Below are 54067 nucleotides of genomic sequence, written 5' to 3' on the forward strand. Positions count from 1 at the left end.
GGGCGACAACGTGGCCATGACGGTCAAGCTGCTGGCCCCCATCGCCATGGAAGAAGGCCTGCGTTTCGCCATCCGTGAAGGCGGTCGTACCGTCGGCGCCGGCGTCGTCGCCAAGATCCTGAAGTAATTCGGATCACTTAAGCAGCACACAACCAGCGAGGGCGGCCTCGTCGCCTTCGCCTCTCGTTCTTTAGGAAACGCCATGAAAAACCAAAAGATCCGTATCCGCTTGAAAGCCTTCGATTACAAGCTGATCGATCAATCGGCCGCTGAAATCGTCGATACCGCCAAGCGTACCGGCGCAGTTGTCCGCGGTCCGGTGCCGCTGCCCACGCGTATCCGTCGCTACGACGTCCTGCGCTCGCCGCACGTCAACAAGACGTCGCGCGACCAGTTCGAAATCCGTACGCACCAGCGCCTGATGGACATCGTTGATCCCACCGACAAGACCGTTGACGCTCTGATGCGTCTGGACCTGCCGGCCGGCGTCGACGTCGAAATCGCGCTGCAATAATAAAGCGCTTCGTGCCTGCTACCTTCGCCGGCAGGCACGAAATAAAAATGGCCGCATCCCTCGGGAGTGCGGCCATTTTGTTTTGGAACCGCTGAGCGCGACGCCCGGTTCCGGGCGGGCAGGGCGCCCAAACGTTTCCTTCCGGATTTTGTTAGCAGGCGCTCACTACCGGATTCAGCCCCAGCCAACGCCGCCAAGGCGGTCTGCTTATGCTGGCTGTGGTGAATTTGCCCTTTGCAGTGGCGCCGAAGCGCGCTAAGTGCTTGTGTCCACTGGAAAAAACGTGCTAATATGCGAAGCTTGCCATTTTGTGGCAAGAGCAACTATGGGAAAAAGAAAGGCGGCCCCCGCCGGAATTCGTACCAGGTTGAACATAGTCGTAGGGCAAAGGCCGTTACCTTTTGCCTGATTAGCCCCGACCAATCGCAGTCGGGAATGGAGAAAACGATGTCGAATTCGACACCCACGCCCGCCGCTCACCGGCTGGGGCTGGTGGGTCGCAAGGTCGGCATGACCCGCATTTTTACCGAGGAAGGTGAATCCATCCCGGTGACCGTGCTGGACGTGTCGAACAACCGCGTGACCCAAGTTAAGTCGCTGGAAACCGACGGCTACGCCGCGATCCAAGTGGCTTATGGCACTCGTCGTGCCTCGCGTGTGGCTCAGCCGCAAACGGGCCACTACGCCAAAGCCGGCGCTGAAGCCGGTAGCATCCTCAAAGAATTCCGCCTTGATCCCGCTCGCGCCGCTGAATTTGCGGCCGGTTCCGTGATCGCCGTGGAATCGGTGTTCGAAGCCGGCCAACAGGTCGACGTCACGGGCACCACCATTGGTAAAGGCTTCGCCGGTACCATCAAGCGTCACAACTTCGGTTCGCAGCGCGCGTCGCACGGTAACTCCCGTTCGCACCGCGTCCCGGGCTCGATTGGTCAAGCTCAAGATCCGGGCCGTATTTTCCCGGGTAAGCGCATGGCCGGTCACCTGGGTGATGTCACCCGCACCGTTCAAAACCTCGACGTCGTTCGCGTTGACGTTGAGCGCGGCCTGCTGCTGGTCAAGGGCGCTGTCCCCGGCCACGCTGGCGCCGACATCGTCGTGCGCCCGGCCATCAAGGCCCCGGCCAAGAAGGGAGCGTAAGTAAATGGATCTCAAGCTCCTGAACGACCAAGGTCAGGCCGCTGCTACGTTCAGCGCACCGGACACCATCTTCGGCCGTGACTTCAACGAAGCGCTGATTCATCAGATCGTGGTGGCTTTCCAAGCCAACGCCCGTTCGGGTAACCGCGCTCAGAAGGATCGCACTGAAGTCAAGCACTCGACCAAGAAGCCCTGGCGCCAGAAGGGTACCGGCCGCGCTCGCGCCGGTATGACTTCGTCGCCGCTGTGGCGTGGCGGTGGTCGGATTTTCCCGAACTCGCCCGAAGAGAACTTCAGCCAGAAGGTCAACAAGAAGATGTACCGCGCCGGGATCCGTTCGATCCTGTCGCAGCTCGCTCGCGAAGACCGCATCGCCGTCGTCGAATCGTTTGATCTGGCATCGCCCAAGACCAAGGACGCAGCTGCCAAGCTGAAGAGCCTGGGCCTGGACTCGGTCCTGATCATCACCGACAGCGTTGATGAAAATGTTTACCTCGCCACCCGCAACCTGCCGCACGTTGCTGTTGTCGAGCCCCGTTATGCCGATCCGTTGTCGCTGGTCCACTACAAGAAAGTGCTGATCACCAAGCCGGCCATCGCTCAACTCGAGGAGATGCTGGGATGAACGCTGAACGCTTGATGCAAGTCATTCTGGCCCCGATCGTGACCGAAAAGGCCACCTTCGTTGCCGAGAAGAATCAGCAAGTCGCTTTCCGTGTCGTGGCTGACGCTACCAAGCCGGAAATCAAGGCTGCCGTCGAACTGCTCTTCAAGGTGCAGGTCGAGTCCGTGCAGGTCCTCAACCGTAAGGGCAAAGTCAAGCGCTTTGGCCGATTCGTTGGCCGTCGTCGCAATGAGCGCAAGGCTTACGTGTCGCTCAAGGACGGCCAGGAAATCGACTTTGCGGAGGTGAAGTAAATGGCCCTCGTAAAAGTTAAGCCGACTTCGGCTGGCCGCCGTGGCATGGTGAAGGTTGTCAGCCCGAACCTGCACAAGGGTGAGCCCTACGCGCCGCTGCTGGAAAAGAAGACCCGTGGTTCTGGCCGTAACAACAACGGTCACATCACGATCCGTCATCGTGGCGGTGGCCACAAGCAGCACTACCGCGTCGTCGACTTCCGTCGCGACAAGGATGGCATCCCGGCAAAGGTCGAGCGTCTGGAATATGACCCCAACCGTACGGCGCACATCGCTCTGCTGTGCTACGCCGACGGCGAACGTCGCTACATCATCGCTCCGCGCGGTCTGGAAGTTGGCGCCACGCTGCTGTCGGGCGTCGAAGCCCCGATCCGCGCTGGCAACACGCTGCCGATCCGCAACATCCCGGTGGGTACGACGATTCACTGCGTCGAAATGCTGCCTGGCAAGGGTGCCCAGATGGTCCGTTCGGCCGGCGCTTCCGCCGTCCTGCTGGCTCGCGAAGGCATCTACGCTCAAGTGCGTCTGCGCTCGGGTGAAGTCCGCCGTGTGCACATCGAATGCCGCGCCACCATCGGTGAAGTCGGTAACGAAGAACACAGCCTGCGCCAAATCGGCAAGGCCGGTGCAATGCGTTGGCGCGGTGTCCGCCCGACGGTTCGTGGCGTTGCCATGAACCCGGTGGATCACCCGCACGGTGGCGGCGAAGGCCGTACCGGCGAAGCACGCGAACCGGTCAGCCCGTGGGGCACTCCGGCGAAGGGTTACAAGACCCGTCGCAACAAGCGGACGAACAATATGATCGTCCAACGGCGCAAGCGCAAGTAAGAGGCGAACACTATGTCACGTTCGATCAAGAAAGGCCCGTTTGTCGATGCTCACCTGATCAAAAAGGTGGACACGGCCGTCGCGGGCAAAGACAAGAAGCCGATCAAGACCTGGTCGCGTCGCTCCACGATCCTGCCCGAGTTCATCGGTCTGACGATCGCTGTGCACAACGGCAAGCAGCACGTTCCCGTTTACATCAACGAGAACATGGTCGGTCACAAGCTGGGCGAGTTCGCGCTGACCCGTACGTTCAAGGGTCACGCCGCGGACAAGAAGGCGAAGAGGTAAGCGATGGAAACTACTGCCATTATCCGTGGGGTTCACATCTCCGCTCAAAAGACCCGACTGGTTGCGGACCTGATCCGCGGCAAGTCCGTCTCGCAAGCGCTGAACATCCTCACCTTCTCGCCGAAGAAGGCGGCCGCCATCCTGAAGAAGGCTGTCGAATCCGCCATCGCCAACGCCGAGCACAATGACGGCGCCGACATCGACGAACTGAAAGTCACCACGATCTTCGTGGACAAGGCTCAGTCGATGAAGCGCTTCTCCGCTCGCGCCAAGGGCCGCGGCAACCGTATCGAGAAGCAGACCTGCCACATCACGGTCAAGGTCGGAGCTTAAGGAGTCACGATGGGTCAGAAAATTCACCCCACTGGGTTCCGTCTCGCGGTCACCCGTAATTGGTCCTCGCGTTGGTTCGCCGACGACAAGGCCTTCGGCTCGATGCTGGCCGAAGACATTCGCGTTCGCGAGTACCTGAAGAAGAAGCTCAAGAGCGCCTCCGTCGGTCGCGTGATCATCGAGCGTCCTGCCAAGAATGCCCGCATCACCGTCTACTCGGCTCGTCCGGGCGTGGTGATCGGCAAGCGCGGCGAAGACATCGAAAGCCTGAAGGCTGATCTGCAGCGTCTGATGGGCGTGCCTGTGCACGTCAACATCGAAGAAATCCGCAAGCCGGAAACCGATGCTCAACTGATCGCCGACTCGATCTCGCAACAGCTCGAGAAGCGCATCATGTTCCGTCGCGCCATGAAGCGCGCGATGCAGAACGCCATGCGTCTGGGTGCCCAAGGCATCAAGATCATGAGCTCGGGCCGTCTGAACGGTATCGAAATTGCTCGCACCGAGTGGTATCGCGAAGGCCGTGTGCCGCTGCACACCCTGAAGGCCAACATCGACTACGGCACCTCCGAAGCCCACACGACCTATGGCGTGATCGGCATCAAGGTCTGGGTCTACAAGGGCGACATGCTGGCCAACGGCGAATTGCCGCCGGAAACCGCTGCCCCGCGCGAAGAAGAACGTCGTCCGCGCCGCGCTCCGCGTGGTGATCGTCCGGACGGTGCTCGCACCGGTCGTCCGGGTGGTCGTGGTCGTGGTGGTCCCCGCAAGGCGGACGCTGCTCCGGCGCCTGAAGGAGAATAACCATGCTGCAACCCTCTCGCAGAAAGTATCGCAAAGAGCAGAAGGGCCGCAACACCGGTCTGGCGACCCGTGGTACCCACGTGTCGTTCGGCGAATTCGGTCTGAAGGCCACCGGCCGTGGCCGTCTGACCGCTCGCCAGATCGAAGCTGCTCGTCGTGCCATCAATCGTCACATCAAGCGTGGCGGCCGTATCTGGATTCGCATTTTCCCGGATAAGCCCATCTCGCAGAAGCCTGCCGAAGTCCGTATGGGTAACGGTAAGGGCAACCCGGAGTACTGGGTTGCTGAAATTCAGCCCGGCAAGGTGCTCTACGAAATGGAAGGGGTTAGCGAAGAGCTCGCGCGTGAAGCTTTCCGCCTGGCCGCTGCCAAGCTGCCGATTTCGACCACGTTCGTCGCGCGTCATATCGGTGCTTAAGGAGTACTAACATGAAAGCTAGCGAACTCCGTTCGAAAGATGCCGCCGAGCTCGGCAAAGAGCTCGAAAGCCTGCTGAAGGCACAATTCGGTCTGCGCATGCAGAAGGCCACGCAGCAACTGGCCAACACCAGCCAGCTGCGCAACGTGCGTCGCGACATCGCGCGCGTTCGTACCTTGCTGACCGAGAAGGCAGGGAAATAAAGATGAGCGAAACTCAAAACACCCAAGTGGCCAAGCGCCAGCGCACGCTGGTTGGCAAGGTCGTCAGCAACAAGATGGACAAGACTGTCGTCGTGCTCGTTGAGCGCCGCGTCAAGCACCCCATCTTCGGCAAGATCATCATGCGTTCCGCGAAGTACAAGGCGCACGATGAATCGAACCAGTACAACGAAGGCGATACGGTTGAAATCGCTGAAGGCCGTCCCATCTCGCGCTCGAAGTCGTGGCGCGTGGTGCGTCTGGTTGAAGCCGCACGTATCATCTAAGTAAAGCAGTACATCGGAACGGCGCGCCGTTCTGATATAAGACGGCAAGGGATCAAACCCTTGCCGTTTTTTTTCGCCCGGACCTTTTGCTTCGAACTCAGGAATCAGGACATCATGCGCGGTTTCATGAATGCGGCGCGGTTTGGCTTGTTGATGGCTTGCGCATGGATGGCGGCGCTGCCGGCCGCCGCTCAGACTGCCGCGCCGTCGGGACAGCAGCCATCGCCGGCGCAGGATCCTGCAGCCCTGGGCCGCGCCTTGCTCGACGCCGGTCCCGATGCCAGGGTACGCATGGACGGCCTGTCGCGCGATCACGCGGCGATCTTCGGCACTGAAGACGCGAATGAGCAGGCCTTGATGGACCAGGATCGGGCCATCGGGGAACGCAGGGAACAGATGCGGATGCTGGAGAAGCTCTTCAGCGAGAAGCCTGCGGCCGGATCGCATCCACCGACGATGATTCCATTGAAGCCGGGCGGCGACATGACCATGCCGGCTCTGACGCCGACCCCGTCCGGTTCGCAGCTGGACCGCGGCGCCCAGGACACGCGCCGCAGCCTGGATGACATGCAGCGGCGCGTCGACGGATTGCGGCGCGAGGCCGATGCGTTGGGGCAGCGTGGCCGCTGAGGGCCGGCCCCGTCAAGGGCGCCGCGCCAGTTCCCGCAACCGCCCCGCGATTCCCGTCGGGAAGTAATAGACCGACACCACGAACAGGATTCCCAGCCACAACAGCCACCGGTCTGGCTCGAACAGCAGCGCCAACGGCGCCACGCCCGACACCGCGTCGTGGATCACGTGGAGCCCATCTTGCAGATAGCTCTGCGCGAACACGAACAGGCTTGCGCCCACCACGGCGCCGTACATGGTGCCCATCCCGCCGATCACCAGCATCAGCAGAATGTTGAGCATGATCTCGAACGACAGCGAGGTATCCGGGCCGTTGTAGCGCAGCCAGAGCGCGTACATGGCGCCCGCAAGCGTGGCGAAGGCGGCCGCCAGCAGATTGGACAGGCTGCGGTAAAGCACCGTGCGGTAGCCGATGGCTTCGGCGCGGAACGGGTTCTCGCGTATGGCTTGCAACACCCGGCCGAAGGGCGAATTCACGATGCGCAGCAACAGCAGGAACAGCACCACGCAGACCGCTGCGATCAGGTAGTAGGTGATGACGCGGCCGTCCACCGTCACGCCGAAGATCTGCTCCGAGAAAGGCCGGAAGGCCGGCCGCAGCATCTGCGGCACCTTGAAGTTCAGCCCATCCTCGCCGCCCGTCAGATCGGACAATTGCGACACCAGCGTCTGGAACGCCGCGGCGACGGCCAGGGTGATCATGGCGTAGAAGATCGCGCGCACGCGCAGGCTGGCCAGGCCGATCAGCAAGGCGAACGCAAGTGATACCACCAGGCCGCCGCCCAGGCCTGCGAACACCGCGGTCCAGCCCGGTTCCATGCGGATGCTGGCGATCGCCACGCCATACGCGCCGATGCCGAAGAACATGGTGTGCGCAAAGCTGACGATGCCGGTGTAGCCCAGCAGCAAGTCATAGCTCGCGACCAGGATCACGAACACCAGGATCTTCGCGGCCACCGCCAGCGACTTGGGACCGGGAAAGAGGAAGGGTGCGGCGGCAAGCAGGGCCACGATGGCGATAAGCGCCAGGGCCAGCAGCGTGCTGCGCGGAGGATCGCCGGAAAGCAGGCGTACGGACATGTCGGCGGTTCCTAGCGATTCGTGACCGGGTACACGCCTTGGGGACGCCACAGCAAGATGGCGACCATCAGCGCGATGTTCGAGAACAGGGCGGCCTTGGGCAGCAGGAAGCCGGTGTAGTTGGCCATCAGCCCCACCAGCAGCGCGCCGATCAGGCAGCCCACAGTGGAACCCAGGCCGCCGATCATGATGACGATGAAGATCAGCACGTTGACCTGCGCGCCCAGCTGCGGCACGACCGATTGCTGGTACATGCCCCATAGCACGCCGCCCAGTCCCGCCAGCATCGAGCCGGCCACGAACACGCCGACGAACAGATGACGGATGCGGTAGCCCAGGCTTTCCACCATCTCGCGGTCCTCGACGCCAGCGCGGATCAGAAGGCCCAGCTTGGTTCGGTTGAGCAGCCACAGCATGCCGGCCAGCACCAGCAGCCCCGTCAGCAGGGCGACAATGCGGAACTTCTCGATGGCGGCATCGCCCAGCAGGAATGCGCCGCGCAGCGCCTCGGGCAGCGGTAGGGAAATCGTCTGCGGACCCCACAGCATCTTGATGATCTCCTCGCCGATGATCATGCCGCCCATGGTGATGAGGATCTGCTTCAGATGCTGGCCGTAGACAGGCCGCACGATGACGCGTTCGAACGCCAGGCCCACTGCGCCCGCGACCAGCATGCCGACGATCATGGCGGGCAGCACCGCGCCCAGGTTGATCCACAAGCTGCCCGACTGGGTCCAGTCGGCCATGGAGCCCAGCACGGTTGCGGCCATGTACGCGCCGATTGCGATGAACAGGCCGTGGCCGAAGTTCAACACGTCCATCAGGCCGAAGACCAGCGTCATGCCCGAGGCCACGATGAAGATGATCATGCCCATGGCCAGCCCCGCCAGGGTCAGGGTGACCCAGGTGGAGAAGGAACCCACCAGGGGCAGGGCAAGTGCGGCCAGCGCGACCACCAGCAGCACGGGGCGCAGGTCCGCGCGCACGCGCGGCAGCGGGGTATCGAGTTCGAGCGTGCTCATTGATGGCTTCCCAGCGACAGGCCCAAGAGGCGCGTCTGTAGTTCATCGTCCGCGGCCAGTTCGGCCATGCCGCCTGCATGGACGACGCGGCCGTTGTCCATCACGGCGACGTGGTCGCCGACCAGGCGCGCGAAGTTGAAGTTCTGCTCGACCAGCAGGATGGTGGTGGACGCCTGCTTCAGTTCAATGAAGGCGTCGATCATGTTCTGGATGATGGCGGGCGCCAGGCCTTTGCTGGGCTCATCCACCAGCAGCAGCCGGCGCGGCTCGATGATGGCGCGCGCCACGGCCAGCATCTGCTTTTGACCGCCCGACAGCTTGCCGGCGGGATGTAGCCAGAACTTCTTCAATGCCGGAAAGAACCCGAAAATCCATTCCAGCCGCGCCGTATCCAGCTGGCTGGCGTTCCTGGCCTGGCGCGCCGCGAGCAGGATGTTCTCCTTCACGGACAGGTCGGCGAAGATGCCCATGCTTTCGGGCACGTAAGCCATGCCCATGCGTGCCATGTCGGGCGGCGAGGTGCGCGTGCCCGGGCCGCCGACGGGCGTGCCGTCAAAGCTCACCTGGCCTTGCGATGCGCGCCACAATCCCATGATGGTGCGCAGCGTGGTGGTCTTGCCGGCGCCGTTGCGGCCCAGCAGCATGGTCACGGCCGCCGGCGCGACCGTCAGGTCCACGCCGTGCAGGATGTGGTACGCGCCGATGTGGGTGTGCACGTTCTTCAATTCCAGCAACGCCTGCGTCATGCCGCCTTCTCCGCCGGGCTCACGCCCAGATAGGCCTGCTGCACGATGGGCGAGGCGATCACCGCCGCCGGGTCGCCGTCGGCCATCAGCTGGCCGTTGTGCAGCACCACGATGCGGTCCGCCAGTTCGCGCACCACGTCCATCTTGTGCTCCACGAGCAGAATCGTTTTCGTCGGATCGTTCTTGAGTTCGCGGATCAGGTCCAGCACGACGGGCACGTCGTCCACGCTCATGCCTGCCGTCGGTTCGTCGAACATGAAAACCTGCGGCTCCAGCGCGATCAGCATGGCGATCTCCAGCTTGCGCTGGTCGCCGTGCGGCAAGTCGGCGGCAGGCTGGTCACGGCGCGCGGACAGGCGGGTGCGTTCCAGCAGCGCGTCGGCGCGTTCGATCAGGCCCCGGTCGTCGCTCCAGGTGCGCCAGAACCGGATCTGGCGCCAGCTCATGCCTTGCTGGCGCGATTGCAGGGCCAGGCGCACGTTCTCATGCACGCTCAGGCGCGGGAACAGCTGGGTCAGCTGAAAGGCACGCCCCAGTCCCGCATGCATGCGCGCGGGGGCGGCCAGCGGGGTCAGGTCGCGCCTGTTCAGGCGCACCGTCCCGGCGCTGGCGCGCAGCTGCCCGGAAATAAGGTTGAAGTAGGTGGTCTTGCCCGCGCCGTTTGGGCCGACTATGGCGGTCAGGGTGCCAGGCGCAAAGCTGCAGCTGACTTCATTGACCGCCACGTGTCCGCCGAAACGGATCGTGAGCGATTGGGTTTCCAGCATGGATGGGCTACGCGCTCAGCGTTTGTTCTGGATTGGCACCGACATCTGGTCCGGCGTGATTTCCTTGACCAGATCCTGCACGGCCCACGGCACCGACGGATCGTTCTTGATGCGGAAGTGGTACATGGACTGCATGGCCTGGTGGTCCTCGGGGCGGAAGGTCATCTTGCCCTTGGGCGTCTCGAAGCTCATGCCTTCCATGGCCTTGATCAGCGTGTCGGTATCGGAGTCGCCCTTGGTCTTGGCCAGCGCGGTGGCGATGGCGATGCCCGAGGCCATGCCGCCTGCGGTGAAGAAGTCCGGCGGCTGGCCGTAGCGCTTCTGGTGTTCCGCCACCAGCCAGTCGTTGATCGGATTCTTGGGGATGCCGTAGTAGTAATAGGTGGCGCCTTCCATGCCCGCCAGCGACTTCAGCGGCGTCATCGCGGCCAGCGTGTTGCCGCCCGTGGCGATCTCGATGCCGAAGCGCTTGGGGTCCAGGTCGGCGATCTTGAACGGGTTGCCCGCGCCCGCCCACAGGATGAAGATGATCTTGCGGCCCGGCTTGTCCTTCAACGCATCGAACAGGCGCTGCGCGCCGGCGGTGAAGTCGGTGGCGTTGGCGGGCAGGTATTCCTCGTGCACGATCTTGGCGTTCTTCAAGGCGCCCTTGAACGCCTTCACGCCGTCGCGGCCGAAGGCGTAGTCCTGCGCCAGCATGGCGATCGACGTGCCGGCCTGGTCGAAGGCGACCGCGTTGGCGATAGCGTCCTGCGACGAATTGCGGCCGGTGCGGAAGATGTACTTGTTCCACTTGTCGCCCGTGATCGAATCCGCCACCGCGGGTTCGACCAGCAGGATCTTTTCGTACTCCTCGGCGATGGGCAGCATCGCCAGCGCGACGCCGGAAGAGGTGGGGCCGACGGCGATGTCGGCGTTGTCGTCCGCGTAGGCCGAGGCCAACTGCGCGCGCGCCACGTCGGGCTTGCCCTGGTTGTCCTTTTCGATCACACGGATCTTGCGCCCGGCGACCGTCATGGTGCCTTGCGTCGCATATTCCAGCCCCAGCATCAGGCCGTTCTGGGTTTGCTTGGCGTAGGCCTCCAGGGGGCCGGTCTTGTCGTAGACGTGGGCGACGACGAAGTCTTTCGCCGCGATGGCGGAATTCATGCAGAGGCCGGCGAGCGCGGCGAGCAGGACGCGTTTCATGGGTATCTCCTGTTATTGGGGGCGGTCAGCCGCCGTGTGGTCCGGCGTGGCAAGGAACTGGCGGATGGCGTCGATCTGCGCAGCGACATTGAGAGCAGGGGCGTGGCCGCAATCGGGGAAGTCGATGCGCTGCGCGCGCGGCCCGCGGCGGGTCATGGCGTCGGCGACTTCGGGCAGCAGCAGGTCCGAATCGGCGCCGCGCAGCAACAGCAGCGGCATGCGCAGCGAGTCGTAACCATTCCAGCGGTCGTAGTCCCGCGGGTGGTTGCTGAACTGGCCGACGATGGCCGGATCGTAGTGCAGGGTGATCCGGCCGTCCGGCAGCCGGCGCACGGATGTTTCTGCCATACGGCGCCATTGCTCGTCGCTCTGCCAGCCGTAGGGCTTATAGGCGACGCGCAGCCAGGCTTCGAGTTCGGTGACCGTATCGAAGGCCGGCGGCGCGCCGACATAGGCCACGATGCGGTCGATGGCGGCCTGCGGCAGTTCGGGCCCGATGTCATTGACGACCAGGTGCGAGATCCGGTCGCGCAGGGTCGTGGCGGCAGCGTGCATGCCGGTGGCGCCGCCCATGGACGTTCCCACCCAGCGCACGCGATCCAGCGACAGCCCGTCCGCCAGGGCGCGGGCCAGCGTTGCATAGAAGTCGAGCTGGTATTCGGCGACCGGGTCGGGGCTCCATTGCGACAGGCCGCGGCCGATCGCGTCCGGGCAGATGATGCGGTAGTCGTCCGCCAGCGCCTGCGCCAGGTCGTCGAAGTCGCGGCCAGTGCGGGCCAGGCCATGCCACATGATGACGGGGGGCGCGTCCGCGGCGCCCCATTCGGTGTAATGCAGCTCGCGGCCTGCGCAGCGCAGATAGCGCGAAGCCGGCGCGTGGCGGCCGGCTGGTGCGGGCGCTGGTGCCATGAGTCTCCTCCCGGGTTGTCCAGGTTGTGTGCTTATCGGGCTGAATATAGACTTGCGCCAAGCGCGCCTTCAAGGCGCCGGACACCCCGCAGCAGGGTGAGTCAAGAATATGTAGACGCAGGATCACGAGCGCCCGGCCGCGGCGCAGGCGTCCAAGGAGACCGAACCATGTCCGATACGGAATTCGCCATTTCGGCCAGCGCTGGCGCTGACCGGCGCGACGAATGGCGCGCGGCGTTGTCGCACGCGTTCGGTCCCTTCGAGGTGCATGGCGGCCGGCCCGACAATTTCGCCGGACATGTGCGCTACGCGCGGCGGGGCAGCCTGCAGTTCAACGACCTCCATTACCAGGGACAGAAGCTGGAGCGCACCGCCGGCAACGTGTCGCGCCTGGATCAGGAGTTCTATACCTTCGGCCTGCCGCTGGCGGGACCTCTGGTTGTGCAGCAGCAGGGGCGGGAGTTCCAGGTCGAACCCGGCTGCGTCTATCTGATGAACCAGAGCCTGCCCTACCAGGCCACGGCACAGGGCGCTGCGGGGTACCGCAGCCTGAGCGTGTCTTTTCCGCGCAGCGCGCTATTGCAGCGCGATTCCCGCGTCGGCGCCTTCTACAAGCTGCGCGTCGACGACGGTTCGCCGCGCGGCGCTTTGCTGGCCAGCTACATGGACCACTTGTTCAAAGGCGTGGACGGCTGGTCGGATGTCGAGGCGGCGGAACTGGGCGAGCGCCTGATCGACCTGATCGTGCTGTTTCTGGTGCAATCAGGGCAGGGGCATGCATCGGAGTCGGACAGCAGCGTCACGCTGGCGCATCGGCAGCGCGTGCTGGCCTACATCCGCCAGCATCTGGCGGATCCCGCGTTGTCGCCGCAGCAGGTGGCTCAGGGCTGCGGCTTGTCGGTGGCCTATCTGCATCGCATCCTGCGCGCGGGCGGCCTGTCGGTGGAATCCTTCATCTTCGACCAGCGGCTCGACAAGTGCCGCGAGCTTTTGTTGAGTCCGCAGCACAGCCACCGCAGCATTGCCGAACTGGCCTATCAAGTGGGCTTCTCGCATCCCTCGCATTTCAGCCGACTGTTCAAGCGCCGCTTTGGCATGACGCCGCGCGATTTGCGGGCAAGTTCCTGAGCGGCCTTCTGCCGCGGACATCCCGGCCCGGTTCTCCAGGCATGAGGCAAAAAAAAGCCCCGCAGAAATCCTGCGGGGCTTTGTTGTCACTGCCAGGTCAGATGTGCGTGATGAACTTCGTGACCAGGTAGCCGTCGAACGTTTCCAGACCGCCTTCGCTGCCGATGCCGCTGTCCTTGATGCCGCCGAAGGGCGTCTCGGCCAGGGCGCTGCCGAAGTGGTTGATGTTGACCATGCCGGCTTCAAGGCCGTTGGAGACCTTGGTGGCCGTCTGCAGCGAGTTCGTGAACACGTAGGACGACAGGCCGAAGGGCAGGCTGTTCGCGCGGCGCAGCACTTCATCGGTATCCGTGAAACGGACCACCGGCGCGACCGGGCCGAAGGGCTCCTCGGTCATCAGCATGGAGTTGTCGGGCACTTCGGTCACGACCGTGGGGGCGAAGAAGAAGCCCTTGCGGTCCAGCGGGCCGCCGCCGACCACCACCTTGCCGCCGTGCTTCTTGGCGTCGTCGATGAAGGCGCTCATGGCGGGGACGCGGCGCTCGTGCGCCAGCGGGCCCATGTCGGTGCCGGCTTCCAGGCCGTCGCCGACCTTGATGTTCTTCAGCACTTCGGAGAAGCGCGCGAGGAACTGCTCGTAGGCGCCGTTCTGGACATAGAAGCGGGTCGGCGACACGCACACCTGGCCGGCGTTGCGGACCTTGAACTTGGCCAGCATGGTGGCGGCGCGGTCGATGTCGGCGTCGTCGAACACCAGCACGGGCGAGTGGCCGCCCAGTTCCATGGTGACGCGCTTCATGTGGGCGCCGGCCAGCGCGGCCAGCTGCTTGCCCACCGGCACGGAGCCGGTGAACGACACCTTGCGCACGATGGGCGAGCGGATCAGGTAGTCGGAGATCTTGGCGGGTTCGCCCCAGACGATGTTCAGGCAGCCCTTGGGCAGGCCGGCGTCGTGGAACATGCGCGCAATGGCCATGACGGCGCTGGGCGAGTCCTCGGGACCCTTCAGCACTACCGTGCAGCCGGCGCCGATGGCGGCGGCGATCTTGCGGATGGCCTGGTTGTACGGGAAGTTCCAGGGCGTGAACGCGGCGCAGACGCCGATGGGTTCGCGCACCACGATCTGGCGCACGTCAGGATTGCGCGGCGGGACAACGCGGCCGTAGATGCGGCGGCATTCCTCGGCGTGCCAGTCGGCGTGTTCGGCGCAGGAGGTGACTTCGCCCACGGCTTCGGCCAGCGGCTTGCCCTGGTCCAGCGTCATGTTGCGGCCGATTTCCTGGGCGCGTTCGCGCGACAGCGTCGCAACCTTGCGCAGGATGGCCGAGCGGTCCATGGGAGAGGATTTCTTCCACGACTCGAACGCGCGCTGGGCGGCGGCTAGCGCGCGATCCAGATCCGCTTCGGTGGCGTGGGGCAGCTGGCCGAGAACTTCCAGCGTGGCCGGGTTGATGACGTCCTGGGTGCGCCTGCCCTCTCCGGCGACGAATTCGCCGTCGATATACAGCGCCAACTGTTCATACATGCCTGTCTTCCCTTGCGAAATAGGAGTGGATAGCGATCACTGTCGCCCACGCCAGTCTAAACCAGCTTGTCCGCGGCGGGGAGGGCCAATGCCCGGCGGCGCCTTGGAGCCAATCTGCTGGCGCAAGTCTTGCGTGCCCGCGCCGGCATGGACAAAATGGTGCATCTTTGGCTGTCTATCCGGCTACCTATTGTGCAACCCCTCGATGCGCGTCCGCCCAGCAAGCCCAGTTTCTACTCGCGCACCTTTTTCCGTTTCATAGACTGGTTGCGCAACCGGATCGCCCAGGCCTCGCTGGTCGGCGACCGTCCCATTTTCGACAATGGCCAGTTTCCCTGGGTCGCCGCGCTCGAGGCCCAGGCGCCCGCCATCCGCGCCGAGTTGGCCGGCCTGCTCTCCGAACGCCAGCACCTGCCCGCCTTCCATGAAATCTCTCCGGACGTGGGCCAGATCACCTCGGACGACCAATGGAAGACTTTCGTCTTCATGGGCTACGGCCTGCGCTCCGAGCGCAATCTGGCGCGCTGTCCGGCGACCGCCCGGGCGCTGCAGGGAATTCCGGGCATCCGCACGGCGTTCTTCTCCATCCTGGAGGCCGGCAAGCGCATCCCGCTGCACACGGGCCCGTACAACGGCGTCCTGCGCCTGCACCTGGGACTGGTGGTACCGGAACCGGCCGAGCAATGCTGGATCGAGGTCGGGGGCGAGCGTTACAGTTGGCGCGAAGGGCAGGCGGTGGTGTTCGACGACCTGTACCCGCACCAGGTCCATAACGACACCGCCGGACTGCGCGCCGTGCTCTTCGTGGACTTCGAGCGTCCCTGCCGCGCTCCGGTAAAATGGCTCAACCGCCTGGTGCTCATGGCTGCCCCCTTCACGGACGAAATCCGTCGCGGCAAGGCCAACCACGATGCCTGGGAGAAGGGCTACTACCGCCAGAAATAGGGGGCGGATAGCCTCGGTTCACCCCGGTCAAGGGGAAAGCGTGGCTTTTGTGGGTTATCCACACAAAGTGCTTGCGCTCAAAAATTAACCACGTTAGAATTATCAGCTTTCCCAGATTGTCGATCGAGTTGGCCCGCGCCTATGCAGGTTAGCCCGACGTGTTGGGGGAATACCCGCAGGATTTCAACCCAGGGTCGTTGCGTTGCCAACCAGTTGCGTGAGTAGGGCGAAAGCTCCAGACATGCCAACACAAAAGCAGGGCGGCAGACCTGACGGGACCAAAACTGGCAGGAATTGCAGTGTTCCCTTGTTGGGAAAACCGTATTTCCAGTTAAGTTGGAACAGGAAAAATCATGATCCAAATGCAGACCACGCTGGATGTGGCCGATAACACTGGTGCGCGTCATGTCATGTGCATTAAGGTGCTCGGTGGCTCCAAGCGCCGTTATGCCGGTATCGGCGACATCATCAAGGTGAGCGTCAAAGATGCGGCTCCGCGCGGACGCGTCAAGAAAGGCGAAATTTACAATGCCGTGGTGGTTCGTACCGCCAAGGGCGTGCGCCGTAAAGACGGTTCGCTGATTCGTTTCGGTGGCAATGCCGCCGTGTTGCTCAACGCCAAGCTGGAGCCCATCGGCACCCGCATCTTCGGACCCGTTACGCGTGAACTGCGTACCGAGAAGTTCATGAAGATCGTGTCGTTGGCCCCGGAAGTGCTGTAAGGAGCCCTACGATGAACAACATTCGTAAAGGCGACGAAGTCATCGTCCTGACCGGCCGCGACAAGAAGCGTCGCGGTACCGTGCTGGCGCGCGTCGATGCCGACCACGTTCTGGTCGAAGGCGTCAACGTCGTCAAGAAGCACGTGAAAGCCAACCCGATGGCTAACAACCCGGGCGGGATTGTCGAAAAGACCATGCCGATTCACATCTCGAACGTCGCGCTGTTCAACCCGGCCACCGGCCGTGGCGATCGCGTCGGCGTGCAAGAAGTCGAAGGCCGCAAGGTTCGCGTGTTCCGTTCCAATGGTGCCGTTGTCGGCGCCAAGGCGTAAGGGGCGATAGACATGTCTCGTTTGCAAGATCTCTACAAGAGCAAGGTCGCTGCCGACCTGCAAGCCAAGTTTGGCTACAAGAGCACGATGGAAGTGCCGCGCATCACCAAGATCACCCTGAACATGGGTGTGTCGGAAGCGGTGTCGGACAAGAAAGTCATCGAGCACGCTGTTGGCGACCTGACCAAGATCGCCGGCCAGAAGCCCGTCGTGACGAAGACCAAGAAGGCTATCGCCGGGTTCAAGATCCGCGAAAACTACCCGATCGGTTGCATGGTCACGCTGCGCGGTCAACGCATGTACGAATTCCTGGATCGCCTGGTGGCGGTTGCGCTGCCTCGCGTGCGCGACTTCCGCGGCATCTCGGGTCGTGCGTTCGACGGCCGTGGCAACTACAACATCGGGGTGAAAGAGCAGATCATTTTCCCCGAAATCGAGTACGACAAGATCGACGCGCTGCGTGGGCTGAACATCAGCATCACCACCACCGCGAAGACCGACGAAGAAGCCAAGGCGCTGTTGACGGCCTTCAGCTTCCCGTTCCGTAACTAAGGGGCTGATGACGTGGCTAAACTTTCCCTCATCAATCGCGACATCAAGCGCGCCAAGCTGGCTGACAAGTTCGCCGCCAAGCGCGCTGAGTTGAAGGCGATCATCGACGACCAGTCGAAGACCGACGAAGAACGTTACCAAGCTCGGCTCAAGCTGCAACAGCTGCCGCGCAATGCCAACCCGACGCGTCAACGTAACCGTTGCGTGGTCACCGGTCGTCCGCGCGGCGTGTTCCGCAAGTTCGGCCTGACGCGCCACAAACTGCGTGAAATGGCGATGAAGGGTGAAATCCCCGGCATCACCAAGGCCAGCTGGTAGGAGAAACAATATGAGCATGAGCGATCCCATCGCCGATATGCTGACCCGCATTCGCAATGCGCAGCAAGTGGACAAAGTTACGGTGAGCATGCCCTCCTCGAAGCTGAAGGCGGCCATTGCCGCTGTGCTGAAGGACGAAGGCTACATCGACAGCTTTGAAATCAAGGGCACCCAGGCCAAGCCTGAGCTCGAGATCACCCTGAAGTACTACGCTGGCCGTCCGGTCATCGAGCGCATCGAACGCGTTTCGCGCCCCGGTCTGCGTATCTACAAGGGCCGTACCAGCATTCCTCAGGTCATGAACGGCCTGGGCGTGGCTATCGTTTCGACCTCGCGCGGCGTCATGACCGACCGTAAGGCTCGCGCCAACGGCGTCGGCGGCGAAGTGCTGTGCTACGTGGCCTAAGGAGAAATTCGAATGTCACGTATCGCTAAGTATCCGGTCGAACTGCCCAAGGGTGTTGAAGCCAACATCCAGCAGGATCAGATCACCGTCAAGGGCCCGCTGGGCTCCCTGACCCAAGCCCTGACCGGCGACGTCACGATTGCGTTGGACAACGGCAAGCTCACGTTTGCCGCCGCCAACGACAGCCGTCACGCCAACGCCATGTCGGGTACCGTGCGCGCTCTGGTGGCCAACATGGTCACGGGCGTGAGCAAGGGCTTCGAGCGCAAGCTGACCCTGGTCGGCGTGGGTTACCGCGCATCGATCCAAGGCGACGCCGTTAAGCTGCAGCTCGGTTTCTCGCACGACGTTTTGCACCAGTTGCCGGCCGGCATCAAGGCCGAGTGCCCGACCCAGACGGAAATCGTCATCAAGGGCGCCAACAAGCAAGTCGTCGGTCAGATGGCCGCTGAAATCCGCGCGTACCGCGAACCCGAACCCTACAAGGGCAAGGGCGTGCGTTACTCGGACGAACGCGTCGTCATCAAAGAAACCAAGAAGAAATAACGGCGCACGCAAGGACGAATCATGGACAAAAAAGTTTCCCGTTTGCGTCGTGCGGTTCCGACCCGCCGGAAGATCAACGAGCTGCGCGTTCATCGCCTCTCGATTTTCCGCTCGAACCAGCACATCTACGCCAACATCATTTCGCCGGAAGGCGATCGCGTTTTGGTCAGCGCCTCGACGGTCGAAGCCGAAGTGCGCGCGCAACTGTCCGGCCAGTCCGGTCAGGGCGGCAACAAAGCCGCTGCGTCGCTGGTCGGCAAGCGCGTGGCCGAAAAGGCCAAGGCTGCCGGTATTGAACTGGTCGCTTTCGATCGCTCGGGCTTTCGTTACCATGGCCGCGTGAAAGCGCTGGCCGATGCCGCGCGTGAAGCCGGCCTGAAGTTCTAAGCGAGGATCTGTCAAATGGCTAAAGTACAAGGCAAGAACGCCGCGGAAAAAGAGAACGATGACGGCCTCCGCGAAAAGATGATCGCGGTCAACCGCGTGAGCAAAGTGGTCAAGGGTGGTCGCACCATGAGCTTTGCCGCGCTGACCGTGGTTGGCGATGGCGATGGCCGCATCGGCATGGGTAAGGGCAAGGCGCGTGAAGTGCCGGTGTCCGTTCAGAAGGCTATGGAACAGGCCCGTCGCGGCATGTTCAAGGTCGCTCTGAAGAACGGCACGCTGCACCACACCGTGGTTGGCAAGCATGGCGCCGCTACCGTGCTGATCTCGCCCGCTGCTGAAGGTACCGGCGTTATCGCCGGCGGCCCGATGCGCGCTATTTTTGATGTGATGGGTGTGCGTAACGTGGTTGCCAAGAGCCTGGGCTCGAGCAACCCCTACAACATGGTTCGCGCCACGTTGAACGGCCTGCGCGCCTCCATGACCCCGGCTGATGTTGCTGCCAAGCGCGGCAAGTCGGTCGAAGAAATCCTGGGGTAAATCATGGCTCAGAAGCAGATCAAAGTGACCCTCGTGCGCTCGGTGATCGGTACCAAGCAATCGCACCGTGACACGGTTCGCGGTTTGGGCTTGGGCCGTATCAACAGCAGCCGCGTGCTGGTCGATACGCCCGAGGTGCGTGGGATGATCCGTAAGGTGGATTATCTCGTTTCCGTCTCGGAAGCCTAAGGAATCACCATGTCGGATATGCAACTTAATTCGCTGAAGCCCGCTGAGGGCAGCAAGCACGCCAAGCGCCGCGTCGGCCGTGGCATCGGTTCGGGTCTGGGTAAGACCGCCGGCCGTGGTCACAAGGGTCAGAAGTCGCGTTCGGGCGGTTTCCATAAGGTTGGCTTCGAAGGCGGTCAAATGCCGCTGCAGCGTCGCCTGCCCAAGCGTGGTTTCACCCCGCTCGGTCAGCACCTGTACGCCGAAGTCCGTCTGTCGGACCTGCAAGCCCTGCCCATCGACGAAGTCGACGTGCAAGTGCTGAAGGCCGCTGGCGTGATTGGCCAGGCGGTTCGTTTCGCCAAGGTCATCAAGTCGGGTGAACTCTCGCGCAAGGTCGTGCTCAAGGGCATTACCGCGACGGCCGGCGCTCGCGCCGCCATCGAAGCCGCGGGCGGCTCGCTTGCTTGATCACGAGGTGACGAGTGGCTAACGCGCAGGCATTGGGCAAAACCGGAGCACGGTACGGCGATCTGAAGCGCCGCCTCGTGTTCCTGGTGCTCGCCCTGGTGGTTTACCGTTTGGGTACACACATCCCCGTGCCGGGCATCAACCCGGATGCGCTGGCGGACTTGTTCCGTCAGAACCAGGGCGGGATCCTGGGCCTGTTCAACATGTTCTCGGGCGGGGCGCTCTCGCGCTTCTCGATTTTTGCCCTGGGGATCATGCCGTACATTTCGGCATCCATCATCATGCAGCTTATGTCTGTGGTGGTGCCGTCGCTGGAATCGCTCAAGAAAGAGGGCGAAGCCGGCCGTCGGAAGATCACCCAATACACCCGCTACGGCACGGTCGTGCTGGCGCTGGTGCAGGCTGTGGGCATTTCGGTAGCGTTGGAGTCCCAGCAGGGACTGGTGATCGATCCGGGCATGCTGTTCCGCTTTACGACCGTCGTGACCTTGGTCACCGGCACCATGTTCGTCATGTGGCTGGGTGAGCAAATCACGGAACGTGGTCTGGGCAACGGGATTTCCATCCTGATCTTCGCAGGTATCGTTGCGGGTCTGCCCGCGGCGCTGGCTGCACTGTTGGACCTGGTCCGCACCAACTCGATGTCCGTGCTTTCGGCACTGTTCATCGTGGCTCTGGTGGTGCTGGTTACCGCTTTTGTGGTGTTCGTGGAACGCGGACAGCGCAAGATCACGGTGAACTACGCCAAGCGTCAGGTCGGCAACAAGGTCTACGGTGGTCAAAGCTCGCATTTGCCGCTGAAGCTGAACATGGCAGGGGTGATTCCGCCGATCTTCGCATCGTCGATCATTCTGTTCCCGGCCACGATCACGAGCTGGTTCTCCAGCAGTGAGAACATGCGCTGGCTTAGCGACCTGGCTGCGGCCCTGTCGCCTCGTCAACCGCTCTACATCACGCTGTACTCGGTCGCGATTATTTTCTTCTGCTTTTTCTACACGGCTCTGGTGTTCAACAGCCGCGAAACGGCGGACAACCTGAAGAAGAGTGGTGCGTTTGTTCCGGGCATCCGTCCGGGCGAACAAACAGCGCGCTACATCGACAAGATCCTGATGCGTCTGACGCTCGCAGGTGCCATCTACATCACGTTGGTGTGCCTGTTGCCGGAATTCTTGGTGATGCGCTGGAACGTTCCTTTCTACTTCGGTGGTACGTCCCTGTTGATTATTGTGGTGGTGACGATGGATTTCATGGCGCAGGTTCAGGCCTACATGATGTCTCACCAGTACGACTCGTTGCTCAAGAAGGCTAACTTCAAGGGCGCGGGTTTGCCGATGCGGTAAGCAAAAGAATGTCCAAGGACGACGTCATTCAGATGCAAGGTGAGGTTCTTGAGAACCTCCCGAACGCGACATTTCGCGTCAAGCTCGAAAACGGCCACGTGGTGTTGGGCCATATTTCCGGCAAGATGCGTATGCATTACATCCGGATCCTGCCGGGTGACAAGGTCACAGTGGAGCTCACGCCCTATGACCTGACGCGAGCCAGGATAGTTTTCCGCTCCAAATGAGCGGAACCGGATTACGGAAAATTAGGAGTCAACCATGAAAGTAATGGCATCGGTTAAGCGGATCTGCCGCAACTGCAAAGTTATCAAACGTCACGGCGTGGTGCGCGTTATCTGCACCGACCCGCGTCACAAGCAGCGTCAAGGCTAACTCGGGTTAGCGACTACGCAACGGATTTATTCAAGGAACAGTCATGGCCCGTATTGCTGGCATTAACATTCCGCCGCAACAGCACGCCGAGATCGGCCTGACCGCCATTTTTGGCATCGGTCGTACGCGCGCTCGCAAGATTTGCGAAGCGGCAAACGTACCCTTTGACAAAAAGGTCAAGGATCTGAGCGACGCTGAATTGGAACGCGTCCGCGAACATGTTGGTTTGTTCACGGTTGAAGGCGACCTGCGTCGTGAAGTACAGCTCTCGATCAAGCGTTTGATCGACCTGGGAACCTACCGCGGCATGCGTCACAAGCGCGGTTTGCCCGTGCGCGGCCAGCGCACTCGCACCAACGCCCGCACCCGTAAGGGCCCGCGTCGTGCTGCTGCGTCCCTGAAGAAATAATCGAGGAACTGGATTATGGCGAAAGCTTCCACCAGCGGCGCTTCGCGCGTGCGCAAAAAGGTCAAGAAGAACGTCTCGGACGGCATCGCGCACGTTCACGCGTCGTTCAACAACACCATCATCACCATCACCGATCGTCAGGGCAACGCGCTGTCGTGGGCCACGTCGGGCGGTGCTGGCTTCAAGGGTTCGCGCAAGTCGACCCCGTTCGCCGCGCAGGTCGCTGCTGAAACGGCTGGCCGCGTTGCGCTGGAGTACGGCATCAAGACGCTGGAAGTGCGCATCAAGGGCCCCGGCCCTGGCCGCGAATCGTCGGTCCGCGCTCTGAACGCGCTGGGCATCAAGATTTCGTCCATCGCCGACATCACGCCCGTTCCGCACAACGGCTGCCGTCCGCCGAAGCGTCGTCGTATCTAAAGGGAATCCACATGGCTCGTTATACTGGACCCAAATGCAAGCTCTCGCGTCGCGAGGGTACTGATCTGTTCCTGAAGAGCGCCCGCCGCTCGCTGGATTCCAAGTGCAAGCTGGATTCCAAGCCTGGCCAACACGGCCGCACTTCGGGTGCCCGCACTTCCGACTACGGTCTGCAGCTGCGCGAAAAGCAAAAGCTCAAGCGCATGTACGGCGTGCTGGAAAAGCAATTCCGCAAGTACTTCGCTGAAGCCGAGCGTCGCCGTGGCAACACCGGCGAAACGCTGATCCAGCTGCTGGAATCGCGCCTGGACAACGTCGTCTACCGCATGGGCTTCGGCTCGACCCGCGCCGAAGCTCGCCAGCTGGTGAGCCACCGCGCCATCGAACTGAACGGCCACACGGCTGACATCGCTTCGATGCTGGTCAAGGCTGGCGACGTCGTGTCGGTCCGCGAAAAGGCCAAGAAGCAAGGCCGCATTAAGGAATCGCTCGACCTGGCCACCAGCATCGGCATCCCCCAGTGGGTGGAAGTCGATACGACCAAGTTGACCGGTACGTTCAAGTCGGCCCCCGATCGCGCTGACGTCGCTCGCGACATCAACGAATCGATGGTCGTCGAACTGTACTCGCGTTAATCAGGCCTGCCGGCGCTACCTTCGCAATGCGCCGGCGAGCTGGTCTCGCGACCCGTTTGCACGTCCCGCAGCAGCCCGCTTTCCGCCTTCAGGCGGAGCGGGCTTTGCGGTAAGTATTGGCCGGTGTTTTTCGCGCCGTCCGCATTTCAAGTTTCACCCTGTCCATCAGCCTTATCGGTGTAACGAGCCGAGGGTATTGAAAAGGAACACAGTAAATGTCCACTCAAGGTTTCCTGAAGCCGCGCTCCATTGAAGTCGAACCGGTCGGCACGCACCATGCCAAGATCGTGATGGAGCCGTTCGAGCGTGGCTACGGTCACACGCTGGGCAACGCCCTGCGCCGCATCCTGCTGTCTTCGATGACCGGCTACGCGCCCACCGAAGTCCAGATGACGGGCGTGGTGCACGAATACTCGACCATCCCGGGCGTTCGCGAAGATGTCGTCGACATCCTGCTGAACCTGAAGGGCGTGGTCTTCAAGCTGCACAATCGCGACGAAGTGACCCTGGTTCTGCGCAAGACCGGCGCGGGCACCGTGCTGGCCAGCGACATCGAGCTGCCGCACGACGTCGAGATCATCAACCCCGGCCATGCCATCTGCAACCTGACGGATGCAGGCAAGCTGGAAATGCAGATCAAGGTTGAAAAGGGCCGCGGCTACGTGCCGGGCAACGTGCGCGCGCTGTCGGAAGACCGCACCCACACCATCGGCCGCATCGTTCTGGACGCTTCGTTCAGCCCGGTCCGCCGCGTGAGCTACGCGGTTGAAAGCGCCCGTGTGGAACAGCGTACCGACCTGGACAAGCTGGTCCTGGACATCGAAACCAACGGCGTTATCTCGCCCGAGGAAGCGGTGCGCCAGTCGGCTCGCATCCTGATGGACCAGATCTCGGTCTTCGCTGCCCTGGAAGGCGCTGGCGATTCGTACGAAGCCCCGGTCCGCGGCACGCCGCAGATCGATCCGGTGCTGCTGCGCCCGGTCGACGACCTGGAACTGACCGTGCGTTCGGCCAACTGCCTGAAGGCCGAAAACATCTACTACATCGGCGACCTGATCCAGCGTACCGAAAACGAGCTGCTCAAGACCCCGAACCTGGGTCGCAAGTCGCTCAACGAGATCAAGGAAGTCCTGGCCGCACGCGGCCTGACGCTGGGCATGAAGCTCGAAAACTGGCCCCCCCTGGGCCTGGAGCGTCCCTAAGTCTTGAAAGGGTGCCGCCTCTGGAAAGGGGCGGTTCCCGCAGGCAGCCGGCCTCGCGCCAGCCAGTTTGCGAAACCGTCGTAAAATGCACCGTTTTCTACCGGACCGCGGCCTGATTGCAGGTTGATAGAAGAGCCGGCAACCCGATGGCTGACGCCATCTTTAGATTCAAAGGAAACTTATCATGCGTCACGGTAATGGCTTGCGTAAGCTCAACCGCACCAGCAGTCACCGTCTTGCCATGTTCCGCAACATGGCCGTTTCGTTGATCACCCACGAAGCCATCAAGACCACGCTGCCGAAGGCGAAAGAATTGCGCCGCGTCATCGAACCCCTGATCACGCTGGGCAAGGAGCCCACGCTCGCGAACAAGCGTCTGGCTTTTGCCCGTCTGCGCGATCGCGATGCGGTGGTGAAGCTGTTCGCCGAAATCGGCCCGCGCTACGCGGCCCGTAACGGCGGCTACACCCGCGTGCTGAAGATGGGCTTCCGTCAAGGCGACAACGCTCCCATGGCTTTCATGGAACTGGTTGACCGTCCGGAAGTCGATGAAGCCGCTGAGGACAGCGCCGAATAATTTCGGTAGCTCGATAAGCGACAAGGGCGGGTCTTCGGACCCGCCCTTGTTTTTTTTTGTGCGGCCGCCGCGCGCTACGAGGCGTGCAGCTCGCTACGCAGTTGCGCCGCCGTTGCGGCCAGCGCCTCGGTCGCGGGCTGCGGCGGCATCTTGAAGGTCAGGTCCTGCTGCTCGATGTATTGGGTGGACGTGACGTCCTGCGGGTGATGCATGGGGATGACGTGGGCGTGCGCATGCGCCACGTGGATGCCGGTGAAGGCGAAGCCCACGCGTTCCACGTCATACAGGCGCTTCATGTGGCGTCCGAGCTTCTGGCCCAGGTTGAGGATGCTGCCTGCCAGGTCGGCCGGCATATCCTCGTAATAGGGATAGTGCTGCTTGGGGATGATGAGCACATGCCCGGGGCGCACCGGGTGGATATCGAGAAAGGCCAGCAGGCGTTCATCCTCGTGGACCACGTGCGCGGGGATTTCGTGACGGGCGATGCGGCAGAACAGGCAGTTATCGGACATGCGTGCCTCGGTGGGTGCGGGTGGCATGGCGGCGCGTTCAGGCCCGGCGGATCCGGACGATGGCCGCAATACCGATAAAATACCCCGAGTTACGTCCCATACGGGTATCCCGAGGAGCCTCCATGTTGCGAGATGACGACGTTGTGCTGGTCATCAGCAATGCGCCCGACCTGCTGCTGGCCAAGCGGATTGCGCATGTCCTGGTCGAAGACGGATTGGCCGCCTGCGTGAACCTTGGCGCGCCGGGCCTGTCCATCTACATGTGGAAAGGAGAGGTCGAAGGGGCGGAAGAAATCCCCATCCACATCAAGACCACATACGCGCGCCACCAGGCCGTAGTGCAGGCCCTGGCGCAGATGCATCCCTACGATGTGCCCGAGATCATCGTGCTGCCTGTCATTGGCGGCGCGGCGCCCTATCTGGATTGGGTGCGTGAACAGACGGCCGTCACGCAGAACAAGAGAGACTGATGTTGCAACTAGTCGGTATCGGCGCGCTCCGGCGCGAGTCCCGCGCGCCGCGCGCCTTCTTCAGGCAGTGGCTGGCCTTGTTGGCCATGATGCTGCTGTTGCTGGGCTGGCAGGCTGCCGCGCGCGCCGAGGCCGAGTTCCTGGAGCCCGAGAAGGCCTTCGTGTTCAGCGCCGAGATGGTGGCGCCTGAAACGCTGGAACTGCGCTACCGCGTCGCGCCCGGCTACTACATGTACCGCGAGCGCTTCGGCATCACCATCAGTCCCATCGGCGCCGCCAAGCTGGGCGAAGCCGTCTATCCCAAGGGCGAGGTCAAGTACGACCCGACCTTCGAGAAGGACATGGAGGTCTTCCACCAGGACGTGGTGATCCGCGTGCCGGTGGCTGCGGGCGGACAGCCCTTCACCCTGACCCTGACCGCGCAAGGCTGCGCCGATGCGGGGCTGTGCTACCCGCCCATGGACAGCAGCGTGAAACTCACGCCGGTGGCAGGTGGCTATGCACTGGCTGGACCGGGAGGAATCCCGGCCGCCGCGTCTGGCGCATCCAGCGGGCTCGGCGCGCTGGTCAACGCGGGCGACACCGGCCTGGCCGACGCCCTGGGCGGCCTGGGCTGGGTAAAGACCGCCGGCGTGTTCCTGGTGCTGGGCCTGTTGCTGGCATTCACGCCCTGCGTGTTGCCCATGATTCCCATCCTGTCCTCCATCGTGCTCGGCGGGGCCGCGCAGGCCAAGCCGTCGCGCGGCCGCGGCCTGGCTCTGGCCGCGACCTATGTGCTGGGCATGTCCGTCGTCTACACCGCGCTGGGCGTGGCGGCCGGATTGAGCGGGGCCGGACTCGCCGCCTGGCTGCAGACGCCTTGGATCCTGACCCTGTTCGCCATCCTGCTGGCTGTGTTGGCGCTGGCCATGTTCGATGCCTTCACGTTCCAGATGCCTGCCGGCATCCAGGGCTGGCTGTCGCAGCGCTCGGCGCGCATTCCGGGCGGGCGCTACACCGGCGCCTTGGTGATGGGCGCCTTGTCGGCGCTGATCGTCGGCCCCTGCGTGGCCGCGCCGTTGGCGGGCGCGCTGTTGTATATCTCGCAGACCGGGGACGTGGTGCTGGGCGGATCGGCGCTCTTCGCAATGGCCTGGGGCATGGGCGTGCCGCTCTTGATCGTGGGGGCGTCCTCGGGCGCCTTGCTGCCCAAGGCCGGTCCCTGGATGGACGGCGTGAAGCGCTTGTTCGGCATGCTCTTGCTGGCGACCGCCTGGTGGATGCTGATCCCGGTAGTGCCGACCTGGGTGCAGATGACGGGCTGGGCTTTCCTGGCCGTGGTTGCCGCCGTGATGCTGCGGGCGTTCGATGCCTTGCCCGATGGCGCGGGCGCTGCGCGCATGTTCGGCAAGGGTGTGGGCCTGTTGCTGGCGCTGGCGGCCGCGGCCTGGCTGATCGGCGCAGCCAGTGGCGGACGCGACGTGCTGCAGCCGTTGTCGCACCTGGCGGCGCGCGGCGATGCGCCCGTGGGCGCGGCGGCCAGCAGCGGCGAGGTGCACTTCACCCGCGTGCGCAACAACGCGGAACTGGACGCCTTGCTGGCGCAAAGCCGTCAGCCGGTGATGCTGGATTTCTACGCCGATTGGTGCGTGTCGTGCCGCGAGATGGAGCGCTTCACCTTTACCGATCCGGGCGTTGCGCAGCGCATGTCGGGCATGCTGCTGGTGCAGGCCGACGTGACCGCGAACAACGCCGATGACCGCGCGCTGCTCAAGCGCTTCCGCCTGTTCGGCCCGCCGGGCATCATGTTCTTCGAACCGGGTGGCAAGGAGCTGCCCGAGGCGCGCGTGGTGGGCTTCCAGGACGCCAAGCGCTTTACTGAATCGCTGGACAAGGTCCTGCTGCGCTGAACGCGCGCGGCTTTGCCGCAAGCGTGATCCGCCATACAAAAGGCCGCTGCATGGAACCGACCGTGCAGCGGCCTTTTTTTGCCGCGTGGCCTTTCTGTTCTGCGGACGCTAGCCCTGGCGCGTCGCGCGCACGTCGTGGTTCTGCCAGCCCAGTTCAGCTGAGATGGCGTCGGCGCAGCGCTTGATGTCATCGATCAACGGACTGGTCCAGCGCACGTCGAACACGCCGGCTGCGCCGATGGCTGTGATCACCAGCACCACGTTGCCGTTGGAGTCGAACACGGGGGCGCTCAGGCCGTTGATGCCGGGAATGGGGTCGCCCATGGCGCGCGCGACGCCGCGCTGGCGGACTTCGCGCAGGGTCCGTTCGAACTTTTCTGTCTTGCCCAAAGAAGGCACGGCGCCCAGGCGCAGATGGTCTTCATGCAGCAGGCTTTCTATTTTTTTGGGCGGCAGCAGCGCTGCGAACACCTTGCCCGTCGCCGTGTTGGTCAGCGACATGACCGTGCCGGTGCGCATGTTGACGTGGATGGGGTAGTTGGATTCGTGCAGGTGAACGATGACTGGCCCCAGGTTGCCCAGCACCGCGATGGCGATGGTCTGTCCGGTTCTTTCGGCGAACTCGCGCGTCATGGGGATGGCGATCTTGATGGGATCGAGCCGGTGCAGCGCCGCCAGCCCCAGCTGCAGCGCGAGCGGCCCCAACTCGTATTCGCCGGTGTTCGGGTCTTGCCTGACCAGGCCCAGATTGCCGTAACTGACGAGATAGGCGTGGGCGTTGGCGCCCGACATGCCGGCGGCCTTGGCCAGCGCGCCCAGCGGCAACGAAGACGAGTGTTCCAGCAGCGCCAGCAGAATCTTGCCGCCGACTTCGATGGACTGGATGCCGCGCCTGCGCGGCGGCGAGGCAGGAGCGTGATCGGCATTGCGCTTGCCGGAGCTGGGTCTGGTGGCCATTTTCTTTTATCGAATGAGATTGCCTATGTTAGTACTTTCGCTAATCGTGAACCATATTGACATTATCAAACGCGTTCTCTACAGTCGAAAGAATAAGAAGGCTGCCCCGGTTTTGCGATCGGGAGCAAGCCGCCCCAAGGGTATGGAGACAACGTGGAAGATTCTCGTCAATACGACTGCGACGTGTTGGTGGTCGGGTCGGGCGCGTCGGGCATGGCTGCCGCAATCACCGCGGCAACGTCAGGCCTGAAGGTCCTTATCGTTGAAAAAGAGCCGCGCTTCGGCGGCTCCACCGCGCGTTCCGGCGGTTGGCTGTGGATACCGGGCACCTCGCTGGCCAAGGTGCAGGGCATCCATGAAACGCCGGACGAAGGCCGCGCCTATCTGCGCCACGAAGCCGGCGACAGCTACAACGCTGAACGTGTGGATGCCTTTCTGGAGCAGGGGCCGCGCGCGGTGGACTTCTTCACGTCGAACACCGAAGTGCAGTTCGACATGCCGCTGGTGTTCCCCGACTATCACGCGGAAGCGCCCGGCGGAAAGCAGGGCGGACGCTCGATGGTGGCGCGGCCCTACGACGGCCGCAAGCTCGGCGCCCACGTCAGGGACCTGGCGCCCGCGCTGCCCGAGCTGACTGTGTTCGGCATGATGCTGGGCTCGGGCAAGGAGATCGTGCACTTCATGCGGGTCACGCGCTCGCTGGCCTCGGCCTGGTACGTGGCCAAGCGCCTGACCCGGCATTTCCTGGACGTGGCCAGGCATGGCCGCGGCATGACGCTGACCAACGGCAATGCGCTGGCGGGCCGGCTGGCGGCCTCCGCGTTCAAGCTGGGCGTGCCCCTGTGGCTGAACGCGCCGGCCAAGTCCCTCATCATCGAAGACGGCGCCGTGCGCGGCGCGGTCGTGCAGCGCGATGGCGCGGCCGTGCGCGTGCGCGCCGCGCGCGCCGTGGTGCTGGCTTCCGGCGGCTTTCCGTACGACATCGAACGCCGCAAGCAGCTGTATGCACACGCACCCAACGGCACGGAACACTACTCTCCGTCGCCCACGGGCAATAGCGGCGACGGGCTGCGCCTGGCCGAGAGCGCGGGCGGGCAGGTCAACACCGCCTTGCCCAATGCCGCGGCATGGGTGCCGGTGTCCGTGGTGACGCGCAAGGACGGCAGCCCGGGCTACATGCCGCACTTCATCGACCGCGCCAAGCCGGGCGTCATCGCCGTCACGCGCAATGGCCGTCGCTTCACCAACGAAGGCAGTTCGTACCACGACTTCGTGCAGGAGATGGTGCGCGCATGCGAGGGGCAGGGCGAGACCTGCGCCTGGCTGATCTGCGACCACAAGACCCTGCGCAAGTATGGTCTGGGCAGCGTGGCGCCGTTCCCATTGCCCATCAAGCGCTATCTGGACACGGGCTATCTGACTCGCGGCGCGTCGGTGGCGGAACTGGCGCAGAAGACCGGCATCGATGCCGGCAGCCTGCGTCAGACGGTCGAAGCATACAACCGGGAGGCGGCGCTGGGCCGCGATCCGCAATTCGGCAAGGGCAGCAAGGCCTACAACCGCTATCAGGGCGATGCGCTGCATGGCCCGAATCCCTGCGTGGCGCCCATCGTGAAAGGGCCGTACTACGCGATCAAGGTCATGATCGGCGACATCGGCACTTTCGCCGGCCTGAAGGTCGATGGCCAGGGCCGCGCACTGAACGAACTGGGGGCGGTCATACCCGGCCTGTACGCCGTGGGCAACGACGCCTGCAGCATCATGGGCGGCAACTATCCGGGCGCGGGCATCACCTTGGGTCCGGCGCTGACCTTCGGCTATATCGCGGGCCAGAGCATTGCCGCCGCCGGCAAGGCCGCAGCGCGCGTGCAGGCGGACGCTTCCGCGCAGGCGGCCGCATGAGTGCCGCGCCGGCGGGACTGCTGCAGGGCAAGCTGGTCCTGGTGACGGGAGCGGGGCAGGGTAACGGACGGGCATTGGCGCTGGGCCTGGCGGCCGCGGGCGCGCGCGTGGTGGCGACCGACGTGCAGGCCGACAACGCCGCGCAGACGGCAGGGGCCATCATCGCCACCGGCGGCGAGGCCTGGAGCCACGCGCTCGACGTGACGGACTCCGAGGCATGCGCGGCGGTCGCGGCGCAGGTGCAATTGGAAGTGGGGCCGATTGACGTGCTGGTCAACAACGCCGGCATCCTGATCCGCGAAGGCATAGACAGCCCGCGCGCCGCCGAGAACTGGCGTCGCGTGCTGGACGTGAACCTGAACGGCAGCTTCAACATGATCCACGCCTTCCTGGGGGCGTTGCGCGCCACGCGCGGCGTCATCATCAACGTCGGCTCCATCGCGTCGTTCGCCGGGGTAGGCGCCACCCTGGGCTATTCGCCGTCCAAGGGCGGCGTGAAGATGATGACGCAGGCCATGGCGCGCGACCTCGCGCCCGACGGCATACGGGTCAACGCCATTGCGCCGGGCGTCATTGAAACGCCGATGACGCAGTACACGCGGGACGATCCCGCCCGGCTGGCGAACTTCATGCAGCGCATTCCGCTGGGACGGGTGGGACAGCCCGAAGACCTGGTGGGACCCGCCGTGTTCCTGGCTTCGCCGATGGCGCAGTACGTGACAGGCGTGTCCCTGCCGGTGGACGGCGGCTATCTCGCGGTATAGCGCCAGGCTCCACGGGCGAGAGGCAGAAAAAAGAATCATTGACGTGCAGCACATCTGAAAAACACAGGAGACAACGATGAAAGCAACGGGGATTTTTTCCACCTTGTCCAAGGCGGCCGTCTTGTGCGCGCTGGCGGTGGGCGCGCAGGCCTACGCCCAGGACATCAAGATCGGCTTTAACGGCGACCTGTCGGCTTCGCCGTCCGCGCAAAGCGGGCAGGCCGCGGTGCTGGGTTTGCGCACGGCCATTGACGACATCAATGCCAATGGCGGCCTGCTCGGCCGCAAGCTGGTGCTGGTGGTGCGCGATGACCTGTCGCAGCCGCCGAAGTCCATCCAGAACATGGCGGACCTGATCGATAACGAGAAGGTCGTGGCCATCGTTGGTCCCACCAATTCCGGCAACGCACTGGCCTGGAAGCACATCCCGAACCAGAAGAAGATCCCCGTCATGGGCGCCATCGGTTCCGGCACCGACATCACCAAGCCCATGCGCGCGGGCGCGGACAACTACATGTTCCGCGTCGGCATGGTGGACCGCGAACAGGTGGACGGCGTGATCGGCTACCTGAAGAAGAATCCCAAGGTCAAGAATGTAGGCTTCATGATCGAGACCACCGGCTATGGCCAGAGCGCGCTCAAGGACCTGGAGGAAGTTGGCGCGGCGCAAGGCGTCAAGGCCGTGGCGGTCGAGAAGTTCGGTGTGGCCGATACCGATATGACGTCGCAGCTGAACAAGCTGAAGGCGGCGGGGGTGGATACGGTGGTGATCTGGGCGCAGAGCACGCCGATCGCGCACGTGTTCCGCAGCATGGAGAAGATCAACTGGTTCCCGCTGACGCTGACCTCGTGGGCGGCGGACAATATCGCCTTCTACGATACGGCGGGCAAGACGCTGTCGGAGAAGCCCTTCTTCCTGCGCACCATCACCGACAACCGCACGGCCGCGCAGCAAAAGCTGTATGACCGCGTGTCGGCCAAGATGACCTCGCCCACCGCGTTCGGCTTCCTGGCGCATGCCTATGACGGCATGAACCTGCTGGGCATGGCGATCAAGCAGGCGAACTCCACCGATGGCGAGAAGGTGCGCCTGGCGCTGGAGAACCTGGATGGCACCTACGAAGGCGCGATGAAGACCTACACCAAGCCATTCTCGGCCACGGTGCACGATGCGCTGCTGGTAAGCGATTACAAGTGGGCGCACTGGCAGGACGGCAAGCTGGTGCCTTACGCCGACGACGTGACCGTCGCCGTCGCCAAGTAGCAGCAGGACAGCGACAGGCATAAGGGGCCATCATGTTGGCGACATTGTTGCAGGCGCTCGTCAGCGGGCTAGCAGTGGGGGGCGCTTATGCGCTGGTGGCGCTGGGCTTCAGCATCACGTTCACGACCACGCGCACGCTCAACTTCGGGCATGGGGAATTCGTGTCCGTGGGCGCGTTCATCGGGGTAGGCGCCTTGTTCCTGTTTGCCGGCAAGCCGGTCACCACCGCGGCCTTCACGGGGCTGGAATTGAGCGGTTGGGAGTATCTGCTGGCGGGGCTTGCGGCGGTGCTGGTGATGGGCATGCTGGGCGTGCTGCTATACGTGTTCGGCGTGCGGCCGTTCGCTTCGCGCCCGGGCATGGCATGGGTCATGAGCACGCTGGGCTTTGGCATCCTGCTGCAGAGCGCCGCGTTCGCGGTCTGGGGACCGGCGCCCGTCACGGTGCCGGCGCCCTTCGGCGACGACGTGATCCGCGTGTTCGGTGCGGGCGTGCGCAGCCAGGAACTGCTGTTGCTCGCCGTGGCGGTGGTGGTGATGGTGCTGTTCGACCGCATCATGAACCGCACGGTGCTGGGCAAGGCGATGCGGGCCGTGGCCGCCAATCCCGCGGTCGCCAACCTGATGGGCATCAATGTGAACGCGGTGATGACCGGCGCCTTCTTCGCCAGTTCGGCGTTGGCCGGGCTGGCGGGCTTTCTGGTCGCGCCGATCACGTCGGCTTCGATATTCATGGGCCTGGCCATCGGCCTGAAGGGCTTTTCCGGCGCGATGATAGGCGGCCTGTCGAATCCGCGCGGCTGCGTGCTGGGCGGCTTTGTGCTGGGGCTGCTGGAGTCCTACGTGAACCTCTGGCAGTCGCAATGGCGTGAAGTGGCGATCTTCGGATTGGTGATCCTGGTGCTGGCGATCAAGCCCACCGGCCTGTTCGGCAAGCGTCTGGCGGAGAAGGTATGAAGCGGCACGGCCAGACCTTGATAACCGTGGCGCTCGCGGCGGCGCTAGCCTTGTTCGCCGCCCTGGTGGACAACGATTACTACCTGCGCATCGTGTTCATGGCTTGCGTGTACTACTTGTGCGCGGCGGGCGTGAACGTGCTGGTGGGGTATGCGGGACAGAAGTCGCTGGGGCAGGCGGGCCTCTTTGCAGCCGGCGCCTACACGGCGGCGTTGCTGACCTCGCGCTGGCAAGTCGATCCATGGCTGGCCCTGGCCGCGGCGCCCGTGGTGGCCGGCGTGTTCGGCGTGCTGATCGCCCTGCCGTCGCTGCGCGTGAAAGGGCCTTACCTGGCCATGGTGACGCTGGCCTTCGGCATCGTCATGGAGAAGATCGTCACCGAATGGGTGGACGTGTTTGGCGGCCCTTCGGGCCTGTTCGGCATCATGCCGCTGACCTGGGGCGGCAACCCGTTCACCAACCAGCAGTGGGTGTGGTTCGCGCTGGTGCTGTGCGTGGCGACGCAGCTCCTGCTGCGCAACGTGCTGGACGGGCGCTTCGGGCGCGCGCTGCTGTCGGTGCAGGCCGACGAGATCGCCTCGTCTTCCGTCGGGGTGCGCGTGTATCGCGCCAAGGTCATCGCCTTCGTGGTGGCGGCCGTGACCTGCGGCATTGCGGGCGCGCTGGTGGCGCAGCAGAACCAGTACATCAACTCGGACTTCATCGGCTTCAACCTGTCGATCTTCATCCTGCTGCTGGTGCTGTTCGGCGGTGCAGGCTCGAAGGCGGGGCCGGCCGTGGGCGCGATTGCGCTGACCATCATCGACGCGATGCTGGCGCGCTGGCCCTCGGTGCAGCATTTCTTCTACGGCGCATTGCTGCTGTTCGCGCTGTACTTCATGCCAGGCGGGGTGATGGGACTGTTCTCGCGCCGCGAGCGGCGGGTCGCGGATGCGCGGCCGCAAGGCGCGGGCGAGGCGGCGGCCCCGCCCGCGGCCAAGCAGGCCGTTGGGGCGCAAGAAGACCTGCTGCTGGTGGTCGAGAGCCTCTCCAAGGCCTATGGCGGCGTGAAGCCGGCGCAGGACATTTCCTTCTGCCTGCGGCGCGGCCACGTGCATGCGCTGATCGGACCGAACGGCGCGGGCAAAAGCACCCTCATCAACATGCTCAGCGGCGTGGTGCTGCCGGATGCGGGCGTGGTCCGTTTCCAGGGCACGGATATCGCGGGCGAGCGGCCGCATGTGATCTGCAAGCTGGGCATCGGCCGCAGCTTCCAGAACCTGCGCCTGTTCGGCGAGCTGTCGGTGCTGGATAACGTATTGCTGGGCCGCCACAGCCGCATGAAGAACGGCTTCTGGGCTTCGCTGCTGGGACTGCCGCGTGCGCGGGCCGAGGAGCGCCGCGCGCGCGAGCACGCCTATCGCCTGGTGCGCATGGTGGGCCTGGAGCATCTGGCCGATACGCCGGCGGGCAGCCTGCCGTATGGCCTGCAGCGCAGGGTGGAACTGGCGCGCGCATTGGCCACCGAACCGACCTTGCTGCTGCTGGACGAGCCGGCGGCCGGGTTGAACCCGCAGGAGACCGCGGAACTGGGCGAGCTGCTGGTGCGCATCGGCGAGTCCTGCGGCATCACGCTGTTGATGGTCGAGCACCATATGGATCTGGTGATGGCGATTTCCGATCACGTGATCGTGCTGGACTACGGCATCAAGATCGCCGAGGGCAAGCCCGCCCAGGTGCAGGCGGACAAGCGCGTGATCGAGGCGTATCTGGGAACCGGCATGGCCTGAGGCCAGGCCATAGGCGTAGGAACAGGCCGTAAGACGATGCTGAAACTAGAATCCGTGCAGATTTCGTATGGCGCGATCCAGGCGGTGCGCGATGTGTCGCTGGAGATCCGCGCGGGCGAGATCGTGACCATCATCGGCGCTAACGGCGCGGGCAAGAGCACGCTCTTGAAGGGCGTGGCGGGCTTGGAGCCCTTGCAGGGCGGACGCGTGACCTTCGACGGGCGCGATATCACGCAGGTGGCGGCGCATCAGCGCGTGGGCCTGGGCCTGGCGCTGTCGCCGGAAGGGCGCGGCGTGTTCGCGGACCAGACCGTCTACGACAACCTGGTGCTGGGCGCCTACATCCGGCGCAGGGATCCCGCGGCAGTGGCCGAAGGCGTGGAGCGCGGCTACCGGCTGTTCCCGCGGCTGCGCGAACGGCGCGAGCAGCTGGCCGGCACCTTGTCGGGCGGCGAGCAGCAGATGCTGGCGATGGCGCGCGCGCTGATGAGCGAACCGCGCCTGCTGTGCCTGGACGAACCCTCGCTGGGGCTGGCGCCTTTGATCGTGCAGGACATCTTCGCGGCGATCTGCAAGCTGCGCGACGACGGGCTGACCATCGTGCTGGTGGAGCAGATGGCCAACCAGGCGTTGGGCGTGGCGGACCGGGCCTATGTGCTGGAGACCGGCCGCATCACCCTGAGCGGCTCGGGCGCGGAACTGCTGCGCGATCCCAACGTGCGGGCCGCATACCTCGGCGCGCATTGAGTCCAGGCCCCAGGCGCGATACCATGTCCGCGGCGCCGCGTGGGCGGCGCGTCCCATTCCCCTTCCAGGCCGGCGCCCGTGACGTCCCCGACAGTTGATGCAAGCCAGGACCGCACAGGTCTTATCTATCTTCAATTGATGTTCGTCATGGCCACATGGGGCCTGAACATCGTCTCGGTCAAGTACCTGACGCTGCACATGGATGTGCAGGCCCTGGCGGCCGTGCGCATCGTCATTGCGTTCATCACCGTCACCCTCATCATCAAGGCCCGCCGCGGCCGCATCCCCCGGCTCGGTCGCGCGGAGCTGGGCTGGGTTGCGCTGGCGGGCTTCCTGGTCGTGTATGCGCACCAGATTGCACTGGTGACAGGACTGCGGGTGTCGTCAGCCGCGAACGGCACGCTCATCATGGCGACCAGCCCCTTGCTGTCGGCGTTGCTGGCGGCCATCTTCTATCGCGAGAAACTGACGCTGGTGCGCATTTCCGGCGCCTTGTTGGGGCTCTTGGGCGTGGGCATGGTGGTGGTCGGCAGCGGCGCGCGGATCGGCCTGACGGGTTGGGGCGATGCGATCGTGTTCGTGGCGGTGCTGGTGTTCGTCTGCGGCGGGCTGGTGATCCAGCGCATGTCGCGCAGCATGGATCCGCTGGGCATGCTCTGGTACATGTACCTGGCCGGCGGCCTGATGCTGGTGGTGCACGCGGCGCTGACGCCCGCGTCCTACCAGGGCGATACCTGGCAGATGACGTGGTGGCCGTGGCTGGTGCTGCTGTTTTCCGCGGTGATCGCCTCGGGCGTCAGCAACATCGTCTGGAATGCCGGCATCGCGCGGCTGGGCATCAGCCGCGCGGCCTTGTTCGTGAACTGGCTGCCGATCTTCGGCCTGCTGTTCGCGGCCCTGTTCCTGGACGAGCACGTCACGCCCACGCACGTCGCGGGACTGGCCTGCGTGCTGGCGGGAACCTGGCTGGGATTGCGGCGCGGGGCGCCGGCAGCGGGCCGCAATGCGGCCGCCAAGACTTGATTTGCGGCAGGCGTCGCGGGCGGCCCATGGTGGCCTGGCCCGCGATGCCGCAAGCGCTTAACGCTGGCTCTTCAGCAGCTTCGCGGCTTCGATCGCGAAGTACGTCAGGATGCCGTCGGCGCCGGCGCGCTTGAACGCCAGGAGCGCTTCCATCATGACCTTGTCGTGGTCCAGCCAGCCGTTGGCGGCGGCGGCCTTGATCATGGCGTACTCGCCGCTGACCTGGTAGGCGAAGGTGGGCACGCGGAACGTGTCCTTGACCCGGCGCAGCACGTCCAAGTAGGGCATGCCGGGCTTGACCATGACCATGTCGGCGCCTTCCTGCAGGTCGGCGGCGACTTCGCGCAGGGCTTCGTCGAGGTTGCCCGGATCCATCTGGTAAGCCATCTTGTTGGACTTGCCCAGGTTGGTGGCCGAGCCCACGGCGTCGCGGAACGGGCCGTAGAAGGCGCTGGCGTACTTGGCGGAGTAGGCCATGATCTGCGTGTGGATGTGGCCGTTGGCTTCCAGCGCGCGGCGCACGGCGCCGATGCGGCCGTCCATCATGTCGCTGGGCGCGACCATGTCGACGCCGGCCTCGGCTTGCGTGAGCGCCTGCTTGACCAGGATTTCGACGGTGGCTTCGTTGATGACGTAGCCGTTCTCGTCGATGACGCCGTCCTGGCCGTGGCTGGTGTAGGGGTCCAGCGCCACGTCGCACAGAATGCCGAGTTCGGGGACGTGCTTCTTCAGTTCACGCACCACGCGCGGGATCAGGCCATTGGGGTTGGTGGCTTCGATGCCGTCGGGCGTCTTGAGCGAGGGGTCGATGGCGGGGAACAGCGCCAGCACGGGAATGCCGAGGTCCACGCATTCGCGGGCCACCGGCAGCAGCGTGTCCAGCGAATAGCGGACCACGCCCGGCAGCGACGGCACGGCTTGCTGCAGGCCAGTGCCTTCGGCCACGAACACGGGATAGATCAGATCGTTGACCGTCAGGGCGTTTTCGCGCACCAGGCGGCGGGTGAAGTCGTCGCGGCGCAGGCGGCGCGGGCGGGATACCGGGAATTCAGGGGAGATGATCTGCGGGTTCATGGTACGACCTTGGGTGAAATCCAGTTTTCTATGTGCGCGCCGGCCTCTTCCAGGCCGATGCGTTCAGGCGCCGAGAAGGGGATGGTGTGCAGGGCGCCGATATCGGCCAGGTCCTTGCGCACGGAGAACACGGTGCGCACGCGCTGGCCGTAGGGCAGCTTGTCGGCCTTGGTCAGCAGCGCCAGCACCGGGCGGCCGGTGGGGGCGATGAAGTTGGCGAGGCGGCGGTCCAGTTCGGTGACGCCGCGGCGGATGTCGATGAGCAGCACGATGCCGGCCAGCGATTCGCGGTCGCGCAGATAGCCGCCCAGGATGTCGGCCCATTTTTCTTTTTCGTCGCGGGCCACGGAGGCGTAGCCGTAGCCGGGCAGGTCGACGAGATAGCCGATGTGGCCTTCCGGATCCAGCGGGTCGGGCAGGCTGAACATATTGATCAGGCGCGTGCGGCCCGGCGTCTTGCTGGAGAAGGCAAGGCGGCGCTGGTTGCACAGCACGTTGATGGCCGTGGATTTGCCGGCGTTGGAGCGGCCGACAAAGCAGACCTCGGGAGCGCCGGCGGCCGGCAACTGGTCGAGGCGAGCCGCGGACGTGAGGAAAGAGGCGCGATGTAGGAGGGACACGGGTGGCTTTGGATACGGTTGGTTTCGAGCCCTATTGTATAATCCGGCGTTTGCAACAGTGGTCCCCGTGCGCGGAGCCGTCTTTTTTGCTTACTGTTTCGCTTGCTGAACGCTTTATCCGGCAAGTTCGCAGCAACATCGCAGGCAGGAAGGCAAAACAGGTTCGATACGGTATTCCAGGGTGTGCGGGCAGGCGTGGGCGCCTTTTTGCGCCTTGATCGATGCGATCGTCGAGGTCTTCATGAAGCGTGTGCTGTCCCGGATGTTGGTTGCGAGCGGGCTGTTGCTCGGCGCCTCCGCCTTATCTACTACGAGTTTCGCCGCCGAAGGCGCCGCGGGCCCGGTAAAACCAGATGCCGCCAAGGGCGGACAGCTGTTTGACCAGGGCGATGCGGCCAGGGGCATCATCGCCTGTGCGTCCTGTCATGGCGCGGCGGGCAATAGCACCATCCCGGTGAACCCCAACCTGGCCGCGCAGTCCCACGAGTACCTGGCCAAGCAATTGGCCGACTTCCAGGTCAAGCCCGGCGCCAAGCTGCCGGTGCGCAATGGCGCGGGCGGCAATCCCACCCCGATGACGGCCATGGCGCAGAACCTGACGCCCGCCGACATGCAGAACATCGCGCTGTACCTGGCGCAGCAGCCGCTCAAGGAGCCCGCCACGGCCGGCCAGGAGAAGCTGGTTGATCTGGGTCAAAAGATCTGGCGCGGCGGTTTGCCTGATCGCAAGGTTCCGGCTTGCGCCTCGTGCCATTCTGCCAATGGCGCGGGCATTCCCAGCCAGTACCCCCGGCTATCGGGCCAGTTCCCCATGTACATTGAAGAGCAGCTGAAGCTGTTCCGCAGCGGCGACCGCAAGAACGACGTCATGTTCGCCATCGCGGACCGCATGTCGGACGCCGACATCAAGGCCGTGTCGGACTACGCCGCCGGTCTGCGGTAGGCGCCAGCCCGCCACGCGCGCGGCTGGTCCGCGTTCTGCAAACTCAGCGCAGCGGAACCTGCTTCCGCCGCGCGCTGTCTATGAGGGGGGTAGCCGATAGCGCGGCCCCCCTTTTTTCATGAATTCGACCCGTACACACTCCCGTCCTTCCCTGCGCAGCCTGCCCGGCGATTTCTTCGAATTGCTGGGTTCGATGCGTTTCGCCGTCAGCCTGCTGATGTTCATCTGCGTGGCGAGCCTGGTCGGGACCGTCCTGCAGCAGAACCGCTCGTCCAACAACTACATCGATCAGTTCGGGCCGTTCTGGTTCGAAGTGTTCGACAAGTTCTCCATCTGGCACGTCTACAACAGCTGGTGGTTCCTGCTGATCATGGGGTTCCTGGTCGTGTCGACCTCGGTCTGCCTGATCCGCAACGCGCCCAAGATGCTGCGCGATGCGCGCTCGTTCCGCGAACATGTGCGCGCCAGCAGCTTGCGCGCCTTCCCGCATCGGGTGGAAACCGAAGAGCCCACCGACGTGCCGCAGACGGCTGCGGGCCTCAAATCCCTGTTGGGCCGGCTGGGTTATGCGGTGCGCGAACGCCAGGATGCGGATGGCGTGCTGCTGGCGGCCAAGAAGGGCAGCGCCAACCGCCTGGGCTATGTGTTCGCCCACGCCGCCATGGTCATCATCTGCATCGGCGGCCTGCTGGACAGCGAGTTGCCGGTGCGCCTGCAGGTCATGTTCGGTGGTAAGAAACCCATCGTCGAAAACATGCTGATCTCGGAAGTGCCGGAAAGCGGCCGCTTGTCGGTCGACAACCCGAGCTTCCGCGCCAGCGTCCTGGTGCCCGAGGGCGGCCAGGCCAGCACGGCGGTCGTGATGGTGGGCGACGGCGCCCTGGTGCAGCCCATGCCCTTCACGCTGAAGCTCAAGAAGTTCGTGGTCGACTATTACTCCACCGGCATGCCCAGCCGCTTCGCCAGCGAGGTCGAGGTCACCGACCCGGACACCGGCAAGAGTTTCGATTCCACCATCGAGGTCAACGAGCCGCTGCGCTTCAAGGGCATGACGGTCTACCAATCCAGCTTCGACGACGGCGGCAGCGCGGTGACGCTGAAAGGCTATCCGCTAGTAGGATCTGACGCCGCTACCTTCGCGGTTGACGGTACGGTGGGCAAGACCAGCGAAGTAACCGCTCACACTGCCCGCGGCGCGCGCAGCATGGGGATCGAGATCACGGCCCTGCGGCCCATCAACGTCGAGGATCTGACCGGCGGCGTGCCCAAGGGCGGCAACCAGAGCTTTGCCGACCATGTCGCGTCGGTGTCCGGCAGCGCCGCAGGCAAAAAGAACGAAAACCTGCGCAACGTCGGTCCCAGCGTCGAATACAAGCTGATCGACGATGCGGGCCAGGCCCACGAATTCCAGAATTACATGCTGCCCGTCGAGCTGGACGGCGCCGCCGTGTTCCTGGCCGGAGTGCGCAACAACGCCTCCGAGCCGTTCCGCTACCTGCGCATTCCGGCGGACGACGACAGCTCGATCGCCGAATTCATGCGCCTGCGCGCGACTCTGGCCGACCCCGCAGCGCGCCAGGAGGCCGCGCGCCGCTTCGCGGAACGCAACAGCCCGGCGGGGACGGATCGCCAGCCCCTGCAGACGGCCGCCGAGCGCGCCCTGGAAACCTTCGCCTCCGGCGGCTTGCAAGCCGTGGCGGCGTTCCTGCAGGCCAACACGCCGCCGCAGGACCTGGAGCGGGCAGCCGACGTGGTGATCCGCCTGATCGGCGCCAGCATGAACGAGTTGCGCGCCATCGAGCGCGAGCGCGCCGGCCTGCCCCCCGTGGCCACCGAAGGCCCGGAGGCCGAACGCGCCGCCGTCTGGTCGCGCCTGTCCGTGGCCGCGCTGTCGGACCTGACCGTCTATCCGGCGCCGGTGTTCCTGTCGCTCGCGGACTTCAAGCACGTGCAGGCCAGCGTGTTCCAGGTCAGCCGCACGCCCGGCAAGAACACTGTCTACCTGGGCAGCCTGCTGCTGGTCCTGGGCGTGTTCTCGATGTTCTATATTCGAGACCGCCGCATCTGGATCTGGATCAAGCCGCAAGGCGGCGGCAGCAGCGTCCTGGCGGCCATGACGTCCCAGAAGCGTACACTCGACTTCAACCAGGAGTTTGAACGCTTCAAGCAGGCGCTGCTGCGCCAGAAGAGGTCTTAAGGTTTCCTATGTCCACTACGACCACTACGCATCCCGCGCCGGCGCAAACGTTGGCTGCCTCGCCTGATCAACTTTGGCAGGACGCCCTGTCCGAAACCGGCGACGGCCGCGCGCAGCGCGGCAGGCCCGATTGGACCGACGTCGTCTTCTTCTTGTTGCTGGCGGTGGGTGCGGGATTCGCGCTGACCCGCTACAGCAACGCGATGGACTATTACGAGAAGATCATCCTGTGCGGCACTGTGCCGGTGTTGGCCTGGATGGGCTGGCTGTGGCGCCCGCTGCGCCACCTGATGGTCGCCTGTGCCATTGCGGCGGGGTTGGCGCTGATGCTGTACGGCAATGACCTGGCCCGGGCCGAGCAGGTGTTCTTCCTGAAGTACCTGTTCTCGTCGCAGTCGGCCATCCTGTGGATGTGCGCGCTGTTCGCGCTGGCCATGGTCTGCTACTGGATCGGCTTCTTCAGCCCTACCGCCGCCTGGCTGGGCACGGCGCTGAGCTGGGGCGCGGTGTTCGCCGGCGTCACGGGCCTACTGGTGCGCTGGCGCGAAGGACACTTGATGGGCCCGGACCTGGGCCACATCCCGGTCAGCAACCTGTATGAAGTGTTCGTGCTGTTTGCGCTGATCACGGCGCTGTTCTACCTCTACTACGAACGCAAGTACGCCACGCGCGCGCTGGGCGGCTTCGTGATGCTGGTGGTGACGTCGGCCGTGGTGTTCCTGCTGTGGTACTCCTTCACGCGCGACGCCGGGCAGATCCAGCCGCTGGTGCCGGCGCTCAAGAGCTGGTGGATGAAGCTGCACGTTCCGGCCAATTTCATTGGCTACGGCACCTTCTCGCTGGCCGCCATGGTGGGCTTTGCCTACCTGGTGAAACAACATGGCCAGACCACGTCCTGGGCCAAGCTGGCGCCGCTGTTCGTGCTGGGCGTGCTGCTGTGCGCCGAGCCCATGGTGTTCCGTACCGATGGCCTGTCGGCCACCTGGATGCTGTACTTCGGCGTGGGCGCGGTGATCGTGGGCGCCATCCTGCTGGGACGCCGCCGCATCGCCGCGGCGCTGCCCTCGCTGGAAGTGCTGGACGACATCATGTATCGCGCCATCGCGATCGGCTTCGCGTTCTTCACCGTCGCCACCATCCTGGGCGCGCTGTGGGCGGCCGACGCCTGGGGCGCGTATTGGCAATGGGACCCCAAGGAAACCTGGGCGCTGATCGTCTGGCTCAACTACGCGGCCTGGCTGCACATGCGCCTGATCAAGGGCCTGCGCGGGACCATGGCGGCCTACTGGGCGCTGATGGGCCTGCTGATCACCGGCTTCGCCTTCCTGGGCGTGAACATGTTCCTGTCGGGCCTGCACTCCTACGGCGAACTGTAGGCGCTGACGGCCTGTTCAGGCCGTCAGCACGACCATCACCGGCTGGGGCGAGTACACCTTGACGCCAGGCGCATTGATGGTGTTCTGCAGGGTCAGGCTCGTCATGCGGACGATGGGCGCGCCGCGCACCAGCATGGTGAACGCGCCCGTCATGTAGCGCGACTGGCCCATGAAGGTCTGCGAGATCAGGCCGCCACCCACGCCGGCGGTATCGCCCAGCGTGACCGGTATCACCGTCGCCATGTTGTGCACCGGCGCTGCCATCAACCATACATTCCAGACCACGGGGATACCCATGGACGAGGTCGCCGTGTCGATGTGCGGCACCGGCGGCACCGGGGTCTTGCAGACGTCGGGAACGCCCACGGCCAGGCTGGGCAATTGGCAGACTGCGAGCATGTTGATCTCCTTAGGCGGCGAGGGGGCGGCGATGCCGCGTGGGGTCAAAGGGAGGCGCGTCCGGCCGACCAGAGTTCGGCTTCAAGCAGGGGCGCGTCGTTTTCGATGATGCCGCGGCGTTGCGTCCAACGCGTGCCCTGGGTCAACGCGCGATGCATGCGCGTGCGCAGGAAGGTGGCGTCGCGCAGGTCGGCCCCGCCCAGGTCGGCCAGCGAGAAGTCGGCGTCGGTCAGGTTGGCGCCGCGGAAATCGGTGTCGGCGCAACGCGCGCGCTGGAAGATGCACAGCGACAGGCTGGCGCCGCGCAAGGAGGCGCCGTCCAGCGTTGTCTCGGCCCAGATGGCGCCGTCGAAACGGCCGCCCTGCAGGTCGGCGCCGCTCAGGTCGGCCTGAGGGAACAAGCATTGCGGGGCCGACGCGCCAGCGAAGCGCGCGCCGCGCAGCGACGCGCCCTTGAAGCCGGCCTGGTGCAGGTCGGCATTGCGGAAGTCCGCGCCGTCCAGCTGGCTGTCGGTGAAATGGCAGAGCGGGTAGGCTTGCGAGGAGAAGTCCTGCGCCGTCAGATCGCATTCGATGAACATGGTGCTTTCCGCGCCGGCGCCCGCCAGCACGATGCTGCGCAGGTCCAGCTGGTGGAACAGGGTGTAGCTCATCCGGGCCTGCGACAGGTCGGCGCGCGTCAGCACGCCGCGCGAGAACACCGAGCGTTCCACGCGGGCGGATCGCAAGGAGGCGCCTTCGAGCGAGGTGGAGTTGAACGCCGCTTCCTTCAGCTCGGCCCCTTCCAGGCTGGCCTGACCCAGATCGCATTCGGTGAAGCTGACGCCATGGGCATGGCTGCGGTCCAGCACCGCCCCGCGGGCCTGACAACGGAACAGCCGGGCCATATCCAGATTGGCGTCCGCGGCGACCACGCCAGTCAGCACGCAGTTGAGGAATTGGCTGTCCTGCAACTGGCAACCGCTCATCCTGGCGCCGCTCAAATCCACCTGGTCGAAGAACGCGCCCGCCAGGTCCAGGCCGCGCAGGTCCCGGCCCGCCAGGCTGCGGTGCGCTATCGGCTCGCCGTGGCGCACCTGGTCCAGCAACTGATCCAGGTTCATGCGGCGTTCTCCGGCTGCCGGGCCGGCCAGAGCTTGGCGCCCTGGGTATGGGCGTCGTCCAGCCCGGTGCTGCCGTCCATCTGCGCCTGCGCGACATCCGCGCGAAAGAGGTTGGCGCCGGTCAGGTCGGCGCGCAGCAGGATGGCCTTGCCGAGCAGGCTGTTGATCAGGTTGGCGTTGCGCAGGCGCGCGCCGGTGAAATCGGCGCGCACGAAGTGGGTGTCGGGGGCGGCCATGCCGCTGAGGTCTGCCTCCCGCAGGCTGCAGTTCGAAAAGTCACTGGCGGCGACTTGCGCGCCACGCAAGTCGGCGCGATCGAGCATCGCGCCACGCATGCTGCCCACCTTGAACCGCATGCCGCGCAGGCAGGCGCCGGCAAGCGCTACGCGTCCCGCGTAGGCGCAGCCATCGAGCGTGGCGTTCTCCATGCTATGGCGGCCCGAGAACTCCACGTCCATGAAGCTGACGCGCAGCAAGTCCGCGCCGGAGAAGTCGGCGTTCGCCATCGTGCCCTGCATGAACACGCATTGATTCAAGCGCGCTTGGTGAAAGCGGCAATCCTCGAAGGCGGCCATCATCGCGGCCCATTGCTCGAAAGACGCGCCGCTCAGGTCGCAGCCGCGCAAGCGCGCCTGATGCAGGCGTCCCAGCAACCAGACGCTGCCGGCAAAGCTGCAATCTTCGCAGTTGGCATGGTCCCAGAGGGTTTCCTTGATGCGGCTTTCGGTGAAGTCCGTCTGCACGCACTGCGTGCGGCCCAGGTTCGCGCGCGACATATCGGCGCCGCGCATACTGGTGCGCGCCAGGTCGGCGCCTGCCAGCACGGCGTCGGTGAGGTTGCAGCCGTCCAGCCGCGCGTCGGCGAGATTGGCGCCGGCCAGGATGGTGCGCTGGAAGTCGACGCCGGAAAGATTCATGCCGCTCAGGTCCGCGCCAGTCAGATTCATGTCGCGGCAATCGCGATTGCCTTTCAGACGCGCTTCCAGCTTCGAACGCGTGCGCCGTGCGCGCAACGGCGGCATGGGCGGGGGCGGCGCGAACTGATGCGCCGATTGCTGATAGGCCTGATGCACCTGCGGACCCAGGGTCTGGCTGAGCGGGGGCGGCACGCCTGGTGCATCCGGCGCGCCGCGCTCGGCCTGCGTGTGCGGGTTGGCATCGAAGTCGGCGATGTGCCGCTTCACCTTGCGTGGGTCGAAGCCGGCGGGAAGCTTGCCGTCATCCTCCAGCTTGCGCAGTGCGTCCATGTCGACCCCCGAGACCGCGGCCATGGAGGGCAGGTTGGGATCGGCCAGCGCGCGCGCGCCGGGACCGCCCGACAGGCGTTTGGCCTCTTCCAGCTCCCGCTGCATGCGCAGGATGGTCTGCGGCAGATCGGCCAGGTTAGGCGCCTTTGGCGGCGGCTGCAGGGGAACCATGTACAGATCGGGATCCAGGCCCTGGGCGAGCAGCGATTCGCGCTCGCGGGCATGCCGCCGTGCGGCGCCGGCATGCAGGTTGCGGTTCGACGGACGCTGGGCCGTGGCTTCCATGGCCGCCTGCGGCAGCTCGCCGCAGATGTCTTCCGGTACGAGCTGGGCATCCAGCAGGGCATGGACCGCGCCGAGCTCGGTATCGAGGCGCTGTCCCACCACAGTCTGGTAATGCGCCACGTCGCGCTCCTGGCCGGCGTGTTCCAGCGCGGGCATGATGTGCAGGATATCTGCCGCATCGTCTTCGCGTACCGGCAGCGCGCCATGCCAGATCAGCGCCAGCTGCGTGCGGTCGGGGAAGAACCAGGCCGTGGTCAGGCGCAACGCGACTTCCTCGAGCGCGCTGCCATCGGCCTGGCGGCTGAAGAAACAGCGGGCGCGCCAGTCGGGCAGGCGGCCGCGCAGCACCTCGCGTTCAGGGTGCATGTTCCACAGTTCATAGTCGGCGCCGCCGGCAAGCGCCGAATTGGCGGGCCCCCATTGGTCGGGCGGGGCGGCATTGAAGAAGCGCCAGTCCATGTCGGACGCGAAGCCCGGGAAGTCATGTTCCAGCCACTGCTGGCCATACTGGCGGCCCAGCAGCGCGGCCCGCTGCGGCCAGTCCATGGGCATGGCGGTGAAACCGGCGGGCGCGACGCGCTGGGAGGGCGATGCGACGCGTTCCTGCGGGTGTTCGATGTTGGGCAGCCGGCGCACGCGCACGCCGTTGACGTCCTCTTCCTGCGCGCCTAAGCCCTGCGGGTTTTCTGCGCAGCCGGGGCCGCCGTAGGCGCGGCTCCAGTCCAGACGCATGCGCTCGAAGGGCTGGGGGGCGGTGGCCTTGCCATCGAGCCAGTAGCGGTCGCCGAAGACCAGCAATGATTTGTCGATCGCGCCCACCTTCAGGCGCACGGCGCAGGCGCCGGGACTCTTGGGATCATGCGGATAGGCGTGGCCGGCGACCAGCACTTCCGGACACAGCTTGGGCGTGGCCAGGTCCAGCAGGCCGCCAGCTTCGGCGCCTGCCAGCTTCCAAAGTTCCTGGTCCATGAGCAGCGTGGGCGCGTGCGCGATATCGACCAGCGCGAACACCGCCACGCCCAGCACGTCGCGGCGTTGCCAGCGGTAGGGGCGGGTAAGCAGGCCCAGGCGGAACGGCTTGATGGTCTTCATGGCTATCCGGTGGCCTGGTCCACGACGACCTCCCGGGTCGCGGGATCGACGCGCACCTGTATGGTCTTGCCGACGCCGAAATCGGCCAGGTGCAAGGGCGACAGGGGCACGCTGAGCGTGCGCGACAGCGCGGGCGTGGCGCTGGTGGCGGCCACGTCCAGGTCCAGCTCGATGACGAAGTACAAGGTATCGCCGATGCGGCGGCGCGTGTCGCGTGCCGCCGTCACCCGCGCGGTGCCGGGCAGTCCGCTGACGCGCAAACCGTCCTGCCGCTGCACTTCCTTGCGTCCCGCCGCGCGACGCTGGCGCTCGCGCCACAACATGTACGCCGCCTGCGCCAGGGACAGCAACAGGCCCAGCCATACCCACTTGGCCCAGCTGGGCCATGCATCGATGAAGTCGGACATGGCGGCCTTAGATGATGCTCCAGAGACCGACCATCGACGCGCCCAGGCCCACCTTTTCCGCAGTGACCGCGTCGAACTGGTAGCTGGCGCCGGTGGTGCGGTACGAGACCATCTGTCCGATGCTGCTGACCATGGCGTAGTTGGTGAACGAGAGGTTCAGCATGACCGTGGTGCGGAACAGCGCCAGGCGATGCATGCCGAATTCCGCCTTGGCCACTGCCAGGCCGATGGAGAATGGCGTGGCCTGAAGCCAGCTTTCCTTGGAAAGATCCTTGACGTTGGCAGCGTCCATCACGACATCGGCAGGGGTTTTCAGCGTGATGTTGCCGTCGGCCTTGACCAATACGGTGGATCCCGTCGACTCCATGTCTATCTTGCCCTTGGCCTTGAGATCCATGGTGGACGTTTCGGACTCCACGTGCATCGCGGTCTTGGCCTTGACGTCCATGTTCGCGTCGGTGGAAAGCACTTCGACCTTGCCCTTGGCCTTCTCGGTGAGCATGCCGGTCTTGACGTGATGCAGCGAGTCGCCTTCGTTCACGTAGACCTGCTCGCCGTTCTTCAAGGTTTCTTTGAAGAGACCCGTGATCTCGCGTTCCTCGCCCTTGGCTGCGACCGTCGTCTTCAGGCCGTTGTCGAACTTCTCGTCCATCAGGCCGTCTTTCACGTTGACCGTGCGCGATGCCTTGACGGTGTATTCCTCGTGCCCCTTCACGAAAACGTCGCGCGTCTTGTCGACATGCAGCTTGTCGGTGCCGGTGACCTTGATGTCGCGGTTGCCGCCGATCCTGGTGGTGTCGTTGTCGCCGATGGTGGTGCTGCGGTTCTCGTCGGTCGAATGGAATTCGTTGGCTTCCACCTCGGTGCAGAGTTCGCGTTCCGCATGCAGCCAGATGCGTTCGCTGCCGCTCTTGTCCTCGAACATGAGAGCGTTCGCCGTCGCGGGCGTGCCGCTCTTGGAGCGGCTCAGGAAGCCGCTTTGCGTGGCGTTGTCCGGCAGGTCCCAGGGCGGCAGGTTGTTGGCGTTGAAGACGCGGCCGATCACGATGGGGCGGTCGGGCTGGCCGCCGATGAAGTCGACGATCACTTCATCGCGCACGCGCGGCAGCTGGATGCCGCCAAAGCCGCCGCCGGCCCAAGGGCTGGACACGCGCACCCAGCACGAGCTGTTCTCGTCCTTCTTGCCATAGCGGTCCCAATGGAACTGCACCTTGATGCGGCCCATCTTGTCCGTCCAGATTTCCTCTCCTTCCTTGCCCACTACCGTGGCGGTCTGTGGGCCATGGGTGCGCGGAACGGGAGTCACGCGCGGCGCGCGGAATTGTGTGCTGGACGGCAGCACGACGAACTCCAGGTCGAAGTCGCCGGGATCGGGCTGGCCGCTGGCATAGCCTGTTTCACGGATCCGGTAGTAGGTGCTGACGACGAGGTACTCGCGGTTCTCGGCCTGGCGCGGATGATTGCGCAGCGTGAAGAGATGGCCCGTGGCCAGCCCGCGGGCGTTGGAGCCGCCGGCGCTTTGCTCCTTTCTGCATTGCAGGTCTTCGAGCCGCACGCGGGTGTAGTGCTCCGCGTCGTCAGGATTGGTGTAGCCCCCTTGCCATTCGTACATCTCCAGGTCGCCATGGTCGTGCGCGCCGGGGTTGTTGCGGCGCGCTTCCAGGCTGGCGGCGGGCGTGAGCGGATGGTAGTCCGTGGTGGCAAAGGCGCCGGGCGTGATCTGTTCGGCCACTTCCCATTTGTAGACGTGGTCTTCGCGCGGGATGGTGATGCGGTCCGGCCCGTAATAGGGAATCTGCTCGTAGCCCGAGACGGGCTCGTGCTGCGTGATGTCGTCGGTGAGGACCAGGGTGTGCTTGCCCTTGTCGTGCTTGAACCAGAAGTAGATGCCCTCGTGCTCCATCAGGCGGCTGATGAAGGCGTAGTCGGTTTCCTGGTACTGGACGCAGTATTCCCAATTGCGGTAGCTGTCCACCAGCTTGAACTCGATGGGATAGTCGTAGTCCTTCAGCACTTCCCGGATGACGTCGGGCACGCTCTTGTTCTGGAATATCTTGTTGTCCGAGGTCTGGGTCAGGTACCAGAGCCACGGCCGCACCGTGGCGCGGTAGATGGTGTAGCGCGAGGTGTTGTTCTCGCGGCCCACCAGCGCGCAACGCGTGATGTGTCCGCTGAGATAGCGCGGTGCGGCGGACCCGGTTTCGATCTCCAGCGTCAGCGGCTTGCCCAGCAGCGACTTCATATCCAGCGAATAGGATTCCGAGACCAGCTCGACCTCCAGTTCGTACAGCTGCGAAAGGCTCTCGGCGCCATGCATGGCGCGGAACTTCAGTTGCTCCGGCGGCAGGGGCGTATGCGCCTTGACGACACGTTCGCTGGGCACGTTGCGGTCCATCTCACCGTCTCCTTATGAGAATGCTTCGCCTGTTGCTGCGTTTGCTGCTTTCGATTTCTTCGCGGGCGCGCGTCAGGCGCGTCACGATGACTGCAATGGGATGTCCGGCCACGCGATGGGGCCGCTTGCATAGGCGGGCAGGGGCTCGTCACGAACGGGTCTGCGCCGGGGAAATCTGTCTCTGGATCTGATGCGCGCCGGTCTTGCCGCCAGCGTGAGCGCCGATTGTAGGCAGGGGCGAAAGCGCCGGAGAAGCGCTCTCACATGCTTTTGTGTTTTTTACGCTTCGGTAACAGTCCTTCCGTGATGCGCCCGATTCCGTAAGGTCTGTGTCCAAAAATCAATGCAGCAGGGAGACAAGTGTTCAATTGTTTACTCGGGTGTTAGCTATCTGTAAGAAAAATCTGTAGTTGTTAGGTTGCCGTTGCATGCGGAAAGAGATGCCTAGAATTCACCCTTCCGTGAAGCAGCGCGGAGCGTAGTGGTTGTATCCAGGCAGCATCCCAGCAGGCATTTAACTGATGACTATGGAATTCGCCGACATCCTCAATACACTCGATTCACGTCTGCCCTGCGGGGAAGACCTCGAATACGACGCCGACTTCCTGCAACTGCAGCAAGCCGCGGCGGGGCGCGACGAACAGCAGTTCGGGTCGACCATCATTGCCGCGCAGCCGCCTGACTGGCGCGAAGTCGAACGCCTGGCGCGCGCGCTGCTGGAACGCACCCGCGACCTGCGCATCATTGGCCTGTTGACCTCCGCCTGGACCGAAATCCGCGGCCTGCCCGGCTATGGCGATGGCCTGGCGCTGGCCGTCGATACCCTGGAACGCTATTGGGAGCCGGTGCATCCACGCCTGGACAGCGTGGGGGAAGACGATCCCATGCCGCGCATGAACGCATTGGCGGCCTTTGGCGACATGCAGGGCTGTGCGCGCAGCCTGCGTTCGGCCAGCCTGATCAGCGGCGTGCATGGACAACTCACCGTGCGCGATACCGAAGCGCTGCTGGACGGCAGCCGCCAGGATGCGGACGGCTATCCAGGCGGGCGTCCGCGCCTGGTCGAGCGCTTGCGCCAGGCATGGACGCAAGGCGATGCCGACGTGCAGGCGCTGGCCTCAGCCGCCGATGCGTTGCGGCGCATTCAGAAACTCGTGACGGACAAATTGGGCGCCGCGTGGGCGCCCGACTATGCGGCCATCCTGCGCACGCTGGACCTGGTGCTGGACGCGGCGCGCGATCCGCAATCCGCGAGGCCGACCGCGGCGCCGACCGACGAGGCGCGGACCGCGGCAGAGGCGCCAGCCACGCAGCCGGTCGCGAGCGCGGCGGATCACGCCGCACGCTGGCAGGACGCGACGATCCAGTCGCGCGACGAGGCCGTGGCGATGCTGTCCAAGGTCTGTGCGTACTTCGAGGCCAACGAGCCCGGCCATCCCGCGCCTTACCTCATCCGCAGGGCGCAGCAGCTCATCCCAATGAGTTTTCACGACATCATCAGGAATCTGGCGCCCCAGGGGCTGGAGCAGTTCGAGGCATGGCTGCCGCGGTCCGAGGCGAACCGGCAGGAACCGTAAGGCGGGCCAGCCGCCGCACCAACAAGAGGAGACGACATCATGGCGACCAGCCTGAAGGGAAGCGGCCAGAAGTTCATTGCAAGAAACCGCGCGCCGCGGGTGCAGATCGAATACGACGTGGAGATCTACGGCGCTGAACGCAAGATCCAGTTGCCGTTCGTGATGGGCGTGCTGGCGGACCTGGCCGGCAAGTCCGAAACGCCGCAGCCGGAAGTGGGCGAGCGCAAGTTCCTCGACATCGACATCGACAACTTCGATGAACGCATGCGTTCCATCCAGCCGCGCGTGGCGTTCCAGGTGCCCAACACGCTGACGGGCGAAGGCAACCTGAATGTGGACGTCACATTCGAGAGCATCGACGATTTTTCGCCGGCCACCGTCGCTCGCAAGGTTGGCGCGCTGAACGAATTGCTGAGCGCGCGCACCCAGCTGGCGAACCTGTTGACCTACATGGACGGCAAGACCGGCGCCGAGGAACTGATCGGCAGCGTGCTCAAGAATCCAGCGCTGATGAACGCGCTGGCGGCCGCGCCGAAGCCGCAAGAGGAGCCGCGCGCATCCGATGCCCCCGCGCCGGACCCGGCCGCCTGATTTCCGCTTGAATCGCTTTTCGGAGAATGCCATGACCGCAGTGGCCAAACGCGCCGACGCGCGTGCTGTCGAGACCCTGCAGGCGGACGATCTTTCCGCCCTGCTGAAGAAGGAATTCAAGCCCAAGACCGAGCAGGCGCAGGAGGCGGTGGAACACGCCGTTCGCACGCTGGCGCATCAGGCGCTTGAGAACAGCGGCGTAGGCCTGTCGTCGGACGCCTACCGCACCATCCAGGCCATCATCGCCGAGATCGACCGCAAGATGTCGGAGCAGATCAACCGCGTGATGCATCACCCCGACTTCCAGCAGCTGGAGGGCGCGTGGCGCGGCCTGCATTACCTGGTCACCAACACCGAGACCGACGAACTTCTGAAGATCCGCGTGATGTGCCTGTCCAAGTCGGAACTGGGCCGCACGCTCAAGCGGCACAAGGGCGTGGGCTGGGACCAGAGCCCGATCTTCAAGCGCGTGTACGAGGAAGAGTACGGCCAGTTCGGCGGGGAGCCCATCGGCTGCCTGGTCGGCGACTACTACTTTGACCACAGTCCGCCCGACGTGGAACTGCTGGGCGAGATCGCCAAGATCTCATCCGCCGCGCACTGCCCCTTCATTGCGGGGGCTTCGCCCAACGTGATGCAGATGGATTCGTGGCAGGAACTGGCCAACCCGCGTGACCTGACCAAGATCTTCACCAACACGGAATACGCCGCATGGCGCAGCCTGCGCGAATCCGAGGACTCGCGCTACATCGGGCTGGCGATGCCGCGCTTCCTGGCGCGGCTGCCCTACGGCGCGCGCACCAATCCCGTCGACGAATTCGACTTCGAGGAAGACACAGACGGCGCGAACCACGACCGCTACACCTGGACCAATTCCGCCTATGCCATGGCGGCCAACGTGAACCGCTCGTTCAAGCTGTACGGCTGGTGCACGTCCATCCGCGGCGTGGAGTCCGGCGGCGCGGTGGAGAACCTGCCGTGCCACAGCTTTCCCACCGATGACGGCGGCGTGGATCTGAAGTGCCCGACCGAGATCGCCATCAGCGACAGGCGGGAGGCCGAACTGGCCAAGAACGGCTTCATGCCGCTGGTGCATCGGAAGAACTCCGACTTCGCCGCCTTCATCGGCGCGCAGTCGCTGCAAAAGCCGCACGACTACTACGAGGCCGACGCCTCGGCCAATGCCAAGCTGGCCGCGCGCCTGCCGTATCTCTTCGCATGCTGCCGCTTCGCGCATTACCTGAAGTGCATCGTGCGCGACAAGATCGGCTCGTTCCGCGAACGCGACGACATGGAGCGCTGGCTGAACGACTGGATCATGAACTACGTGGATGGCGATCCGGTGAACTCCTCGCAGGAGACCAAGGCGCGCAAGCCGCTGGCCGCGGCCGAGGTGCAGGTGCAGGAGATCGAGGACAACCCGGGCTATTACTCCGCCAAGTTTTT

The 54067-nt window shown here is 64.5% G+C and carries 64 protein-coding genes and 1 pseudogene (1 of these 65 cut by a window edge); 48 read left to right on the forward strand and 17 right to left on the reverse strand.

Going from position 1 to position 54067, the window contains the following annotated elements:
• From IB257_RS19235 to IB257_RS19295, 13 genes and pseudogenes are all read left to right on the forward strand, one after another.
• Positions 1 to 127: pseudogene (locus IB257_RS19235) on the forward strand (elongation factor Tu); the annotation flags it as partial.
• Positions 128 to 202: 75 nt separating this feature from the next.
• Entirely contained in the window at positions 203 to 514 is a 312-nt protein-coding gene (gene rpsJ / locus IB257_RS19240; protein ID WP_003806903.1) for a 30S ribosomal protein S10, read from the forward strand.
• Positions 515 to 961: 447 nt separating this feature from the next.
• Entirely contained in the window at positions 962 to 1651 is a 690-nt protein-coding gene (rplC, locus tag IB257_RS19245; RefSeq protein WP_008168945.1) for a 50S ribosomal protein L3, read from the forward strand.
• A gap of 4 nt (positions 1652 to 1655) precedes the next feature.
• Positions 1656 to 2276, forward strand: a complete 621-nt coding sequence (gene rplD / locus IB257_RS19250) for a 50S ribosomal protein L4 (protein ID WP_013397019.1) — start codon at positions 1656 to 1658, stop codon at positions 2274 to 2276.
• Positions 2273 to 2569 (forward strand): 50S ribosomal protein L23, encoded by a 297-nt coding sequence (gene rplW / locus IB257_RS19255; RefSeq protein ID WP_006216557.1) that lies wholly within the window; start codon positions 2273 to 2275, stop codon positions 2567 to 2569. The genes rplD and rplW overlap by 4 nt, the downstream gene beginning before the upstream one ends.
• A complete protein-coding gene (gene rplB / locus IB257_RS19260; RefSeq protein WP_054457285.1) occupies positions 2570 to 3397 on the forward strand; it encodes a 50S ribosomal protein L2 in 828 nt (275 codons plus the stop codon).
• Between the two features lie 12 nt (positions 3398 to 3409).
• Positions 3410 to 3685 carry a 30S ribosomal protein S19 gene (gene rpsS / locus IB257_RS19265; RefSeq protein ID WP_006216555.1) on the forward strand — a complete coding sequence of 92 codons (276 nt, stop codon included), beginning with the start codon at positions 3410 to 3412 and terminating at the stop codon, positions 3683 to 3685.
• A 3-nt stretch (positions 3686 to 3688) separates the two neighbouring features.
• Positions 3689 to 4018, forward strand: a complete 330-nt coding sequence (gene rplV / locus IB257_RS19270) for a 50S ribosomal protein L22 (RefSeq protein WP_043541551.1) — start codon at positions 3689 to 3691, stop codon at positions 4016 to 4018.
• A 9-nt stretch (positions 4019 to 4027) separates the two neighbouring features.
• Positions 4028 to 4822, forward strand: coding sequence for a 30S ribosomal protein S3 (gene rpsC, locus IB257_RS19275; RefSeq protein WP_042795906.1), 795 nt, complete (start codon positions 4028 to 4030; stop codon positions 4820 to 4822).
• Between the two features lie 2 nt (positions 4823 to 4824).
• Positions 4825 to 5241: a 50S ribosomal protein L16 gene (gene rplP / locus IB257_RS19280; protein WP_006389610.1), complete on the forward strand. Its 417-nt coding sequence runs from the start codon at positions 4825 to 4827 to the stop codon at positions 5239 to 5241.
• A gap of 11 nt (positions 5242 to 5252) precedes the next feature.
• Positions 5253 to 5444: a 50S ribosomal protein L29 gene (rpmC, locus tag IB257_RS19285; protein WP_003806912.1), complete on the forward strand. Its 192-nt coding sequence runs from the start codon at positions 5253 to 5255 to the stop codon at positions 5442 to 5444.
• A gap of 2 nt (positions 5445 to 5446) precedes the next feature.
• Positions 5447 to 5728, forward strand: a complete 282-nt coding sequence (gene rpsQ, locus IB257_RS19290) for a 30S ribosomal protein S17 (RefSeq protein ID WP_006216549.1) — start codon at positions 5447 to 5449, stop codon at positions 5726 to 5728.
• Between the two features lie 114 nt (positions 5729 to 5842).
• A complete protein-coding gene (locus IB257_RS19295) occupies positions 5843 to 6358 on the forward strand; it encodes a hypothetical protein (protein ID WP_175160065.1) in 516 nt (171 codons plus the stop codon).
• A 12-nt stretch (positions 6359 to 6370) separates the two neighbouring features.
• Here the strand turns inward: IB257_RS19295 and IB257_RS19300 are convergent, their stop codons facing one another.
• From IB257_RS19300 to IB257_RS19325, 6 genes are read right to left on the reverse strand one after another with little or no spacing between them, the layout of a single operon-like run.
• Positions 6371 to 7438 carry a branched-chain amino acid ABC transporter permease gene (locus tag IB257_RS19300; protein WP_054457281.1) on the reverse strand — a complete coding sequence of 356 codons (1068 nt, stop codon included), beginning with the start codon at positions 7436 to 7438 and terminating at the stop codon, positions 6371 to 6373.
• 11 nt (positions 7439 to 7449) lie between these two features.
• A complete protein-coding gene (locus IB257_RS19305; protein ID WP_054457279.1) occupies positions 7450 to 8460 on the reverse strand; it encodes a branched-chain amino acid ABC transporter permease in 1011 nt (336 codons plus the stop codon).
• The gene (locus IB257_RS19310; RefSeq protein WP_054457277.1) at positions 8457 to 9206 is read right to left on the reverse strand and encodes an ABC transporter ATP-binding protein; all 750 of its coding nucleotides are present in this window, start codon (positions 9204 to 9206) and stop codon (positions 8457 to 8459) included. The genes IB257_RS19305 and IB257_RS19310 overlap by 4 nt, the downstream gene beginning before the upstream one ends.
• The gene (locus IB257_RS19315; protein ID WP_192492692.1) at positions 9203 to 9973 is read right to left on the reverse strand and encodes an ABC transporter ATP-binding protein; all 771 of its coding nucleotides are present in this window, start codon (positions 9971 to 9973) and stop codon (positions 9203 to 9205) included. The genes IB257_RS19310 and IB257_RS19315 overlap by 4 nt, the downstream gene beginning before the upstream one ends.
• Before the next feature lie 15 nt (positions 9974 to 9988).
• Positions 9989 to 11161, reverse strand: a complete 1173-nt coding sequence (locus tag IB257_RS19320) for a substrate-binding domain-containing protein (protein ID WP_119449747.1) — start codon at positions 11159 to 11161, stop codon at positions 9989 to 9991.
• Between the two features lie 12 nt (positions 11162 to 11173).
• The gene (locus IB257_RS19325; RefSeq protein ID WP_054457271.1) at positions 11174 to 12070 is read right to left on the reverse strand and encodes an alpha/beta fold hydrolase; all 897 of its coding nucleotides are present in this window, start codon (positions 12068 to 12070) and stop codon (positions 11174 to 11176) included.
• A 168-nt stretch (positions 12071 to 12238) separates the two neighbouring features.
• On the opposite strand from IB257_RS19325, the gene IB257_RS19330 reads away from it, so the two are divergent.
• Positions 12239 to 13198, forward strand: coding sequence for a helix-turn-helix domain-containing protein (locus tag IB257_RS19330; protein ID WP_054457269.1), 960 nt, complete (start codon positions 12239 to 12241; stop codon positions 13196 to 13198).
• Positions 13199 to 13295: 97 nt separating this feature from the next.
• Here the strand turns inward: IB257_RS19330 and IB257_RS19335 are convergent, their stop codons facing one another.
• The gene (locus IB257_RS19335) at positions 13296 to 14723 is read right to left on the reverse strand and encodes an NAD-dependent succinate-semialdehyde dehydrogenase (protein ID WP_054457266.1); all 1428 of its coding nucleotides are present in this window, start codon (positions 14721 to 14723) and stop codon (positions 13296 to 13298) included.
• Positions 14724 to 14915: 192 nt separating this feature from the next.
• On the opposite strand from IB257_RS19335, the gene IB257_RS19340 reads away from it, so the two are divergent.
• The 19 genes from IB257_RS19340 to rplQ all read left to right on the forward strand — a co-directional run bounded on the left by IB257_RS19340 (position 14916) and on the right by rplQ (position 25062).
• The gene (locus tag IB257_RS19340) at positions 14916 to 15668 is read left to right on the forward strand and encodes an aspartyl/asparaginyl beta-hydroxylase domain-containing protein (RefSeq protein WP_125470774.1); all 753 of its coding nucleotides are present in this window, start codon (positions 14916 to 14918) and stop codon (positions 15666 to 15668) included.
• Positions 15669 to 16021: 353 nt separating this feature from the next.
• Positions 16022 to 16390: a 50S ribosomal protein L14 gene (rplN, locus tag IB257_RS19345; RefSeq protein WP_006216531.1), complete on the forward strand. Its 369-nt coding sequence runs from the start codon at positions 16022 to 16024 to the stop codon at positions 16388 to 16390.
• An 11-nt stretch (positions 16391 to 16401) separates the two neighbouring features.
• Complete coding sequence (rplX, locus tag IB257_RS19350) at positions 16402 to 16722, forward strand: 50S ribosomal protein L24 (protein WP_006389623.1); 321 nt, start codon at positions 16402 to 16404, stop codon at positions 16720 to 16722.
• A gap of 12 nt (positions 16723 to 16734) precedes the next feature.
• Complete coding sequence (gene rplE / locus IB257_RS19355; protein ID WP_054457265.1) at positions 16735 to 17274, forward strand: 50S ribosomal protein L5; 540 nt, start codon at positions 16735 to 16737, stop codon at positions 17272 to 17274.
• A gap of 12 nt (positions 17275 to 17286) precedes the next feature.
• On the forward strand, positions 17287 to 17592 hold the full coding sequence (gene rpsN, locus IB257_RS19360) for a 30S ribosomal protein S14 (protein WP_006216527.1): 306 nt from the start codon (positions 17287 to 17289) through the stop codon (positions 17590 to 17592).
• Positions 17593 to 17602: 10 nt separating this feature from the next.
• Positions 17603 to 17998, forward strand: coding sequence for a 30S ribosomal protein S8 (gene rpsH / locus IB257_RS19365; RefSeq protein ID WP_006216525.1), 396 nt, complete (start codon positions 17603 to 17605; stop codon positions 17996 to 17998).
• A 12-nt stretch (positions 17999 to 18010) separates the two neighbouring features.
• Positions 18011 to 18544 carry a 50S ribosomal protein L6 gene (rplF, locus tag IB257_RS19370; protein WP_054457262.1) on the forward strand — a complete coding sequence of 178 codons (534 nt, stop codon included), beginning with the start codon at positions 18011 to 18013 and terminating at the stop codon, positions 18542 to 18544.
• Positions 18545 to 18565: 21 nt separating this feature from the next.
• The gene (gene rplR / locus IB257_RS19375) at positions 18566 to 18931 is read left to right on the forward strand and encodes a 50S ribosomal protein L18 (protein ID WP_054457260.1); all 366 of its coding nucleotides are present in this window, start codon (positions 18566 to 18568) and stop codon (positions 18929 to 18931) included.
• A 15-nt stretch (positions 18932 to 18946) separates the two neighbouring features.
• On the forward strand, positions 18947 to 19468 hold the full coding sequence (gene rpsE / locus IB257_RS19380; RefSeq protein ID WP_013397003.1) for a 30S ribosomal protein S5: 522 nt from the start codon (positions 18947 to 18949) through the stop codon (positions 19466 to 19468).
• Between the two features lie 3 nt (positions 19469 to 19471).
• Complete coding sequence (gene rpmD / locus IB257_RS19385; protein ID WP_006216520.1) at positions 19472 to 19657, forward strand: 50S ribosomal protein L30; 186 nt, start codon at positions 19472 to 19474, stop codon at positions 19655 to 19657.
• 9 nt (positions 19658 to 19666) lie between these two features.
• The gene (rplO, locus tag IB257_RS19390; RefSeq protein ID WP_059379401.1) at positions 19667 to 20107 is read left to right on the forward strand and encodes a 50S ribosomal protein L15; all 441 of its coding nucleotides are present in this window, start codon (positions 19667 to 19669) and stop codon (positions 20105 to 20107) included.
• A gap of 14 nt (positions 20108 to 20121) precedes the next feature.
• Positions 20122 to 21447, forward strand: a complete 1326-nt coding sequence (gene secY / locus IB257_RS19395) for a preprotein translocase subunit SecY (RefSeq protein WP_013397001.1) — start codon at positions 20122 to 20124, stop codon at positions 21445 to 21447.
• An 8-nt stretch (positions 21448 to 21455) separates the two neighbouring features.
• Positions 21456 to 21674 (forward strand): translation initiation factor IF-1, encoded by a 219-nt coding sequence (gene infA / locus IB257_RS19400; RefSeq protein ID WP_003806927.1) that lies wholly within the window; start codon positions 21456 to 21458, stop codon positions 21672 to 21674.
• Positions 21675 to 21708: 34 nt separating this feature from the next.
• A complete protein-coding gene (rpmJ, locus tag IB257_RS19405) occupies positions 21709 to 21822 on the forward strand; it encodes a 50S ribosomal protein L36 (protein ID WP_003806928.1) in 114 nt (37 codons plus the stop codon).
• 43 nt (positions 21823 to 21865) lie between these two features.
• A complete protein-coding gene (gene rpsM, locus IB257_RS19410) occupies positions 21866 to 22231 on the forward strand; it encodes a 30S ribosomal protein S13 (protein WP_008168996.1) in 366 nt (121 codons plus the stop codon).
• A 15-nt stretch (positions 22232 to 22246) separates the two neighbouring features.
• Positions 22247 to 22648, forward strand: a complete 402-nt coding sequence (gene rpsK / locus IB257_RS19415; protein WP_006216516.1) for a 30S ribosomal protein S11 — start codon at positions 22247 to 22249, stop codon at positions 22646 to 22648.
• 11 nt (positions 22649 to 22659) lie between these two features.
• Positions 22660 to 23283, forward strand: coding sequence for a 30S ribosomal protein S4 (rpsD, locus tag IB257_RS19420; protein WP_054457258.1), 624 nt, complete (start codon positions 22660 to 22662; stop codon positions 23281 to 23283).
• Between the two features lie 215 nt (positions 23284 to 23498).
• Positions 23499 to 24485 (forward strand): DNA-directed RNA polymerase subunit alpha, encoded by a 987-nt coding sequence (gene rpoA / locus IB257_RS19425; RefSeq protein ID WP_006216514.1) that lies wholly within the window; start codon positions 23499 to 23501, stop codon positions 24483 to 24485.
• Between the two features lie 184 nt (positions 24486 to 24669).
• Complete coding sequence (gene rplQ, locus IB257_RS19430) at positions 24670 to 25062, forward strand: 50S ribosomal protein L17 (protein WP_006389635.1); 393 nt, start codon at positions 24670 to 24672, stop codon at positions 25060 to 25062.
• A 74-nt stretch (positions 25063 to 25136) separates the two neighbouring features.
• Here the strand turns inward: rplQ and IB257_RS19435 are convergent, their stop codons facing one another.
• Positions 25137 to 25574: an HIT family protein gene (locus IB257_RS19435; protein ID WP_054457256.1), complete on the reverse strand. Its 438-nt coding sequence runs from the start codon at positions 25572 to 25574 to the stop codon at positions 25137 to 25139.
• Between the two features lie 122 nt (positions 25575 to 25696).
• Between IB257_RS19435 and cutA the strand changes: the two genes are divergently transcribed.
• Both cutA and dsbD read left to right on the forward strand, forming a co-directional pair.
• Positions 25697 to 26044 (forward strand): divalent-cation tolerance protein CutA, encoded by a 348-nt coding sequence (gene cutA / locus IB257_RS19440; protein ID WP_054457254.1) that lies wholly within the window; start codon positions 25697 to 25699, stop codon positions 26042 to 26044.
• Positions 26044 to 27933: a protein-disulfide reductase DsbD gene (dsbD, locus tag IB257_RS19445; protein ID WP_156337431.1), complete on the forward strand. Its 1890-nt coding sequence runs from the start codon at positions 26044 to 26046 to the stop codon at positions 27931 to 27933. Before cutA ends, dsbD begins: the two co-directional genes overlap by 1 nt.
• A gap of 108 nt (positions 27934 to 28041) precedes the next feature.
• Here the strand turns inward: dsbD and IB257_RS19450 are convergent, their stop codons facing one another.
• Positions 28042 to 28890 carry an IclR family transcriptional regulator gene (locus IB257_RS19450; protein WP_082401217.1) on the reverse strand — a complete coding sequence of 283 codons (849 nt, stop codon included), beginning with the start codon at positions 28888 to 28890 and terminating at the stop codon, positions 28042 to 28044.
• Positions 28891 to 29043: 153 nt separating this feature from the next.
• On the opposite strand from IB257_RS19450, the gene IB257_RS19455 reads away from it, so the two are divergent.
• The 7 genes from IB257_RS19455 to IB257_RS19485 all read left to right on the forward strand — a co-directional run bounded on the left by IB257_RS19455 (position 29044) and on the right by IB257_RS19485 (position 37315).
• Positions 29044 to 30792, forward strand: coding sequence for an FAD-dependent oxidoreductase (locus IB257_RS19455; RefSeq protein WP_119449744.1), 1749 nt, complete (start codon positions 29044 to 29046; stop codon positions 30790 to 30792).
• Positions 30789 to 31556 (forward strand): SDR family NAD(P)-dependent oxidoreductase, encoded by a 768-nt coding sequence (locus tag IB257_RS19460; RefSeq protein ID WP_192354826.1) that lies wholly within the window; start codon positions 30789 to 30791, stop codon positions 31554 to 31556. The genes IB257_RS19455 and IB257_RS19460 overlap by 4 nt, the downstream gene beginning before the upstream one ends.
• 76 nt (positions 31557 to 31632) lie before the next feature.
• Positions 31633 to 32820 (forward strand): ABC transporter substrate-binding protein, encoded by a 1188-nt coding sequence (locus tag IB257_RS19465; protein WP_119449743.1) that lies wholly within the window; start codon positions 31633 to 31635, stop codon positions 32818 to 32820.
• Between the two features lie 32 nt (positions 32821 to 32852).
• Positions 32853 to 33776, forward strand: coding sequence for a branched-chain amino acid ABC transporter permease (locus IB257_RS19470; RefSeq protein ID WP_175181590.1), 924 nt, complete (start codon positions 32853 to 32855; stop codon positions 33774 to 33776).
• Positions 33773 to 35545, forward strand: a complete 1773-nt coding sequence (locus tag IB257_RS19475) for an ATP-binding cassette domain-containing protein (protein WP_119449742.1) — start codon at positions 33773 to 33775, stop codon at positions 35543 to 35545. Before IB257_RS19470 ends, IB257_RS19475 begins: the two co-directional genes overlap by 4 nt.
• Before the next feature lie 36 nt (positions 35546 to 35581).
• Positions 35582 to 36292 carry an ABC transporter ATP-binding protein gene (locus IB257_RS19480; protein ID WP_054457241.1) on the forward strand — a complete coding sequence of 237 codons (711 nt, stop codon included), beginning with the start codon at positions 35582 to 35584 and terminating at the stop codon, positions 36290 to 36292.
• Between the two features lie 138 nt (positions 36293 to 36430).
• Positions 36431 to 37315: a DMT family transporter gene (locus tag IB257_RS19485; RefSeq protein ID WP_119449922.1), complete on the forward strand. Its 885-nt coding sequence runs from the start codon at positions 36431 to 36433 to the stop codon at positions 37313 to 37315.
• A 57-nt stretch (positions 37316 to 37372) separates the two neighbouring features.
• Here the strand turns inward: IB257_RS19485 and hemB are convergent, their stop codons facing one another.
• From hemB to IB257_RS31735, 3 genes are all read right to left on the reverse strand, one after another.
• Positions 37373 to 38389, reverse strand: a complete 1017-nt coding sequence (gene hemB / locus IB257_RS19490) for a porphobilinogen synthase (protein WP_054457239.1) — start codon at positions 38387 to 38389, stop codon at positions 37373 to 37375.
• The gene (yihA, locus tag IB257_RS19495; RefSeq protein WP_042795930.1) at positions 38386 to 39009 is read right to left on the reverse strand and encodes a ribosome biogenesis GTP-binding protein YihA/YsxC; all 624 of its coding nucleotides are present in this window, start codon (positions 39007 to 39009) and stop codon (positions 38386 to 38388) included. Before yihA ends, hemB begins: the two co-directional genes overlap by 4 nt.
• Positions 39010 to 39123: 114 nt before the next feature.
• Positions 39124 to 39252 (reverse strand): hypothetical protein, encoded by a 129-nt coding sequence (locus IB257_RS31735; protein WP_255509206.1) that lies wholly within the window; start codon positions 39250 to 39252, stop codon positions 39124 to 39126.
• Between IB257_RS31735 and IB257_RS19500 the strand changes: the two genes are divergently transcribed.
• From IB257_RS19500 to ccsB, 3 genes are all read left to right on the forward strand, one after another.
• On the forward strand, positions 39251 to 39952 hold the full coding sequence (locus IB257_RS19500) for a c-type cytochrome (protein ID WP_042797483.1): 702 nt from the start codon (positions 39251 to 39253) through the stop codon (positions 39950 to 39952). The genes IB257_RS31735 and IB257_RS19500 overlap by 2 nt on opposite strands.
• A gap of 118 nt (positions 39953 to 40070) precedes the next feature.
• A complete protein-coding gene (locus tag IB257_RS19505; protein WP_175160055.1) occupies positions 40071 to 42149 on the forward strand; it encodes a cytochrome c biogenesis protein ResB in 2079 nt (692 codons plus the stop codon).
• A gap of 8 nt (positions 42150 to 42157) precedes the next feature.
• On the forward strand, positions 42158 to 43525 hold the full coding sequence (gene ccsB / locus IB257_RS19510; RefSeq protein WP_054457234.1) for a c-type cytochrome biogenesis protein CcsB: 1368 nt from the start codon (positions 42158 to 42160) through the stop codon (positions 43523 to 43525).
• A gap of 15 nt (positions 43526 to 43540) precedes the next feature.
• Here ccsB and IB257_RS19515 read toward each other — a convergent pair whose 3' ends face one another.
• From IB257_RS19515 to IB257_RS19535, 5 genes are read right to left on the reverse strand one after another with little or no spacing between them, the layout of a single operon-like run.
• A complete protein-coding gene (locus tag IB257_RS19515; protein WP_054457232.1) occupies positions 43541 to 43924 on the reverse strand; it encodes a DUF4150 domain-containing protein in 384 nt (127 codons plus the stop codon).
• Between the two features lie 44 nt (positions 43925 to 43968).
• Positions 43969 to 45027: a pentapeptide repeat-containing protein gene (locus IB257_RS19520; RefSeq protein ID WP_192492693.1), complete on the reverse strand. Its 1059-nt coding sequence runs from the start codon at positions 45025 to 45027 to the stop codon at positions 43969 to 43971.
• Positions 45024 to 47651: a DUF2169 domain-containing protein gene (locus IB257_RS19525; protein ID WP_192492694.1), complete on the reverse strand. Its 2628-nt coding sequence runs from the start codon at positions 47649 to 47651 to the stop codon at positions 45024 to 45026. Before IB257_RS19525 ends, IB257_RS19520 begins: the two co-directional genes overlap by 4 nt.
• A gap of 2 nt (positions 47652 to 47653) precedes the next feature.
• The gene (locus tag IB257_RS19530; RefSeq protein WP_175160050.1) at positions 47654 to 48058 is read right to left on the reverse strand and encodes a hypothetical protein; all 405 of its coding nucleotides are present in this window, start codon (positions 48056 to 48058) and stop codon (positions 47654 to 47656) included.
• 7 nt (positions 48059 to 48065) lie between these two features.
• Positions 48066 to 50453 (reverse strand): type VI secretion system Vgr family protein, encoded by a 2388-nt coding sequence (locus IB257_RS19535; RefSeq protein ID WP_054457222.1) that lies wholly within the window; start codon positions 50451 to 50453, stop codon positions 48066 to 48068.
• A 527-nt stretch (positions 50454 to 50980) separates the two neighbouring features.
• Between IB257_RS19535 and tssA the strand changes: the two genes are divergently transcribed.
• The 3 genes in view from tssA to tssC are tightly spaced (at most 39 nt apart) and all read left to right on the forward strand, a layout consistent with a single transcriptional unit that may run on beyond the window.
• Complete coding sequence (gene tssA / locus IB257_RS19540) at positions 50981 to 52030, forward strand: type VI secretion system protein TssA (RefSeq protein WP_054457220.1); 1050 nt, start codon at positions 50981 to 50983, stop codon at positions 52028 to 52030.
• A gap of 39 nt (positions 52031 to 52069) precedes the next feature.
• Complete coding sequence (tssB, locus tag IB257_RS19545; protein WP_054457219.1) at positions 52070 to 52621, forward strand: type VI secretion system contractile sheath small subunit; 552 nt, start codon at positions 52070 to 52072, stop codon at positions 52619 to 52621.
• A 31-nt stretch (positions 52622 to 52652) separates the two neighbouring features.
• Positions 52653 to 54067 carry the 5' portion of a type VI secretion system contractile sheath large subunit gene (gene tssC / locus IB257_RS19550; RefSeq protein ID WP_059379448.1) on the forward strand. 88 nt of this gene lie beyond the right edge of the window, so only the first 1415 of its 1503 coding nucleotides appear in the window; it begins with the start codon at positions 52653 to 52655; its stop codon lies beyond the right edge, outside the window.

Origin of the sequence: Achromobacter sp. ACM03 (assembly GCF_014851665.1) — a bacterium.
GTDB classification, from domain to species: Bacteria; Pseudomonadota; Gammaproteobacteria; order Burkholderiales; family Burkholderiaceae_B; genus Achromobacter; species Achromobacter aegrifaciens.

Coding starts and splice junctions, on each gene's coding strand:
- rplC (WP_008168945.1), top strand. CDS start 962: ATGTCGAATTCGACACCCACGCCCGCCGCTCACCGGCTGGGGCTGGTG.
- IB257_RS19475 (WP_119449742.1), top strand. CDS start 33,773: ATGAAGCGGCACGGCCAGACCTTGATAACCGTGGCGCTCGCGGCGGCG.
- IB257_RS19460 (WP_192354826.1), top strand. CDS start 30,789: ATGAGTGCCGCGCCGGCGGGACTGCTGCAGGGCAAGCTGGTCCTGGTG.
- IB257_RS19505 (WP_175160055.1), top strand. CDS start 40,071: ATGAATTCGACCCGTACACACTCCCGTCCTTCCCTGCGCAGCCTGCCC.
- IB257_RS19515 (WP_054457232.1), bottom strand. CDS start 43,924: ATGCTCGCAGTCTGCCAATTGCCCAGCCTGGCCGTGGGCGTTCCCGAC.
- rpmC (WP_003806912.1), top strand. CDS start 5,253: ATGAAAGCTAGCGAACTCCGTTCGAAAGATGCCGCCGAGCTCGGCAAA.
- rplF (WP_054457262.1), top strand. CDS start 18,011: ATGTCACGTATCGCTAAGTATCCGGTCGAACTGCCCAAGGGTGTTGAA.
- rplN (WP_006216531.1), top strand. CDS start 16,022: ATGATCCAAATGCAGACCACGCTGGATGTGGCCGATAACACTGGTGCG.
- rplR (WP_054457260.1), top strand. CDS start 18,566: ATGGACAAAAAAGTTTCCCGTTTGCGTCGTGCGGTTCCGACCCGCCGG.
- ccsB (WP_054457234.1), top strand. CDS start 42,158: ATGTCCACTACGACCACTACGCATCCCGCGCCGGCGCAAACGTTGGCT.
- infA (WP_003806927.1), top strand. CDS start 21,456: ATGTCCAAGGACGACGTCATTCAGATGCAAGGTGAGGTTCTTGAGAAC.
- IB257_RS19435 (WP_054457256.1), bottom strand. CDS start 25,574: ATGTCCGATAACTGCCTGTTCTGCCGCATCGCCCGTCACGAAATCCCC.
- IB257_RS19535 (WP_054457222.1), bottom strand. CDS start 50,453: ATGGACCGCAACGTGCCCAGCGAACGTGTCGTCAAGGCGCATACGCCC.
- IB257_RS19485 (WP_119449922.1), top strand. CDS start 36,431: ATGTTCGTCATGGCCACATGGGGCCTGAACATCGTCTCGGTCAAGTAC.
- rplE (WP_054457265.1), top strand. CDS start 16,735: ATGTCTCGTTTGCAAGATCTCTACAAGAGCAAGGTCGCTGCCGACCTG.
- rpsJ (WP_003806903.1), top strand. CDS start 203: ATGAAAAACCAAAAGATCCGTATCCGCTTGAAAGCCTTCGATTACAAG.
- rpsH (WP_006216525.1), top strand. CDS start 17,603: ATGAGCATGAGCGATCCCATCGCCGATATGCTGACCCGCATTCGCAAT.
- tssB (WP_054457219.1), top strand. CDS start 52,070: ATGGCGACCAGCCTGAAGGGAAGCGGCCAGAAGTTCATTGCAAGAAAC.
- IB257_RS19295 (WP_175160065.1), top strand. CDS start 5,843: ATGCGCGGTTTCATGAATGCGGCGCGGTTTGGCTTGTTGATGGCTTGC.
- rplQ (WP_006389635.1), top strand. CDS start 24,670: ATGCGTCACGGTAATGGCTTGCGTAAGCTCAACCGCACCAGCAGTCAC.
- IB257_RS19450 (WP_082401217.1), bottom strand. CDS start 28,890: ATGGCCACCAGACCCAGCTCCGGCAAGCGCAATGCCGATCACGCTCCT.
- rpsK (WP_006216516.1), top strand. CDS start 22,247: ATGGCGAAAGCTTCCACCAGCGGCGCTTCGCGCGTGCGCAAAAAGGTC.
- IB257_RS19320 (WP_119449747.1), bottom strand. CDS start 11,161: ATGAAACGCGTCCTGCTCGCCGCGCTCGCCGGCCTCTGCATGAATTCC.
- IB257_RS19480 (WP_054457241.1), top strand. CDS start 35,582: ATGCTGAAACTAGAATCCGTGCAGATTTCGTATGGCGCGATCCAGGCG.
- rpsQ (WP_006216549.1), top strand. CDS start 5,447: ATGAGCGAAACTCAAAACACCCAAGTGGCCAAGCGCCAGCGCACGCTG.
- rpmJ (WP_003806928.1), top strand. CDS start 21,709: ATGAAAGTAATGGCATCGGTTAAGCGGATCTGCCGCAACTGCAAAGTT.
- rpsC (WP_042795906.1), top strand. CDS start 4,028: ATGGGTCAGAAAATTCACCCCACTGGGTTCCGTCTCGCGGTCACCCGT.
- hemB (WP_054457239.1), bottom strand. CDS start 38,389: ATGAACCCGCAGATCATCTCCCCTGAATTCCCGGTATCCCGCCCGCGC.
- IB257_RS19310 (WP_054457277.1), bottom strand. CDS start 9,206: ATGACGCAGGCGTTGCTGGAATTGAAGAACGTGCACACCCACATCGGC.
- rplD (WP_013397019.1), top strand. CDS start 1,656: ATGGATCTCAAGCTCCTGAACGACCAAGGTCAGGCCGCTGCTACGTTC.
- rpsS (WP_006216555.1), top strand. CDS start 3,410: ATGTCACGTTCGATCAAGAAAGGCCCGTTTGTCGATGCTCACCTGATC.
- tssA (WP_054457220.1), top strand. CDS start 50,981: ATGGAATTCGCCGACATCCTCAATACACTCGATTCACGTCTGCCCTGC.
- rplW (WP_006216557.1), top strand. CDS start 2,273: ATGAACGCTGAACGCTTGATGCAAGTCATTCTGGCCCCGATCGTGACC.
- IB257_RS19300 (WP_054457281.1), bottom strand. CDS start 7,438: ATGTCCGTACGCCTGCTTTCCGGCGATCCTCCGCGCAGCACGCTGCTG.
- IB257_RS19335 (WP_054457266.1), bottom strand. CDS start 14,723: ATGTATGAACAGTTGGCGCTGTATATCGACGGCGAATTCGTCGCCGGA.
- IB257_RS19525 (WP_192492694.1), bottom strand. CDS start 47,651: ATGAAGACCATCAAGCCGTTCCGCCTGGGCCTGCTTACCCGCCCCTAC.
- rpsM (WP_008168996.1), top strand. CDS start 21,866: ATGGCCCGTATTGCTGGCATTAACATTCCGCCGCAACAGCACGCCGAG.
- rplB (WP_054457285.1), top strand. CDS start 2,570: ATGGCCCTCGTAAAAGTTAAGCCGACTTCGGCTGGCCGCCGTGGCATG.
- IB257_RS19530 (WP_175160050.1), bottom strand. CDS start 48,058: ATGTCCGACTTCATCGATGCATGGCCCAGCTGGGCCAAGTGGGTATGG.
- IB257_RS19330 (WP_054457269.1), top strand. CDS start 12,239: ATGTCCGATACGGAATTCGCCATTTCGGCCAGCGCTGGCGCTGACCGG.
- dsbD (WP_156337431.1), top strand. CDS start 26,044: ATGTTGCAACTAGTCGGTATCGGCGCGCTCCGGCGCGAGTCCCGCGCG.
- rplV (WP_043541551.1), top strand. CDS start 3,689: ATGGAAACTACTGCCATTATCCGTGGGGTTCACATCTCCGCTCAAAAG.
- IB257_RS19315 (WP_192492692.1), bottom strand. CDS start 9,973: ATGCTGGAAACCCAATCGCTCACGATCCGTTTCGGCGGACACGTGGCG.
- rplX (WP_006389623.1), top strand. CDS start 16,402: ATGAACAACATTCGTAAAGGCGACGAAGTCATCGTCCTGACCGGCCGC.
- cutA (WP_054457254.1), top strand. CDS start 25,697: ATGTTGCGAGATGACGACGTTGTGCTGGTCATCAGCAATGCGCCCGAC.
- IB257_RS19470 (WP_175181590.1), top strand. CDS start 32,853: ATGTTGGCGACATTGTTGCAGGCGCTCGTCAGCGGGCTAGCAGTGGGG.
- rpoA (WP_006216514.1), top strand. CDS start 23,499: ATGTCCACTCAAGGTTTCCTGAAGCCGCGCTCCATTGAAGTCGAACCG.
- IB257_RS19500 (WP_042797483.1), top strand. CDS start 39,251: ATGAAGCGTGTGCTGTCCCGGATGTTGGTTGCGAGCGGGCTGTTGCTC.
- rplO (WP_059379401.1), top strand. CDS start 19,667: ATGTCGGATATGCAACTTAATTCGCTGAAGCCCGCTGAGGGCAGCAAG.
- rpsE (WP_013397003.1), top strand. CDS start 18,947: ATGGCTAAAGTACAAGGCAAGAACGCCGCGGAAAAAGAGAACGATGAC.
- IB257_RS19305 (WP_054457279.1), bottom strand. CDS start 8,460: ATGAGCACGCTCGAACTCGATACCCCGCTGCCGCGCGTGCGCGCGGAC.
- rpsD (WP_054457258.1), top strand. CDS start 22,660: ATGGCTCGTTATACTGGACCCAAATGCAAGCTCTCGCGTCGCGAGGGT.
- IB257_RS19465 (WP_119449743.1), top strand. CDS start 31,633: ATGAAAGCAACGGGGATTTTTTCCACCTTGTCCAAGGCGGCCGTCTTG.
- IB257_RS19325 (WP_054457271.1), bottom strand. CDS start 12,070: ATGGCACCAGCGCCCGCACCAGCCGGCCGCCACGCGCCGGCTTCGCGC.
- IB257_RS31735 (WP_255509206.1), bottom strand. CDS start 39,252: ATGAAGACCTCGACGATCGCATCGATCAAGGCGCAAAAAGGCGCCCAC.
- IB257_RS19520 (WP_192492693.1), bottom strand. CDS start 45,027: ATGAACCTGGATCAGTTGCTGGACCAGGTGCGCCACGGCGAGCCGATA.
- rpmD (WP_006216520.1), top strand. CDS start 19,472: ATGGCTCAGAAGCAGATCAAAGTGACCCTCGTGCGCTCGGTGATCGGT.
- rplP (WP_006389610.1), top strand. CDS start 4,825: ATGCTGCAACCCTCTCGCAGAAAGTATCGCAAAGAGCAGAAGGGCCGC.